This window comes from Flavobacterium selenitireducens (assembly GCF_014748335.1).
GTDB classification, from domain to species: domain Bacteria; phylum Bacteroidota; class Bacteroidia; order Flavobacteriales; family Flavobacteriaceae; genus Flavobacterium; species Flavobacterium selenitireducens.
Genome location: NZ_JAAVIY010000012.1, coordinates 1 through 57,671, shown reverse-complemented (window position 1 = coordinate 57,671; position 57,671 = coordinate 1). Strand labels below are relative to the sequence as shown.

The 57,671-nt window shown below is 46.9% G+C and carries 47 protein-coding genes, 1 tRNA gene and 1 pseudogene (1 of these 49 running past the window's edge); 35 read left to right on the top strand and 14 right to left on the bottom strand.

The window, feature by feature from the left end; translation table 11 throughout:
• The 3 genes from HC229_RS14705 to HC229_RS14695 form a co-directional block, all read left to right on the top strand.
• Positions 1-798, top strand: the 3' portion of a protein-coding gene (locus tag HC229_RS14705) for a hypothetical protein (protein WP_191021261.1). The gene continues 156 nt to the left of window position 1, outside the view; only the last 798 of its 954 coding nucleotides appear in the window; its start codon lies off the left edge, out of view; it ends in the stop codon at positions 796-798.
• Between the two features lie 68 nt (positions 799-866).
• A tRNA-Cys gene (locus tag HC229_RS14700) sits at positions 867-937 on the top strand.
• A gap of 202 nt (positions 938-1,139) precedes the next feature.
• Positions 1,140-1,877, top strand: a complete 738-nt coding sequence (locus tag HC229_RS14695; RefSeq protein ID WP_191021260.1) for a phytanoyl-CoA dioxygenase family protein — start codon at positions 1,140-1,142, stop codon at positions 1,875-1,877.
• 10 nt (positions 1,878-1,887) lie between these two features.
• Here HC229_RS14695 and folB read toward each other — a convergent pair whose 3' ends face one another.
• Complete coding sequence (gene folB, locus HC229_RS14690) at positions 1,888-2,247, bottom strand: dihydroneopterin aldolase (RefSeq protein WP_191021259.1); 360 nt, start codon at positions 2,245-2,247, stop codon at positions 1,888-1,890.
• A 294-nt stretch (positions 2,248-2,541) separates the two neighbouring features.
• Between folB and HC229_RS14685 the strand changes: the two genes are divergently transcribed.
• The 4 genes from HC229_RS14685 to HC229_RS14670 all read left to right on the top strand — a co-directional run bounded on the left by HC229_RS14685 (position 2,542) and on the right by HC229_RS14670 (position 5,854).
• Positions 2,542-4,638 (top strand): glutamine--tRNA ligase/YqeY domain fusion protein, encoded by a 2,097-nt coding sequence (locus tag HC229_RS14685; protein ID WP_191021280.1) that lies wholly within the window; start codon positions 2,542-2,544, stop codon positions 4,636-4,638.
• 298 nt (positions 4,639-4,936) lie between these two features.
• The gene (locus HC229_RS14680; RefSeq protein ID WP_191021258.1) at positions 4,937-5,263 is read left to right on the top strand and encodes a YtxH domain-containing protein; all 327 of its coding nucleotides are present in this window, start codon (positions 4,937-4,939) and stop codon (positions 5,261-5,263) included.
• Positions 5,263-5,613 carry a competence protein gene (locus HC229_RS14675; protein WP_191021257.1) on the top strand — a complete coding sequence of 117 codons (351 nt, stop codon included), beginning with the start codon at positions 5,263-5,265 and terminating at the stop codon, positions 5,611-5,613. Before HC229_RS14680 ends, HC229_RS14675 begins: the two co-directional genes overlap by 1 nt.
• Position 5,614: 1 nt before the next feature.
• Positions 5,615-5,854 carry a DUF6327 family protein gene (locus HC229_RS14670; RefSeq protein ID WP_191021256.1) on the top strand — a complete coding sequence of 80 codons (240 nt, stop codon included), beginning with the start codon at positions 5,615-5,617 and terminating at the stop codon, positions 5,852-5,854.
• A gap of 58 nt (positions 5,855-5,912) precedes the next feature.
• Here the strand turns inward: HC229_RS14670 and HC229_RS14665 are convergent, their stop codons facing one another.
• A complete protein-coding gene (locus tag HC229_RS14665; protein WP_223845629.1) occupies positions 5,913-6,935 on the bottom strand; it encodes an SPFH domain-containing protein in 1,023 nt (340 codons plus the stop codon).
• Between the two features lie 69 nt (positions 6,936-7,004).
• Between HC229_RS14665 and HC229_RS14660 the strand changes: the two genes are divergently transcribed.
• Positions 7,005-7,646, top strand: a complete 642-nt coding sequence (locus HC229_RS14660) for an outer membrane beta-barrel protein (protein ID WP_191021255.1) — start codon at positions 7,005-7,007, stop codon at positions 7,644-7,646.
• Between the two features lies 1 nt (position 7,647).
• Positions 7,648-8,217: a hypothetical protein gene (locus tag HC229_RS14655; RefSeq protein ID WP_191021254.1), complete on the top strand. Its 570-nt coding sequence runs from the start codon at positions 7,648-7,650 to the stop codon at positions 8,215-8,217.
• Positions 8,218-8,248: 31 nt separating this feature from the next.
• Here HC229_RS14655 and gltX read toward each other — a convergent pair whose 3' ends face one another.
• A complete protein-coding gene (gene gltX / locus HC229_RS14650; protein ID WP_191021253.1) occupies positions 8,249-9,754 on the bottom strand; it encodes a glutamate--tRNA ligase in 1,506 nt (501 codons plus the stop codon).
• 133 nt (positions 9,755-9,887) lie between these two features.
• On the opposite strand from gltX, the gene HC229_RS14645 reads away from it, so the two are divergent.
• The 6 genes from HC229_RS14645 (at position 9,888) to HC229_RS14620 (ending at position 19,638) form a co-directional block, all read left to right on the top strand.
• Positions 9,888-13,277, top strand: coding sequence for a DUF4175 family protein (locus HC229_RS14645; protein ID WP_191021252.1), 3,390 nt, complete (start codon positions 9,888-9,890; stop codon positions 13,275-13,277).
• On the top strand, positions 13,264-13,683 hold the full coding sequence (gene ybeY, locus HC229_RS14640; protein ID WP_191021251.1) for an rRNA maturation RNase YbeY: 420 nt from the start codon (positions 13,264-13,266) through the stop codon (positions 13,681-13,683). The genes HC229_RS14645 and ybeY overlap by 14 nt, the downstream gene beginning before the upstream one ends.
• A gap of 45 nt (positions 13,684-13,728) precedes the next feature.
• Positions 13,729-15,600 carry a tRNA uridine-5-carboxymethylaminomethyl(34) synthesis enzyme MnmG gene (gene mnmG / locus HC229_RS14635; RefSeq protein ID WP_191021250.1) on the top strand — a complete coding sequence of 624 codons (1,872 nt, stop codon included), beginning with the start codon at positions 13,729-13,731 and terminating at the stop codon, positions 15,598-15,600.
• A gap of 83 nt (positions 15,601-15,683) precedes the next feature.
• The gene (locus tag HC229_RS14630) at positions 15,684-16,532 is read left to right on the top strand and encodes a class I SAM-dependent methyltransferase (RefSeq protein WP_191021249.1); all 849 of its coding nucleotides are present in this window, start codon (positions 15,684-15,686) and stop codon (positions 16,530-16,532) included.
• A 94-nt stretch (positions 16,533-16,626) separates the two neighbouring features.
• Positions 16,627-17,220 (top strand): OmpH family outer membrane protein, encoded by a 594-nt coding sequence (locus tag HC229_RS14625; RefSeq protein WP_191021248.1) that lies wholly within the window; start codon positions 16,627-16,629, stop codon positions 17,218-17,220.
• A 123-nt stretch (positions 17,221-17,343) separates the two neighbouring features.
• The gene (locus tag HC229_RS14620) at positions 17,344-19,638 is read left to right on the top strand and encodes a helix-turn-helix domain-containing protein (RefSeq protein ID WP_223845628.1); all 2,295 of its coding nucleotides are present in this window, start codon (positions 17,344-17,346) and stop codon (positions 19,636-19,638) included.
• On the opposite strand, the gene HC229_RS14615 is transcribed toward HC229_RS14620, so the two are convergent.
• Both HC229_RS14615 and HC229_RS14610 read right to left on the bottom strand, forming a co-directional pair.
• Complete coding sequence (locus tag HC229_RS14615) at positions 19,601-19,981, bottom strand: DoxX family membrane protein (RefSeq protein ID WP_191021246.1); 381 nt, start codon at positions 19,979-19,981, stop codon at positions 19,601-19,603. The genes HC229_RS14620 and HC229_RS14615 overlap by 38 nt on opposite strands.
• 4 nt (positions 19,982-19,985) lie before the next feature.
• Positions 19,986-21,134, bottom strand: a complete 1,149-nt coding sequence (locus tag HC229_RS14610; RefSeq protein ID WP_191021279.1) for a DNA polymerase III subunit — start codon at positions 21,132-21,134, stop codon at positions 19,986-19,988.
• A gap of 198 nt (positions 21,135-21,332) precedes the next feature.
• On the opposite strand from HC229_RS14610, the gene HC229_RS14605 reads away from it, so the two are divergent.
• From HC229_RS14605 to HC229_RS14590, 4 genes are all read left to right on the top strand, one after another.
• Positions 21,333-22,520: a phosphoglycerate kinase gene (locus HC229_RS14605; protein WP_191021245.1), complete on the top strand. Its 1,188-nt coding sequence runs from the start codon at positions 21,333-21,335 to the stop codon at positions 22,518-22,520.
• A gap of 294 nt (positions 22,521-22,814) precedes the next feature.
• A complete protein-coding gene (locus HC229_RS14600; RefSeq protein WP_191021244.1) occupies positions 22,815-24,869 on the top strand; it encodes a LysM peptidoglycan-binding domain-containing protein in 2,055 nt (684 codons plus the stop codon).
• Between the two features lie 39 nt (positions 24,870-24,908).
• Positions 24,909-25,877 (top strand): DUF4837 family protein, encoded by a 969-nt coding sequence (locus HC229_RS14595; protein WP_191021243.1) that lies wholly within the window; start codon positions 24,909-24,911, stop codon positions 25,875-25,877.
• A gap of 3 nt (positions 25,878-25,880) precedes the next feature.
• Positions 25,881-26,327: a GNAT family N-acetyltransferase gene (locus HC229_RS14590; protein ID WP_191021242.1), complete on the top strand. Its 447-nt coding sequence runs from the start codon at positions 25,881-25,883 to the stop codon at positions 26,325-26,327.
• Between the two features lie 2 nt (positions 26,328-26,329).
• Here HC229_RS14590 and HC229_RS14585 read toward each other — a convergent pair whose 3' ends face one another.
• The 3 genes from HC229_RS14585 to rnpA all read right to left on the bottom strand — a co-directional run bounded on the left by HC229_RS14585 (position 26,330) and on the right by rnpA (position 29,279).
• Positions 26,330-27,148 (bottom strand): OmpA family protein, encoded by an 819-nt coding sequence (locus HC229_RS14585; protein ID WP_191021241.1) that lies wholly within the window; start codon positions 27,146-27,148, stop codon positions 26,330-26,332.
• Positions 27,149-28,786 carry a S41 family peptidase gene (locus HC229_RS14580; RefSeq protein ID WP_191021240.1) on the bottom strand — a complete coding sequence of 546 codons (1,638 nt, stop codon included), beginning with the start codon at positions 28,784-28,786 and terminating at the stop codon, positions 27,149-27,151.
• A 112-nt stretch (positions 28,787-28,898) separates the two neighbouring features.
• A complete protein-coding gene (gene rnpA / locus HC229_RS14575) occupies positions 28,899-29,279 on the bottom strand; it encodes a ribonuclease P protein component (protein ID WP_191021239.1) in 381 nt (126 codons plus the stop codon).
• Between the two features lie 247 nt (positions 29,280-29,526).
• Here rnpA and HC229_RS14570 point away from each other — a divergent pair, with 247 nt between their 5' ends.
• The gene (locus tag HC229_RS14570; protein ID WP_191021238.1) at positions 29,527-29,793 is read left to right on the top strand and encodes a hypothetical protein; all 267 of its coding nucleotides are present in this window, start codon (positions 29,527-29,529) and stop codon (positions 29,791-29,793) included.
• 604 nt (positions 29,794-30,397) lie between these two features.
• Here the strand turns inward: HC229_RS14570 and HC229_RS14565 are convergent.
• The 4 genes from HC229_RS14565 to HC229_RS14550 form a co-directional block, all read right to left on the bottom strand.
• Complete coding sequence (locus HC229_RS14565; protein ID WP_191021237.1) at positions 30,398-32,263, bottom strand: M1 family metallopeptidase; 1,866 nt, start codon at positions 32,261-32,263, stop codon at positions 30,398-30,400.
• A gap of 62 nt (positions 32,264-32,325) precedes the next feature.
• Positions 32,326-33,924, bottom strand: coding sequence for a S8 family peptidase (locus HC229_RS14560; RefSeq protein ID WP_191021236.1), 1,599 nt, complete (start codon positions 33,922-33,924; stop codon positions 32,326-32,328).
• Between the two features lie 95 nt (positions 33,925-34,019).
• The gene (locus HC229_RS14555; RefSeq protein WP_191021235.1) at positions 34,020-35,609 is read right to left on the bottom strand and encodes a S8 family peptidase; all 1,590 of its coding nucleotides are present in this window, start codon (positions 35,607-35,609) and stop codon (positions 34,020-34,022) included.
• A gap of 17 nt (positions 35,610-35,626) precedes the next feature.
• Complete coding sequence (locus HC229_RS14550; protein ID WP_191021234.1) at positions 35,627-36,484, bottom strand: MBL fold metallo-hydrolase; 858 nt, start codon at positions 36,482-36,484, stop codon at positions 35,627-35,629.
• A gap of 257 nt (positions 36,485-36,741) precedes the next feature.
• Here HC229_RS14550 and HC229_RS14545 point away from each other — a divergent pair, with 257 nt between their 5' ends.
• The 5 genes and pseudogenes from HC229_RS14545 (at position 36,742) to sufD (ending at position 41,128) form a co-directional block, all read left to right on the top strand.
• Entirely contained in the window at positions 36,742-37,071 is a 330-nt protein-coding gene (locus HC229_RS14545; protein ID WP_191021233.1) for a HesB/IscA family protein, read from the top strand.
• Between the two features lie 37 nt (positions 37,072-37,108).
• Positions 37,109-38,557, top strand: a complete 1,449-nt coding sequence (gene sufB, locus HC229_RS14540; RefSeq protein WP_191021232.1) for a Fe-S cluster assembly protein SufB — start codon at positions 37,109-37,111, stop codon at positions 38,555-38,557.
• Between the two features lie 35 nt (positions 38,558-38,592).
• Positions 38,593-38,936, top strand: a pseudogene (locus HC229_RS14535) (four helix bundle protein).
• Between the two features lie 57 nt (positions 38,937-38,993).
• Entirely contained in the window at positions 38,994-39,740 is a 747-nt protein-coding gene (sufC, locus tag HC229_RS14530) for a Fe-S cluster assembly ATPase SufC (protein WP_191021231.1), read from the top strand.
• A 71-nt stretch (positions 39,741-39,811) separates the two neighbouring features.
• A complete protein-coding gene (gene sufD / locus HC229_RS14525) occupies positions 39,812-41,128 on the top strand; it encodes a Fe-S cluster assembly protein SufD (RefSeq protein WP_191021230.1) in 1,317 nt (438 codons plus the stop codon).
• A 176-nt stretch (positions 41,129-41,304) separates the two neighbouring features.
• Here sufD and HC229_RS14520 read toward each other — a convergent pair whose 3' ends face one another.
• Positions 41,305-42,642 carry a serine hydrolase domain-containing protein gene (locus HC229_RS14520; protein ID WP_191021229.1) on the bottom strand — a complete coding sequence of 446 codons (1,338 nt, stop codon included), beginning with the start codon at positions 42,640-42,642 and terminating at the stop codon, positions 41,305-41,307.
• Between the two features lie 407 nt (positions 42,643-43,049).
• On the opposite strand from HC229_RS14520, the gene HC229_RS14515 reads away from it, so the two are divergent.
• The 8 genes from HC229_RS14515 to HC229_RS14480 all read left to right on the top strand — a co-directional run bounded on the left by HC229_RS14515 (position 43,050) and on the right by HC229_RS14480 (position 49,293).
• Positions 43,050-44,033, top strand: a complete 984-nt coding sequence (locus tag HC229_RS14515; protein ID WP_191021228.1) for a DUF2157 domain-containing protein — start codon at positions 43,050-43,052, stop codon at positions 44,031-44,033.
• Positions 44,030-45,181: a hypothetical protein gene (locus tag HC229_RS14510; RefSeq protein ID WP_191021227.1), complete on the top strand. Its 1,152-nt coding sequence runs from the start codon at positions 44,030-44,032 to the stop codon at positions 45,179-45,181. Before HC229_RS14515 ends, HC229_RS14510 begins: the two co-directional genes overlap by 4 nt.
• Positions 45,182-45,401: 220 nt before the next feature.
• A complete protein-coding gene (locus HC229_RS14505; protein ID WP_191021226.1) occupies positions 45,402-46,616 on the top strand; it encodes an aminotransferase class V-fold PLP-dependent enzyme in 1,215 nt (404 codons plus the stop codon).
• An 11-nt stretch (positions 46,617-46,627) separates the two neighbouring features.
• Positions 46,628-47,068 (top strand): hypothetical protein, encoded by a 441-nt coding sequence (locus tag HC229_RS14500; protein ID WP_191021225.1) that lies wholly within the window; start codon positions 46,628-46,630, stop codon positions 47,066-47,068.
• On the top strand, positions 47,065-47,490 hold the full coding sequence (locus HC229_RS14495) for a SufE family protein (protein WP_191021224.1): 426 nt from the start codon (positions 47,065-47,067) through the stop codon (positions 47,488-47,490). The genes HC229_RS14500 and HC229_RS14495 overlap by 4 nt, the downstream gene beginning before the upstream one ends.
• 2 nt (positions 47,491-47,492) lie before the next feature.
• A complete protein-coding gene (locus HC229_RS14490; RefSeq protein ID WP_191021223.1) occupies positions 47,493-47,816 on the top strand; it encodes an SUF system Fe-S cluster assembly protein in 324 nt (107 codons plus the stop codon).
• 27 nt (positions 47,817-47,843) lie between these two features.
• Positions 47,844-48,353, top strand: coding sequence for a DUF2480 family protein (locus tag HC229_RS14485; protein ID WP_191021222.1), 510 nt, complete (start codon positions 47,844-47,846; stop codon positions 48,351-48,353).
• 58 nt (positions 48,354-48,411) lie between these two features.
• The gene (locus tag HC229_RS14480) at positions 48,412-49,293 is read left to right on the top strand and encodes a DUF3078 domain-containing protein (RefSeq protein ID WP_191021221.1); all 882 of its coding nucleotides are present in this window, start codon (positions 48,412-48,414) and stop codon (positions 49,291-49,293) included.
• A gap of 35 nt (positions 49,294-49,328) precedes the next feature.
• Here HC229_RS14480 and hflX read toward each other — a convergent pair whose 3' ends face one another.
• Positions 49,329-50,552: a GTPase HflX gene (gene hflX, locus HC229_RS14475; protein WP_191021220.1), complete on the bottom strand. Its 1,224-nt coding sequence runs from the start codon at positions 50,550-50,552 to the stop codon at positions 49,329-49,331.
• Between the two features lie 182 nt (positions 50,553-50,734).
• Between hflX and HC229_RS14470 the strand changes: the two genes are divergently transcribed.
• Complete coding sequence (locus tag HC229_RS14470) at positions 50,735-56,773, top strand: choice-of-anchor L domain-containing protein (protein WP_191021219.1); 6,039 nt, start codon at positions 50,735-50,737, stop codon at positions 56,771-56,773.
• Positions 56,774-56,836: 63 nt separating this feature from the next.
• Positions 56,837-57,671: PorP/SprF family type IX secretion system membrane protein (locus HC229_RS14465; RefSeq protein WP_191021218.1), on the top strand; the 835-nt coding region annotated here is incomplete at its 3' end.

Genomic DNA, 57,671 nt, shown 5'->3' with positions numbered 1-57,671 from the left:
TTTGAAATTTCATCCACCGCGGCTTCTGAAGTAACCGGCGCAAAAGGCATCTTTATTCGGGTCGATCCGAAAGATCTCGAAACCGAAAACGGAAAGCCGCTAGCCGATAAAATTCTCGTGGAACTTCGGGAATTGACCCAACCGTCGGAATTTGTTTTTTCGGACGTTTCAAGTGGCTCGTTCAATGGAAAACACATACTTTCGGGAGGCACTTATTTCGTTTCGATGACCTCGGGCGGGAATAAGCTTAAAATAAAACCCGGACGCGCCCTAAACGTAGATTTCAGGCGATTTTCGACAAAGCGTATGGAATTCTTTACCGGAAGCCGGGACAGCATTCAAAACCTGGTATGGGTTCCGTCGAATCAACGCTTCAAACGCATTTCGGCAGACGACGATCCCCAAACCGAAGAATATTACATGACGATGCCCATTACGCGTTTGGGTTGGATAGCGAGCGCCATTTCAAACCGCGCGTCCCACAACACATCAACAACTTTCGCATTCGACATCAAGCAGCCTTCCTCCTACTCGTTCGGAAAAGCTTTTTTCATCGTCGAGAAAAATGGCTCTGTCCAGGTCATGAACACTACGTTGTTCTTCGATGGGAAAGATAACATGATGTTCGAGCAAGTCCCGCTTGAAGGTTTCGGATTATTCGTTGTGACGGCGGTTAAAAGCGGGAAATTATACGCTTGGGCAGAGCGCCTTGATCTTGAAAAGCTCGAAATGCCCATGGTGGAACTCAGCCCGACAACACCAAGCGCACTTTATGATCAGATACGAAAGCTAAAATAAAGGCATTTTTTAACCGAAACTTTCAAATTTTAAAAGATTTGGTTACATTTGCCGACCTGATTACAATTGGCGTCGTGGCCGAGTGGCTAGGCCGGGCTCTGCAAAAGCTCTTACAGCGGTTCGAATCCGCTCGATGCCTCAACTGACCTGCAAGTTTCGACAACTTGCAGGTTTTTTTGTTTTTGGGCGATACCTTCGGTCCAGGCTGTCGGCAGTCGCTTTTTGGAAACCTCAAAGGTTTTTAAAACCTTAGGTTTTACCAAAAGAGCTCCAACAATGCCTCCATCCTTATCGCGGCTCCTGTTTTTCGACCAAATCGATATCTTTGAAGAAAATATAAAATGGATTTCGCTCGCCACAAACAGCAAATCGACACCAATGGTTTTACGATTATAAATGAGGTGTTCACGCTCGATCAAATCGACGCGATATTATCCGCAATCACAACTGCCGATTCATCCCGCCCGACCTTCCGCAAATCATCGGGGATATTCGCGATACGTCAATTCTTAAAGGAAATCCCAGAAGCTGGATCTGCGATTTTCACGCCCGCATTCATTGACTTGATACAAGGTATTTTCGGTAGCGGTAATTTCGTCACCAAGTCCATTTATTTCGACAAACCCGAACAATCCAACTGGTTTGTCGCCTACCACCAAGATCTTACGATATCGGTAAAAGAAAAAATAGAAATAGATGGTTTTGGGCCCTGGACAGTTAAGCAGCGGCAGTTCGCAGTGCAGCCGCCTCTCGAAATAGTACAAAATAACTTCACGATCAGGATCCATCTCGACGAAACTACTTCTCAGAACGGTGCGCTGAAAGTCATCCGAAATTCCCATTCAAAAGGCATTTATCGACCGGAAAACATAGATTGGGAAACAGAGGAAGAAGCCGTTTGCGAAGTCAGAAAAGGAGGTATCATGATCATGCGGCCGCTGCTGTTACATGCGTCAGACCGCACGACTAACGATCGCAAAAGACGCGTCATCCATATAGAATTCGGGAAAGATGAACTACCCGAAGGACTGGAATGGAGCGAAAAAATGTTATTTGAAAAGCGAGAATTTCTGGTTTAAAAGCCGGATGTCAACTGCGATATTCCTCCATTATGACCGTTACGGCTTCGACGTCTCCACCAATCGGCGGGTTGATTTTGGAAACGGCCAACGTCATCCTTGAAACCTCCGGAAGCTCTCCAAAAACCCTGACAATGATGCGATGCGCGACGTGTTCCAAAAGCTTCGACGCCACGGCCATTTCTTCGACCACGATCCTGTTCAGCAAGACATAATCGACCGTATCGGCTAAGTGGTCGGTTTCGGCGGCTTTCCGCAAATCTGTTTTTATTTCAAGATCTACCGAATATTCTGATCCTATTTTGGTCTCTTCCGGCAAACAGCCGTGATAGGAAAAAGTGCGTATATTTTTGAGTCTGATGATTCCCATAGTAGATTTTCCATCAAAATTACGCTTATAAGACGAGCCGTGAAAATTCTGGCTCAGTCAATAAAAATAAAAATACCGCGATTCACATCTACCCAAATACAGAAAGACTATACAAATTCCTAAATTTCGTCCCTCTGAATCGCAATCCCAATCTCCAAGCCTACACATCCAAACCCAGCCAATCCGTTTCGATTACCTCAGCCAGGCAAAATCCGATAAGTCTAACGCCATATTTCTTCGCTCCGTCCAATTTTACCTTTCGACTTTGATTAACTTTGCAGCTTTCCATATCGAATTATGTCAGAAGAAAAATCCCTCAATTTCATTGAGCAGATCATAGAAGAAGATTTGAAGAACGGCATGCCGCACAGTGGTTTGCGGTTTCGTTTTCCGCCGGAGCCAAACGGCTACCTGCACATCGGCCATGCGAGTTCGATTGCACTCAACTTTGGTTTGGGAGAATCGTACAAAGCGCCTGTAAACCTGCGTTTCGACGATACGAATCCTGAAAAAGAAGAGCAGGAATACGTAGATGCAATCAAGCGCGACATTGAATGGCTCGGATACAATTGGGCCGAAGAACGATACGCATCCGACTATTTCCAGCAATTATACGATTGGACGGTCGAGCTTATCAGGAAAGACAAGGCCTATGTCGACAGCCAAACGTCCGAGCAAATCGCCGAGCAAAAAGGCACGCCGACACAGCCGGGAACCGATTCACCTTACCGAAACCGTTCGATAGAGGAAAATCTCGATTTGTTTGAGCGAATGAAAAAAGGCGAATTTCCTGACGGTACGCATATAGTGCGGGCAAAGATCGACATGGCGTCCACGAATATGTTGATGCGCGACCCTTTGATGTACAGGATCATGCACAAACATCACCACAGAACCGGAGACGATTGGTGCATTTATCCTATGTATGATTGGGCGCACGGGGAATCAGATTATCTCGAACAGATTTCCCACTCGCTTTGTACATTGGAATTTTTACCACACAGGGAGCTGTACGATTGGTTCCTCGATCAAATTTACGATGACAAAAAATTGCGTCCGAAGCAACGGGAATTCGCCCGACGGAATTTGAGCCATACGGTTGTAAGCAAGCGAAAACTCCTTCAACTGGTTAACCAAAATTTTGTTTCCGGTTGGGATGATCCTCGCATGTCGACGATTTCCGGCCTTAGAAGACGCGGCTTCACTCCCACTTCGCTTCGCAATTTCGCCAACACGATCGGGATTGCAAAACGCGACAATTTGATCGATGTTTCGCTTTTGGAATTTTGCGTACGCGAAGATTTGAACAAGATCGCGCCGCGCGTGATGGGCGTTATCGATCCGGTGAAACTGGTAATTACCAATTATCCGGAAGGAAAAGAAGAATGGCTTGAGGCCGAAAACAACCAGGAAGATGAGAACGCAGGTTTCCGAAAAGTGCCGTTTTCAAAGGAATTGTGGATCGAACGCGAGGATTTTCTCGAAGATGCGCCACCTAAATTTTTCCGACTTTCAATCGACCGGGAAGTTCGTCTCAAGAATGCGTATATCATAAAAGGGGAAAGTGTTGTCAAGGATTCCGATGGGAATATCACCGAGATCCATGCGACATACGACGTCGATTCGTTGTCCGGAAGCGGCACTGAAGCCAGCCAACGCAAAGTTTCCGGAACGCTCCACTGGGTTTCGGCAGCTCACGCCCTCAAAGCGGAAATTCGCTTGTACGACCGGTTGTTTACAGACGAGTCACCCGACACGCACAAGGGGAAAGATTTCCTTGAATTCGTCAACCCGGAATCGTTAAAAGTGGTTACCGGCTTTGTTGAACCGAGTTTGAAAAATGCGAAGAGCGAAGACAAATTTCAGTTTCAGCGACTCGGTTATTTTACTGTAGATAAGGATTCTACGTCTCAAAAATTGGTTTTCAACAAAACCGTCGGGCTTAAAGACGCCTGGGAGGAAAAAGGGAAAAAGGAAGAAAACGCCGTGAACAATTCCCTCAAGGAAATCAATAAATTCTTTAAAGTAAGTACTGACGAAGAGCGTTCCACCATTGAAAAAGCGATATCCGAAAACATCAAATCGCTAGCGAACTTCAGCCTTATCCAAAACTCTTTTCGTAAGAATGTGACAAACAATAAAAGTTCCCTCCTATTCGCGAATTGGTTATTGAAATATTCGGATTCTATCCAACTTTCGGCAATCGAAGATGAAGTGGTCGATAAATTTTACGGGATGTCGCTCAAAAGTGAATCCCCATTTGTTCGCGAAGAAGTTTTACGAAGTTTGAAAAACGATCAGCAGGCGACATCCAAGTTTGCTGATGAAATCCTGAAACTAAAATCTTCAGAAAAAAACGAGCGTGTTTTGCAATTGCTTTCTGAATTTTGATAGTTTAAATATATTATAGTTTATATTGATTAAAACCGACTTAGAGTAGTCGGTTTTTTTATTATTTGTAGATCTGATGGATTTGTTGAAATATATCAATTTTATCTTTGAAAAATGGCTTTCATAAATCTGTTTTGTTCGACTAAAAAAAATACGTAACCTATTCGGACGTTTTTAGAATTTGATTTCGTTAAATCGTCTTATTTTCGGTTTTCACTTTATAATCCGCTTTTAACGACCCGTTAACCGCCAAATGTTAAAAATTGGCTACCTTTAGTCAAACTCAAAATCAAACGAAATGTCAAATACTTCTAAAGCGGCGGTCGCACTTTTGTTGGGCGTCGCAGTTGGAGCCGCCATCGGAATTTTATTCGCTCCTGACGAAGGGACGAAAACCCGCAAAAAATTAAAGGACGGATTTGACGAGAAAAAAGATGAGCTCAAGAAAAAGTTCGATGAGCTTTCCTCAGGCCTGAAATCAAAGTTGCAAACATCTGAATCCGATTTGCAGTCGGCATTTGAAGACGTTGCCGAAAACGCCGATGGGAAGGCCAGCGAAATTATCGATAGTCTCGAACAAAAGCTCGCCGATCTCAAATCTGCGGCTGCGAAAATGCGTGGATAATGGTGCTCGATGATCTAAAAGATAATGCAGACGACTTAAAAGAGAACGTCAAAGGCTTCATTGACAGCAATGTAGCTTATTACAAATTGTGGTTTTTCAAGGTTGCCATGAAGTCGACCACGATGTTGCTCAAGTTGCTGTTGTTGGCGATTTTCTTGACCTTGGTGCTGGTTTTTCTATCGGTTGCAGCTGCACTTGCGATTGGATATGCACTTGAAAATCTTGCATACGGCTTCCTGATCGTAGGCGGATTTTATATCGTTCTGAGCCTGATCGTATATAACGTCAAAGACAAAATTGTCGAAGGACCGATCCTCGAAAAATTCTCCGAATTCTTTTTCAACGAATGACATGGAAAAAAGACGCTACTCCTCTTACGGCCAGATTGACCAGGATCTTGAAATCCTAAAGGTCGAAAAGGAATTGTATTACCAGCGTATGCTTCAGACGCTCGATCATACGAAGGAAAATCTCGATCCCAAAAAGTTGCTCGGCGGTGTTCCAGAAGTTGCCATAGATATGGTAAGCGGGCTCGCCGGGCCTCTGAAAGGGATGCTGATCAATTTCGTACTCAAGAAGATATTCAAATAAAAAACCTCAAAGGTGTTCAAAACCTTTGAGGTTTGTCGATACGACCTCAATCTAATTTTCAAACGGTAATGTCCCGGTTTTCAGGGTTTTCCGGATAATCCTTCCTGATTACCGAAGCGTCTTCATCGCGTCTGTTGCCTGATTTGTCCTCGGCTCTATCCTTTCTCGCACCGAATTGCCCTTTTTTCATCGCTTCGCCAACCTGGTTGGAAGCGGCAAAAGAAACCACCATATTGTTGAGCATATCATTGGCAGCCTGAGGCGTGTTCGGAAGCAGGATCAAGTTGGAATTCGTATCTGCGCCAATCGCCTGAAGTGTGTCGTAATGCTGCGTCACAACGATCAAGGCCGAGGCTTCCTGGGAGTTGATTCCGACCTTGTTCAACACTTCGACTGATTCGACCAAACCTCTCGCAATTTCCCGTCTTTGATCTGCAATTCCCTGACCTTGGAGACGTTTGCTTTCTGCTTCCGCCTTTGCTTTTGCGACAATCCGGATGCGCACGGATTCTGCTTCGAAAGCCGTTGCGGTCTTCTCGCGGTCGGCCGCGTTGATGCGGTTCATGGCGTTTTTCACCTGGATATCGGGATCGATGTCGGTGACCAAAGTGTTGATAATGTCGTATCCATATGTGGTCATGGCCTCGTTTAATTCGCGTTTGACGGCGATCGCGATGTCGTCTTTGCGCTCGAAAACGTCGTCGAGGATCAATTTGGGAACTTCGGCACGCACTACATCGAATACGTAAGCCGTGATTTGATCGTGCGGATATTCCAATTTGTAAAACGCTTCGTACACTTTCTCCTGGATTACCTTGAATTGCACCGAAACTTTGAGTTTCACGAAAACATTGTCCTTAGTCTTGGTTTCGATGATCACGTCGAGCTGCTGAATGCGTAGATTGATGCGTCCGGCGATGCGGTCGATGACGGGAATTTTTAATTGAAGTCCGGAATTTCGTACACTTTGAAATTTTCCGAAACGCTCAATGATTACGGCACTTTGCTGCTTTACCGTGAAAAAACACGACAGCAGTATAAAGAAGCCTAAAACCAATAAAACGATTGTTGGGATACTCATGATGTTATTTGTTTAGTTATCCCGTCAAATTACGAAAATTACTTAGGTTTGCCTAACCAATAAAAAGATATGAAAAAGTACATTTTAGGCGCTTTGATGCTGGCGTCTGCGGCGGGATCGGCTCAAATGAATTACCAGGATTCCAATATGATCGGGATTTTTGGCGGAATCAACCAGACCGATCTCAGCACCAACAATTTCGAAACGAAAGCAGAAACTGGCTGGAATGTCGGTCTTTCCGTGCGCGGCAACTTTTACAACAACTTCGATATGGTGTATGCCATCCAATTCAGCGAGAACAAATTTTCGGTCCCGACGGCCAATCCGTTAACGCTCCAAAACGAGGATGTCGACTACAAAATACAAGGCGTCAAAATATCGCTTATGCCGAGTTACAACATCATTTACAACCACTTGAGTATCGAGGCCGGGCCTGTTTTGCAGGTAAACGGTAAGCTCAAGTACAAGGAAGAATCTGCAGACAACGCCATTATGGAAACTTTGGCGACAGTAAAAGATCTGGAAGACGTCAGCACGTTCAATATCCTCGGCGCTGTCGGAATCACTGCCGGTGTGAGAAATGTCCGTTTAAACGTACAATATCAGTACGGATTCAACAATTTCCTCTCCCAGGTCGAAGAGGAGGGCTTCGGAAAGAAAGTCAAGGGAAATCTTGGTATCTTGTCAGGAAATCTGATTATTTATTTCTGATATGAAACTTCTCCTCTCCATAGCGCTATTGTCGTGCTCGATCGCCGTCGGCCAACAAACGATCTTCAAAAAAGATGGTTCAAAAATGGCAGTTGCCGACCTTAATGTGGTCACGCCCAAAAAGCAAATCACGTTCAAGGCCAATGGAAAGGAAGGCTTGGTCAAGTTTGCCGATGTAGACTCCGTGGTCATTGACCGCAAAGTGCTGAAGCGTTTCGATATCGGTAAAAAGTCGAAATTGTATTATATTTTGGCTAAAGCCGGAAATCGCACATTAGGCGTGATCAGCAGCAAACGCAACCGCGACAGAGGTGGTTTTAGTTCGGTCGTTACGCTTTATGACGTCGTTGTAATAGAGAATGGAAAAGTGCTGAAGCAAATTGGTTTTACCGAAAGCAAAACAGAAGCGGAAGCCAACCGACGCGAAGAATTCTTCAAACTCATCTCGGATTTCTTTCCGGAATGTACGCCTTTGCGTAATAAGGTCGATTTGTTCCGGTCTGAAAACGATCCGACGAACATTATGTTTCTCAAGATTCTCGATGAACCGGAAAAAATCGATTGTAAATAAAAAAAGCTCCAATCAAGGAGCTTTTTCGTTTTTATAGATTGGCGATCGCCCGTTTTATTCTCGAAATTGTTTCTTCCTTTCCGATCAATTCCATGATGTCGAACAAATGCGGGCCTTTTAAAGCGCCTACAAGGCTTAAACGCAGCGGTTGCATGACTTTACCCATTCCGATCTCGTTTTGGGCCATCCAATCCTTTACGATCGTTTCTACGTTTGACGAAGAAAAATCATCTATGTTTTCCAGCAATTGAAACAAATCGCTCATAAGCGCCGGCGTTTCCTCTTTCCAGTTTTTTGCTGCTTTTTCGTCGTAAAGTGTCGGGGCTTCGAAGAAATAATCCGACAATTCCCAGAATTCCGATACGAAATGAGCGCGTTCTTTAATCAATGAAACGATCTTGGCAAGTTTCGATGCATCGATTGAAATTCCTTTTTCAGAAAGGGCAGGAGCGAACAACTGCGACAGTTCCTCGTCTGATTTCGTAATCAGATATTGATGGTTGAACCATTTGTTTTTTTCCGGATCGAATTTCGCCCCGGCTTTATGGACGCGGTTTAAATCGAAACTTTGCGCCAATTCCTCGAGCGAGAATAGTTCTTTTTCCGATCCGTCGTTCCAGCCCAAAAGTGCCAGGAAATTCACGACGGCTTCCGGGAAAAATCCTTTTTCGCGATATCCGGACGAAACGCCTTCTTCGGTCTGCCATTCAAGCGGAAATACCGGAAAGCCCATTTTGTCGCCGTCCCGTTTTGACAATTTTCCGTTTCCGATTGGCTTTAAGATCAACGGCAGATGCGCGAATTCCGGGGCTTCCCATCCGAATGCGCGGTAAAGCAGAACGTGGAGCGGGAGGGAAGGCAGCCATTCTTCACCGCGAATGACGTGAGAGGTTTCCATCAAATGATCATCGACGATATTTGCTAAGTGGTACGTCGGCATCCCGTCGCTTTTGAACAATACTTTGTCGTCGAGCAGGTTCGTATCGAATTTGATTTCACCGCGGATGATGTCCTTCAGATGCAGGACTTCGTCAACCGGCGTCTTGAAACGCACGACATAATCTTCTCCGGACGCGATCCTTTCCAAAACTTTTTCGGCAGAATTTGTCAGGGAATTGTCGAGCTTTTCGCGGTTGTGATGGTTGTAGATAAAGGTTTTGCCGTTGGCTTCGTGATCTTTGCGGTGAGCGTCAAGAGCCTCCGGCGTATCGAACGCGATGTAGGCGTTGCCCGATGCAATCAAACGGTCAGCATACTCCCGGTACATCGTTTCGCGTTCACTTTGTCTGTACGGCCCGAATTTTTCGTTTTTCCCGACGGTTTCGGACGGTGAAATCCCAAGCCATTCCAATGCCTCGAAAATGTATTCCTCGGCTCCGGGAACGAAGCGGTTCTGGTCGGTATCTTCAATCCTGAGATAGAAAACGCCACCGTGTTTCTTGGCGAACAGATAGTTGAAAAGCGCTGTCCTGACGCCGCCTATGTGAAGCGGGCCGGTCGGGCTTGGTGCAAAACGCACGCGAACTGGTCTTGACATTGTTGATTTTTTTGCAAAGATAGGACAAGTCGAAAGTCTAATGTCGAAACTCAAACGAAAATGAGTGGTAACAATTAACGTTTCGTACACAACCAAAATTGTTACTTTTATCGGTTATACAAACTTGTCAACCTTGAAGACGTCCAATCTCATATACGAAAAGCTCGAAGCATTCATCAGGAAATACTACACGAACGAACTCATTCGCGGCAGTTTGTTGTTCGTCGGCCTCGGCTTGCTATATTTCCTGTTCACGCTGTCAGTCGAATACTTTCTGTGGCTCAAACCCAGCGCGCGCTCGTTTTTGTTCTGGCTGTTCATACTTGTGGAACTTTTCCTTATCGGACGTTTTATCCTCTGGCCGATCTCGAAGCTTTTGAAATTGCAGAAAGGAATCGGATACGACGAAGCGTCGAAGATCATCGGAAGCCATTTTTCCGAAGTAAACGACAAGCTGACGAATTTTCTGCAACTTTCCTCAGACCGCAACCAATCGGAATTATTGTTGGCCTCGATAGAGCAAAAGGCAGGCAATCTGCAACCCGTTCCTTTTGGAAATGCGATCAATTTTAAAAAGAACCGAAAGTTTTTACCGCTTGCGATCCTGCCGCTGTTGTTCGTCGCGTTCTTCTATATTTCGGGTAACGATGAGTTCCTTTCCCAAAGCTTGAACCGCGTGGTCAATTACAAGCAGCAATTCCTGCCGCCCGCGCCGTTTCGGTTCGTGCTGCTCAACGATAAACTGCAAACCGAGCAGAATCAGGATTTCGTTCTTCGCATAAAAACTGAAGGCCGGGTCGTTCCTGAGAATGCGATGGTGTTCATAGGCGACGAGAGTTATTTTATGGAGTCCGAAAGGGCAGGGGAGTTTCAATTCAGGATTCCCAAGCCAGGCGCCGATATGACGTTTCATGTGGAGGCGAATACCGTGAGGTCCAACGACTACGAGCTTTCGGTCGTGACGGTTCCCTCTATCGCGAACTTTGAAATGGTTTTGGACTTCCCCGATTATCTCGGAAAAAGGACGGAAGTCATCAAAGGAACCGGTAATGCGATTCTTCCCGAAGGCACGCGCGTTACCTGGAAAATGAGTACGCGGGCGACGCAGAACGTAGATTGGAAAAATGACCAGAATAATTTCCCTTTTGCCAAATCCCAGAATCATTTTACCCTTTCAAAGCAAATTTCACAAAACACAGATTATCAGATACTTACATCTAATAGTAAAGTTGCTAACTATGAAACGTTGAATTATCGGATTTCTGTGATAAAAGATCAGTTTCCGACGATTACCGTTGGCAATGCGCCCGATACTTTGAAGGTCGGCAAGAACTATATCCTGGGACAGGTAGCGGACGATTACGGATTGACGAAATTGCAGGTGGTCTATTATCCAAAAGGAAACCCGGCCGCTGCCAAACGTGGAACAATCGCGGTAAAGCGGGATGTGTTCGACCAGTTTGTATTTGCGTTCCCTTCGACGTTGCCGGTGGACGAAGGTGTTTCGTACGACTATTATTTCGAGGTGTTCGACAACGATGCGCCTCACGGATTCAAGAGTTCGAGGTCGTCAGTTTTTTCCGATAGGATCGCCACCGAACAAGAGAAACAGGACGAGGTTTTGCAACAGCAAAATTCCAACATCAACAGCCTTGAGAAATCGCTCAAGAACCAGGAAAAACAGATGTCCGAGCTTGACAAGCTTCGCAATTCCGGAAAGGAAAAGGACAATCTAGAATTTAAAGACCAACAAAAGGTCAACGATTTTATCAAGCGGCAGAAGCAGCAAGATGAGATGATGAAGGAGTTTTCGAAGAAGCTTGAGGAAAACCTCGACAAATTTCAACCGGACAAAAAAGACGAGTTTAAAGAAGAGCTGCAACGGCGTTTGGACAAGCAGGAGAAGGACCTGGAAAAGAACCAAAAATTGCTCGACGAACTCAAGGAACTCAACGATAAAATCAGCAAAGAGGAATTGTTCGAGAAGATGGATCAGTTCAAGCAAAATGCGAAAAACCAATCGAAGTCTTTGGAGCAATTGGTCGAATTGACAAAGCGCTATTATGTCGAGAAAAAGGCTGAGCAAATTGCCGACAAGCTCGAGAAGCTGGCGGAGAAGCAAGACAAGCTTTCCGAGAACGAACAACAGAACAAGTCCGATAAACAGGAAGAGATCAATAAGGAATTCGATAAGATCCAGGAAGAGAAAGAGCAATTGGAACAAGACAATAAAGAGCTCAAGTCGCCTTTGGATATCCCAAATACGGATAACGATGAGAAAAGTATCGAAGACGACATGAAAAAAGCGTCTGACGAACTGAAAAAAGATAGCCCAAAGGGTGCGAAACCTAAGCAAAAGAGTGCGGCCAAGAAGATGAAGGAAATGGGCAACAACATCATGCAGATGATGGGCGGAGGCGAGATGGAACAGATGGAAGAAGATGTCAAAATGCTGCGTCAGATACTGGATAACTTACTTGCCTTTTCGTTTTCGGAAGAAGACCTGATGAAGGATTTCAAGAACCTGAAGCGAAACGCTCCTTCATACAACAAGAATTTGAAGCTGCAACAAGATTTGAGGCTGCAATTCAAGCACGTTGACGACAGTCTTTTCGCGATGTCGCTGCGCAATCCTAAGATCACTGAGAATGTCACTGCCGAAATCGGTAATGTACATTACAATATCGACAAGTCCCTTGACGCGTTTGTCGAAGCGCAGGTGGCAAAAGGAACGTCCCATCAGCAATACGCGATCGCGGCGGCGAACCGCCTGGCCGATATGCTCAGCGAGGTGATGAACAATATGCAAATGCAAATGCAGATGCCCGGTGCCGGTGGCGGCAAACCTTCGCCTGGCCAGGGACAGGGTATGCAATTGCCGGATATCATTAAAAAGCAGCAGGGTCTTGGCGAAAAAATGAAGGATGGAATGAAAGATGGGAAGAATCCCGGCGACAAGGAAGGGCAAGGGCAGAAACCAGGCGAAAAAGGAAAGGAAGGCCAGCAAGGGCAGGGGAAAGGTGAGAAAGGCAAAGGCAAAGGTAAAGAAGGAAGTGGTGGAAGCGGCAGCGGCCAAGGCGAGGGATCTCAGGGTGACGACGGCGAGGGAGATGCTCGCGAGATCATGGAAATATACAAAGAACAGCGTCAGTTACGGGAGGCACTTCAACGCGAGCTGAACAAACAAGGCTTAGGCGGTCAAGGGCAAAACGCCATGGATCAAATGAAACAGATCGAAAAGCGGTTGCTGAATAAGGGATTCGACAACGAAACCTTGCAGAAGATACTCAACGTAAAATATGAACTTTTGAAACTCGAGAAAGCTGTTCAGCAGCAAGGGGAAGAGAAAAAGCGACAATCTGAAACCAATCGCAAGGAGTTTAATAACCAAAGTAATGCGCTTCCGAAGTCACTTCAGGATTATTTGAACAGCATTGAAATATTAAACAGACAAAGCTTACCTTTGCGCTCCAATTACAACCAGAAGGTTCAAGAATATTTTAAGGGCAATGATAAGCTTTAATTACGAGACGGATTTTGAAATCGAGAATGAAGGCCGCTTTGAAAAGTGGGTGTCGGCCATCATCGAATCGGAAGGTAAGAAAGAGGGTGATATCAACTATATCTTTTGCGACGATGCCTATCTGCTCGACATCAACCAAAAATATCTCAATCACGATAGTTTCACTGACATTATCAGTTTTGATTATACTGTAGGAAACGAATTACACGGCGATATTTTCATTTCCGTGGAACGTGTGCGCGAGAATGCGCTCGATTTTGAAGTAACTTTTGATGCAGAACTTAGGCGCGTAATGGCGCATGGTGTATTACACTATTGTGGTTACAAAGATAAGACTGATTCGGACGAAAGTTTGATGAGGGCGAAGGAAGAAGAAAAGATGGCGATGTTCCACGTGGAACGTTAAACATCCCAATGTTGAGTTTAAAAAGCGCGTTTCACGTGGAACATTATGTTTGAAAACGAGTATGACGTAATTGTGGTCGGAGCTGGCCACGCGGGTTCGGAAGCAGCAGCGGCTGCAGCCAATTTGGGCTGCAAGACGCTTTTGGTTACTATGAGCTTGCAAAATATTGCCCAGATGTCATGTAATCCGGCGATGGGTGGAATTGCAAAAGGCCAGATTGTTCGTGAAATCGATGCGCTCGGCGGTTATTCGGGGATTGTTTCGGATAAAACAGCCATCCAGTTCAAAATGCTGAACAAGTCAAAAGGTCCGGCCATGTGGTCGCCGAGAGTTCAAAGTGACCGGATGCGATTTGCGGAAGAATGGCGACTGATGTTAGAGCGCACTCCAAACTTGGATTTTTATCAAGAAATGGTTCGCGGCCTAATTATCGATCGGGGACGTGTCAGAGGAATACGTACTTCTTTGGGCGTCGAAATCAGGGCAAAAAGCGTTGTTCTCACAAACGGTACGTTTTTGAACGGATTGATTCACATCGGAGAAAAGCAATTCGGTGGAGGCAGGGCTGGAGAAAGTGCTGCATTCGGAATCACCGAAGATCTCGTGAGCGTTGGCTTTGAAGCCGGAAGAATGAAAACCGGAACGCCACCTCGCGTTGACGGACGATCGCTTGACTTTTCGAAAATGAACGAGGAAAAAGGAGATGAAAACCCACAAAAGTTTTCGTATTCCGATCAGACGAAACCGTTAACAAAACAGCGGTCATGTTATATGACGTATACTTCACCGGAAGTGCATGCTATCTTGCGCGATGGATTCGACCGTTCGCCAATGTTCAACGGGCGCATCAAAAGTCTGGGACCACGCTACTGTCCGTCAATAGAAGATAAGATAAACAGGTTTGCCGATAAGGAAAGACATCAGCTCTTCGTCGAGCCAGAAGGCTGGGATACTGTAGAGTTTTACGTAAATGGATTTTCAACCTCTTTGCCAGAAGATATCCAGTACAAAGCGCTTAAATCTGTCGCTGGTTTTGAAAACGTGAAGTTTTTCAGGCCTGGATATGCAATAGAGTATGATTATTTTCCGCCTACACAGCTCAAACATACGCTAGAGACGAAATTGGTTGACGGTTTGTATTTCGCAGGACAAATCAATGGAACAACAGGTTATGAAGAAGCTGCATCCCAAGGTTTAATGGCGGGAATAAACGCGGCTTTGAAAGTTAAGGAACAAGATCCGTTTATTTTGAAACGCGACGAGGCGTATATAGGTGTGCTCATCGACGACTTGATTACGAAGGGAACTGAAGAACCTTATCGGATGTTCACCTCGCGAGCGGAGTATCGAACGCTGTTGCGCCAGGATAATGCAGATTTTAGATTGACGCCAAAATCTCACGCAATTGGTTTAGCTTCGGATGATCGAATGAAGCGAATGCAACATAAATTGGACGAGAGCGAAAAAATGGTCAGTTTTTTTAAGCAGACTAGCTTGTCGGTTGAAGAAGCAAATCCAGTACTGCAAGAAAAAGGAAGCGCACCAATGACGCAGTCTGATAAAATGTTCAAAGTCTTTTCTCGTCCGCAGATCGAGCTTGAGGACGTATTACAGTTTGAAAAGGTGATTGCCTATATCGAGGAACACAATCTCGATATGGAGATTATCGAACAAGCGGAAATTCAGGTAAAATACTCGGGATACATCGAGAAGGAGCGAAATAACGCTGATAAATTGACGCGATTGGAGGATGTCCGGATCCCTGACGACTTTGATTACCAAAAAATCAAGTCGATGTCGATCGAGGCCAAACAGAAATTAAGCGCGATTCGTCCGGTAACTATTTCACAGGCGTCGCGGATCAGTGGAGTTTCTCCTAGCGATATTTCCGTCTTACTTGTGTATATGGGGCGCTAGGTTTCACGTGGAACTAAAGTGGTATCGCCCGTCAATAAAGGGATGCCGTGTTTTTATCGGCAATTTCTGTTTTAAATTATACAATGGATAATTTTAAAAATACGCGTTTTCTAACCGTTAAAGATTATACGGTCTCTAACGAAAATTTTGATTTGATTCGTGACGAAGGTCTCGATATGTTGTTTACGCATCCGAAACCAGAAGGAGAACAACTGGCAGCGTATTACGAAAGTGATGATTATATTTCCCATACGGACGGAAAACGTTCACTTTTTGAACGAGTCTACCAATTTGTCAAGTCAATTGCGTTAAAAAACAAGCTGAGATTGGTTAACCAATTGAAGACGCGCAAAGGCGCAATTCTCGATATAGGTGCCGGGACAGGCGATTTTTTAACGGTGGCGAAATCTGATGGATGGATGGTATCGGCAGTCGAGCCCAGTAAAAAGGCACGCAGCATCGCCGAGTCAAAGGGTATTTTGTTTACTGATACGACCGAAACGTTACCGGAAAGTTCATTCGATGTAATTACGATGTGGCATGTACTTGAACATGTCCCGGATCCTAAGTGGCAATTATCGGAATTGAAACGATTGCTTAAACCCGGCGGAGTAATCGTCATCGCGGTACCGAATCACAAATCTTATGATGCTAAAGTATATGGTGAATTTTGGGCAGCTTACGATGTGCCGCGCCATCTTTGGCACTTCTCCAAGACGGCGATCGACAAACTAGCTGCGTTGGCTAACCTGAAATTGGTGGAAACGCTGCCGATGCCCTTTGACGCTTATTACGTGAGCTTACTATCTGAAAAGTACCGTTCCGGGAGCATGAATCCGATCAAAGCTTTTGCTAACGGCCTGAAATCCAATATAAAAGCTAGGAAATCAGGTGAATTTTCGTCTTTGATTTATATCTTGAGACACGACTAGAAGCTTGTGTTAGTATTATTGGCCTAAAATGGGCTGCAACTTATCTAATTTTTATATTTTTACGCGATTTTAAAAAAAACGAAATACATCTTAAATGAAAAAGACGCTCGCAATATTGTCAATCGCACTTGTCTTCGCTTCTTGCAACAAGCCCGCTGACCAAGCGCAGTTCAAAACGGCATATGTCGATACTGAAAAACTGATGGAAGAATCCACAGAAATGAAGGACCTCACGGCAAAATACAAGGCCAAGGAGCAGGAAATGAGCAAAGGACTTGAAGCCGAGGCAAAGCGTTTCGAGCAGGAGAGAGCTGCGTTCATGGCCAAAGCCGAGCAATTAGGACAGGTTTGGGCCCAGCAGAATAGTGCGCCACTTCAAAGAAAAGCCCAGCAATTGCAGTATGCGCAAGACGAACTATTGAGACGTCTGCAATCTGAAGTTGGAGTTGAACAAGATTCAGCGGTGACCAGGGTTAAGAAATTTCTTAAAGAATATGGCAAGAAAGAAGGCTACGACTACATTTATGGAACAGGCGTGACAGCTTCTGTCCTGTATGCAAAAGAGCAATATGATATTACCACAACCGTTATCAAGGCGTTAAACGAGAATTACGAGAAAAACGGCAAAAAGGAAGCTCCTGCTACCGATCAGGCGAAAGCCGAAGCCAAGCCGGAAGATAAAAAGTAATCTACCGAAGCGAAATCTCTTGAAATGCTTTCCAGATCGGAAGGCATTTTTTTTATTGTTGATAATCAGCTGTGTGCGAAATAAATTGTACTTTTCCGACATCCAATATACGCCGAAATGATAATGTCCGAAGCCGCAAACTACGTCTTGCGATTCATCAACCAGACGAATCGCTCCCTGTTTCTTACCGGAAAGGCCGGAACCGGGAAAACTACCCTTCTTAGAGAAATCATCCGAACGACGCACAAGAATACGGTCGTCGTGGCGCCCACGGGAATTGCTGCGCTCAACGCCGGTGGAGTCACTATCCATTCGATGTTCCAATTGCCGTTCGGTGCTTTTTTGCCAGACCATAGCGCGCCCGTTTTTTCAGATTCGGTCAAATTCGAAACGCGTGAGAGCTTGAGGCGGCATTTCAAGATGAGCGCCATCAAAAGAAGCGTGATCCGCAACATGGAACTGCTGATCATCGACGAGGTAAGTATGCTACGTGCCGACCTTCTTGACGCCGTCGATTTTATGATGCAGTCGGTCCGAAAACGGAGCCAGCCGTTCGGAGGTGTGCAAGTGCTGTTCATTGGCGATCTGTTGCAACTTCCGCCGGTAGTGAAAAACGAGGAATGGGAGACGCTGAGACGCTACTATCGAGGCAAATTCTTTTTTCATTCGCATGTGATCGGCAAACATCCGCCGCTTTATATCGAGCTTACCAGGATTTTCCGTCAAACGGACGACGCGTTTATCGGTATACTGAACAATCTCAGGAACAATATTGTTTCACGTGAAGATGTTTCGGTTTTAAATTCTTATGTCCGGCCAGATTTCAATCTAAGGGAAAACCCTGGGCATATCACACTTACCACGCACAACGCAAAAGCCGATGCGATCAATACCGCGGCGCTCGGATTGTTGAAGGAAAAAACCTACGAATTTAGAGCCGAGATCATCGACGATTTTCCCGAGAAATTGTATCCGATAGACGAGACGCTTCGGCTCAAGGTCGGTGCGCAGATCATGTTCGTCAAAAACGACCTCTCGGTTGACAAACAATATTACAACGGAAAGACGGCGATAGTCGAGGATCTGTCTGAACAGGAAATACGCGTGCGATTCCCGGATGAAGACAAAATAATCGGCGTTGAGCGGTACGAGTGGCAAAATATCCGTTACGTCGTCGATCCTGCCACAAAAGAGATCAAAGAAGAGATTCTCGGGACTTTCGTGCACTATCCGATCAAACTGGCCTGGGCGATCACCGTTCATAAAAGCCAGGGTTTGACGTTCGACAAAGCTGCGCTCGACGTAAGCCAGATTTTTCAGCCAGGTCAAGCCTATGTTGCTTTTTCGCGTCTGCGGTCTTTAAACGGGCTTATTTTGCTTTCTCCGTTGCAAATGAACGGGCTCGAGAACGATCCTGACGTCATGCAATACGCGGAAAATCGTGCGGAATTCGACGTACTGGAGCAATCGCTGGTGCACGAACGCCGCAATTTCGTGCGTAATATCCTCAAAAACAGCTTCGACTGGCAAGATTTGGCGCAACAGTGGCGCAACCACAAGTTCAGTTACGCTACAGAAAGCAGCAAAGGAGAGAAGGGCAAACAAAAAGCCTGGGCGGACGAACAATATCGGAAGTTTGAGAAGCTGCTCGATCCGGCCGCAAAATTCGTGCTTCAACTCGATCGCCTTTTTGATGCGGAAAATCCCGATATGTCGTTTATCGCCGGACGCATCGATGCCGCCATGCAGTATTTTTTCGATCCGATGGATGAACTCGTGGGCGAGCTGTTCCTCAAGATGGAAGAGGTAAGACGCGTCAAAAAAACCAAGGAATTTTACACGGAATTGCTTGAACTCGAAGAAGAACAGACGAAGGCCGTCCTGCAATTGATCCGAACCAAAAAGTTCATGGAGATCGTGGCTTCGGGCGAAGAAGTTTCAAAAGAAAAAATGGCGAATTCGGTTGCCGACAATTACCGCGTGAATAAGATCCTGAAGGTTCGCGAAATCTATTCGGAAAAAAGCGGACAAATTATCGAAGACGATCTCCCCATCGAACGCGCTTCAAGAAAAAGGCAAAAGAAAGAGCCGAAAAAATCAACGGCTGAAGTCACATACGATTTATGGTTAAAGCAGATGACGGTCGCCGACATCGCATCTGAACGGAAACTTACGCCGAATACGATCAATGGTCACTTGGCCAAACTTATCGAAATGGGCAAAGTGGATGTTTCGGACGTACTTCCAAACGATAGGCTCGAAGCGCTTGCAACAATCTTCACAGATTTCAGCCCGACGGATACGCTAGGGGCGTTAAAGGAAAAACACGGAGAGGAATTTACCTGGGACGAACTTCGGTTCTATCGCGCAAAAATGGCGTTTACCCAAGCCAATACACCGCCATCACCGCAGGAATGAAATAGATGCAGATCGTGCGCGCGCCGTCGTAGTCTTTTGCGATGCGTTGGCCGAACAGCAGGAAAATCAAGGTGATGCAGGAGAAAACGGCACCGTAGAATCCGTAATCGCGCTCGCCATTGGTCAGCAGTTGAATGCTTCCGACGACACAAAAAATCCCGGCTGCCAATTCAAGTGCGAGAATCGTAAACAGGGCCAAAGGAACGGTGCTGCGCAAAAACGTCTTGGAGAAATGTTCCTTTAACCAGCCAACGTTGCCCTTCCAGTCGGAAACCTTGTCGTATCCGGACTGTATGAAAGTCACGGCCAGGAAAATCAGGATGAGGATGGATGCGTAGTTCATTGGTTTATTTTTTATGGATGAGGCGCGTGAGTTTTATCGAGAGATCAGTCAGGATGATCTTGGCATTTCCGTTGCGTTCGATGTGGTAAATCGCGTCGGAAAGTTCGGCAAAAATTTCTGAAATATTCTTGTCGTTCACGAAAGGAGCGAAATTCTCCAGCCGAAACTTGTCTACTTTCGGCTCAAAATACACCAAAGGCGTCGCCTGGTAATTAAGCAATAATGCCTGCCGGAAAATGTCGATGCAGAAATTGAGGAATTTTTTTTGTGTTTCCCGGCCAAGTGCGGCAATGGTTTCGCTCCATCCGATCAAATCATTTATAGCGGCAGCATTCCCTTTGGCCCGAAAAGCAGCACGTACCCATTGTACGAACCATTCTTCGAAAGGCGTTTCTTCGCTGTCGTCGTGCAGCAAGTGAAGCGCTTTGTTGAAATTTCCCTGTGCTTGACGGGCTAAACGCAGCGCGTCGCGAGGTACCATGTTTTCCCGGGTTACCAAGGTATCGGCGATGATCTTCTCCGGAATTCCATTGAACTGCAATACCTGGCAACGCGAACGGATCGTTTGCAAAATATCTTCCTCGTTTTCTGAAATCAGGATAAAAACCGTCATCGGTTCGGGTTCCTCGAGCAGTTTGAGGATTTTGTTCGACGCCTCGACGTTGAGTTTGTCGGCCATCCAGATGATCATGATCTTGTAACCGCCTTCAAAAGACTTGAGTGCCAACGCCTTGAGGATTTCCTTTGCGTCCTCGACCCTGATTTCCCCTTGTTTGTTTTTTACGCCTAAAATCTGGTACCAGTCGAAGAGGCTTCCATACGGATTGGTTTTGAGGAATTCACGCCATTCCGTTAGAAAATCAAGGCTTTTGGGCTTTGTCTTGACGTCTTCGGTCGTTACCGTCGGATAGACGAAATGAAGATCGGGATGTGAGAACTGAGCGAATTTCAGGTTGCACGATTCATTGCCTCCGGAATTTTCAGCACCCAAATTGGCGCACAAAATGAATTGCGCATAGGCGATGGCCGCCGCAAGTGTCCCGCAACCTTCCGGTCCGACAAACAGTTGCGCGTGCGGGATACGGCCTGAAGCCGCGCTTTGGATCAAATGATTTTTGAGGTGTTCCTGACCTAAAATTTCCGAAAACTGCATGGGCAAATATAGGGATTTGGCCGTTGTGTAGCTTATCGGACCGGATGGCGCAACCATAAAACACTATTGAGGTATCGCGTTTTAGTTTTAACGAGTATTTTAGTTCAGTTCGAATTTGATTTGCATTTGAAGCTAATTGACTGCCAGAACAGCTTCCGCCAAAAAAACTATATTTGTGCAACTCATACAAATCAATCCATGAAAACACTTGACAATTTCGATTTTAAAGATAAAAAAGCGCTGATCCGTGTAGATTTCAACGTGCCGTTGGACGACGATTTCAACATTACCGACGCTACGCGAATAGAAGCCGCGAAGCCGACGATTGAAAAAGTGCTGTTTGACGGCGGAAGCGTCATTCTGATGTCGCACCTCGGACGTCCTAAAGGAAAAGAGGACAAATATTCGCTTAAGCACATTTTAACCAAAACGTCCGAAACTCTTGGTGTCGATGTGAAATTCGCCGATGATTCCCGCGGTGACGTGGCCAAAAAGGCCGCCGAAGACCTGAAACCGGGTGAAATCCTACTTTTGGAAAACCTAAGGTTCTACAAAGAAGAGGAAGCCGGGGACGAGGATTTCGCAAAAGAATTGGCCTCATTGGGCGACATTTATGTGAACGACGCATTCGGGACGGCTCACCGCGCTCATGCTTCGACTACGATCGTCGCTAAATTTTTCGCTGAAAAGAAATGTTTCGGATACTTATTGGCTAAAGAAATCGAGAGCCTAAACAAAGTTCTCAACGACAGTAAAAAGCCGGTTACGGCCATTTTGGGCGGTTCGAAAGTGTCGACCAAAATCACGGTAATCGAAAATATTCTCGACAAAGTCGACCACATGATTCTCGGCGGAGGCATGACCTATACGTTCATCAAAGCCCAAGGAGGGGAAGTAGGAGATTCGATTTGCGAAACCGATAAGCTCGACCTGGCACTTGAAATCCTCGAGAAGGCGAAGCAAAAAGGTGTGCAGGTCCATATTCCGGTCGATGTTTTGGCTGCGGACGATTTCAACAATGATGCAAAGACGAAGATAGTGGACGTCGATAAAATTCCGCAGGGTTGGCAAGGCTTGGATGCAGGCCGGAAAACACTAGAAAACTTCAAAAAAGTGATCCTGGAGTCAAAAACGATCTTGTGGAATGGGCCGATTGGCGTCTTTGAAATGGAAAATTTTGCCAACGGTACGATCGAACTAGGAAATTATATTGCAGAAGCCACCGAAAATGGAGCATTTTCGCTTGTCGGTGGAGGCGATTCTGTTTCGGCGGTGAAACAATTCGGGCTTGAACCGAAGATGAGCTACGTCTCTACCGGCGGTGGCGCGATGCTGGAAATGCTCGAAGGTCGTACGCTTCCCGGGATTGCGGCAATACTGGAATAACGTTTTAATATTCAAGAAATTCGGCCCTCTCTCGTGAGGGCTTTTTTTGTGCTGAGTTGTTAATAATATTGATGCAGATGTTAAAAAATATACTTTAAGATTCAATTTAAAGTTATAGGATTAGCGAATTTTGTTATAGTATTAGTATGTTTGCAAATCTCAAAAAGTTGAAAAATAGCTTTTTGGCACGTTCTGTGTAAACAGGCGAGACAAAATTTTCAGAAAAATTAATCACGAATTGAAAGCCGAAGGAGCTGTAGGATTTCCCGTTCCAAAGGCATAAAAACGTAGAGAATGAATTTAAGAAATGCCACACTTTCTTTAGTGTTTCTCGCTTCGGCACAAGCCATCGCGCAAGATGTCGCCCAAAGCGAAACAGCAGTAAAACCTGAGATTAAACTATCTTACCTCGATTCCATCAAATCCACGTTCGTTTACGACAACATGGCGGCCTGCGTAGACAGCCTTTGGATGAAGGAACTCACGAATCCGGATATTTTCAACGACCTATCGGCCGACATCCGCAACATCGACCTCGACAAAAAAGTCGATTATAACGAAGGATGGTCGACGGAGCTTTTCAAACAGCGCCTGGCCGAAATGGATTCGAAATCCCCGTTTAACATCGAATACAATCCAGGACTTGAGAACCTGACAAAGAATTTCCTCAAAAACCGAAAGCGTTCGTATGAGCGTTTGATGGCGATTTCGGAATATTATTTCCCGATGTTCGAAGAGGCTTTGGCCAAGTACAATGTTCCGTTGGAAATCAAATATCTCGCTATCGTCGAATCGGCGTTGAACCCGAAAGCGGTTTCGCGCGTTGGTGCAACCGGGCTTTGGCAATTTATGTATCAAACCGGAAAGCAGTACAATCTCAAAATCGATTCGTATGTCGATGAGCGCAGTGATGTGTTGAAAGCAAGCGAGGCTGCGGCTCAGTACATGGCGAACATGTACCGTATTTTCGGCGATTGGGATTTGGTCCTCGCGTCTTACAATTCCGGTCCAGGAAATGTTGCAAAGGCGATTCGTCGCTCTGGCGGAAAACAGAATTACTGGAACATCCGCAAACATTTGCCGCAGGAAACGGCCGGTTACGTTCCCGCTTTCCTTGCCACGATGTACATTTACGAATACCACAAAGAGCACGGAATCGTCCCGAACCGCGCTCTAGTGAAGCATTTTGAAACCGACACCGTCATGGTGCGCAAGCAATTGTCGTTCAAACAGCTTTCGGATTTGCTCGATATTCCGGTTGCCCAACTTCAGTTGTTGAATCCTTCATACAAGCTCAACACCATTCCTGCTTACCACGACAAGGCGCATTACCTGAGATTGCCAAACGATAAAATGGCGATTTTCACGTCCAACGAACAGAAAATTTATGCTTACGCCGAACACGAAGGCGCGAGAAGAGAGCGTCCGTACAGTTCGATAGCGTCGGCTTTGGCGTTGAAAGATTCCAGTCGCTCGGGCAATAGAACCAGCGAAGACGGATACGTCACCAAAACACGCGTCCGTTATCACAAAGTAAGAAAAGGGGACAGCCTTGGCGAGATTTCGGATAAATACGGCGTTTCTATCGCGAGCATCAAACGTTCGAACGGATTGCGCAAAAGTGTAGCGCCGCTTGGGAGAACGTTGAAGATCGTCACGACGGAAAGCATTGCGGTCAACTCTAAAAAGGAAAAGACAGATCCGAAACCGGAAACGATCGTGGCATCGGTGGCGAAAAAGCCTGATTCCGCGGCAGTAGCTTCGGCTTCAAAAGTCATCACGGGATCTGATAATCCACAGTTCTATGTGGTGGAAAAAGGCGACAACATTGCTGCGATTGCGCGTAAGTTCAACGTATCGGTGGAGGATATCAAGAAATGGAACAACATCCAGGACAATACCGTGAGGCTCGAATCGAAGCTTAAGGTTTCGGACATCGCAGCTGCGGATGAGCAAGTGGCTAAAGCGGACGAACCTAAGTTCAAGAACGAGGAGTACGTCGTGGTTCGTGGCGACAACCTGAGTACGATCGCCAAACGCAACAATATCGCGCTCGAAGATTTGAAAGCGTGGAACAATATTACCGATAACAATGTGATGATAGGCACGAAACTTATCGTCGGAAAAACCGAGATCACCCAAGACATCGCGGCGGTTGAGAAAGCTTCCAAGAAAGAGAAACACATTGCTGCAAAAGGCCTTGATGCGCATTACTATGTGAAAAAAGGGGATTCGCTTTTCAGCATTGCCAAGAAATATCCGGGCGTGAGCGTTTCAGACATCAAGAAATGGAACGGCATCAGCGGCAATAACCTCAAGCCGGGCATGAAGCTCAAGATTAGCGGCTGACGAAAAAATATTGATTACTTTTAGGGCTTTATTCAGGACATGGACAAAGCCCTTTTTTTATTGCTGATTTTACCGATCGCGCTTGTAAGTTGCGGCAGGAAAAGGGAAGTCGTGCCTGAAAAAATCAGCTATAACCAGATTTCACTTATCATAGACGATGTCTTGTGGAACGGGGAAATCGGGGATTCGCTAAGAAACAAATTCGCTTCGCCCGTGTTGGGATTGCCACAGGAAGAGCCGCTGTTTACGATCAACCAATATCCGGTGAAATTACTGGAAGGCTACACGACGGACAGTCGCAATATCATCGTGGTCAAAAAAACCGACCGGACAAGTTTTGAAATACGCCAGGATCAGTTCATGAAACCGCAAAATGTAGTCTACATCAACGGTAGGAGCACTGCGGACATCATCGGGTTGATACAGGAAAATGCGTCCGAAATCATCAAACGCATACGGGCGACGGAGATCCGTCAGGCGCAACTTCACCTTCGGAAATCACTGGAAAGCGACAAAGCTGTCGAGCAAAAGTTCAACGTTGCGATGGATATTCCGCCAGATTACCGCCTGGTGCTGAAACGGCGAAGATTTTTATGGTTCAAGAAGGAAATCGTAAGCGGAAGCACGAGTATCATCGTTTACCAAATTCCGGAAAAATTGATGGGCAGCCCGAATGTGGAGAAAATCGTGGGGATGCGCGATTCCATCGGGAAACGCTATATCCACGGAACCAAGCCTCGTGCCGACATGATGACTGAAAATTCCTATACGCCTTATTTCACGCCTGTCGCCATCGACGGCCATCGCGCTTTTGAAACCCGCGGCACCTGGCAACTCAACAATGATTTTATGTCCGGGCCTTTTATCAACTATTGCATCTACGACGCCAAACGCCATGTTTACATTGTGGCTGAAGGCTTTTGTTACGCGCCATCACGCGAAAAGCGGGAACTTATGTTCGAGTTGGAAGCCATCCTGAAAACTTTGCGCTTTTCATCTAATAAATAAAAAATGGGTATAGAATTCAAAATAAAGCGATTTGAGGCACTTTCGGCCTCCGAACTCTACCGAATCCTGCAGTTGCGGTCTGAAGTCTTTGTGGTGGAGCAAAATTGCGTCTACCAGGACATTGATGGCAAAGACGAGAAAGCGGTACATTTGTTTGGGGAGTCAGATGGTGAAATCGTGGCGTATGCTCGACTTTTCGACAAAGGGGACTATTTTGATGAAACGTCGATTGGGCGCGTGGTGGTGTCCCCAAATTCACGCGACAAAAAATACGGTCACGAACTCATGCGCGAGGCGATCCAGTCGATCGAGCGGCTTTTCGGTCAAACCGAGATCGTGATTTCCGCTCAATTGTACTTGCAGCGTTTTTATGAATCCCACGGTTTCGTTACCGAGGGCATAACGTACCTCGAGGATGAGATTCCGCACATCAGGATGAAAAAAGCGTAAAATCAGATTTTGGTGATGACCAGTTCGACGCGACGGTCGTATTCGAATTCCTTGCCGAGCGGGACCTTATTCCCGTAGCCTTTGAACGTCATACGCTCTTTCGGAATTTTCTTAAACGCGAGATATTTGTAGACGGCCTCCGCACGGTTGGTGGAAAGCTTGCGTTTTTTGGTCGCGAGATCGATCGCCTCGTTTTGGTAAGGCGGAACGCAACACACATGACCCTGAACTTCAAAGTTGAGGTTCTTGTATTTGTGCAGGATCTTGGCCAACTGGTCCAATTGTGTTTTCGCCTTGAACGTCAATTTACTGCTGCCGCGCTCGAACAAGAGGTTCTCGAGATAAATATGATCGCCGATCACGGGATTTTTCGGGATCGACGTGTACATTCCCGGCATCTGGATTTTCGGCAACGGACGCAGGTTAAGCACGACATCGACACGTCGGTTTTTCGAGCGTTTTTCAGGAATCTTCTCAGGTTCGATATCGTCCTCGATCATGATTTTGCCCTTGCCTTCAATCGTCACGATGACTTTGCTTTTGATTCCGGCGGCCACAATGCGTTTCTGGACTTCGCTTGCGCGTTGGTTCGAGAGCTTGGTGTTGTAGGCGTCTTTGCCGCGATCGTCGGTATATCCGAAAATTTCTATCGATTCTATCCTGCTGGAATCGGCTTTCTTGATAAAATCGACAACCTCCTGACCTTGTCCTGGGTCGAGGGCAAACTTATCGAATTGGAAATAAACCGATTGTACGACGTTTTCCTGGGCGCTCGCAATTGCGAACAGGAACATTAGCGGCAAAAGGAATTTGATGCGCATCTAGATCTTGAGTATCTTGTTGTATTCAGCCGGAGCGTTGAGGATCGAAACGGCTTTTTTGATTTCGGAATTGTTCTTCGTGTAAAATTGGTACAAACCTTCTTTGTACTGATAGCGCTTTATGGCCTCGTCCCGTATGAGATCCTTGATTTCTTTTTGGTTCTGCGTGATCTGGGCGTCCTCACTTCTTTGCAGCGCCGTCAAAAGCGACTGGTATTCGGTTGTGATGGCGGCATCGACCTTTTCTTTTTTGGCGGCCTCCAGTGTTTTTTTAAGCGCTAGTTCCGTATCGGTATCGAAAGCGAAATTCGTGCGCTTGAGGAACGATTTGAATTCGGTAAAATCGGCGTCTGAAATCGACGGAATCGTTTTGTCGTTGCCCGGATGCTTGTAATAATATTCGGTTACGTAGTTGAAAATGCCGTCGTTGCGGACCAAAGCGTCAGAAATTGGGCTGGTTTTGGTTTCGGACAGTTCTACGTCCGGCATAATCCCGCCACCGTCGAAAACCGTGCGTCCCTTGCGCGTTTTGAAGGCGTTGTATTTCGCAGCTTCCGTGCGGATGGCTTTTCCGTCCTTATCACGATGTGCATAATCCAATGCCTGGATGCATCGGCCAGAAGGCGTGTAATAACGCGAAATCGTAATCTTCAACTGAGTTCCGTAAGTCAGATCGATCGGACGTTGTACAAGACCTTTTCCGAAACTCCTGCTTCCCACGATCACCGCACGATCGAGATCCTGCAACGCGCCGGCGACGATTTCTGAGGCCGAAGCCGATTTTCCGTCGACGAGAATGACGAGCGGAATTTCCGGATCTATCGGATCCCGCATGGTTTTGTACGTATTGTTGTGTTTCTCCAGCTTGGATTTCGTCGTGACGATGACTTCACCTTTCTGGACAAAAAGGTTGCAGATATTGACCGCTTCGGCCAAAAGCCCGCCGGGATTTCCCCTCAAATCGAGCACGATGCGTTCGGCGCCGTCGCGTTTGAGTTGTTCCAAGGCTTCTTTGGTTTCGAGAGAGGCGCGTTTGTTGAATTGCGCCAACACGATATAGCCGGTTTTCTCGTCGATTTTAGAAAAGAACGGAACGGCTTTGAGTTCCACTTCGTCGAGCACGAGTTGCGTGGTCATGACCTTTCCCTGACGTTTGTACTTGAGGTCGATCTTGGTGTTTTTGGAACCCTTGAGCAGTTGGCCCGCATCTTCCTTAAAATCGATAAGGTTCACATCGCCGATTTGTATGATCTCGTCTCCGGCTTTCAACCCGGCTTTGTCTGCCGGGTAATTCTTATAAGGTTCTTTAACGATGAGCACGCCATCCTTTCGCGTGAGCAATGCGCCGATTCCTGTGTATTCGCCTGTATTGTTGATTTTGAATTTGACGACATCGGCTTCGTTGAAATAAACCGTGTACGGATCGAGATCGGACAGCATGTTTTTGATCGCATGGTCCATCAATTGGCCCGGATTCGTCTCGTCTACGTAATTTTCGTTGACGGCTTTGAACAATTCCGTGAAAATCTCGATTTGCTTGGCGACTTCGAAAAAGTCTTCCCTGAAGCTCGCGCCGACGAATAAAAGTCCGGCTCCGACTGCGGGAAGAACATATCTTTTTTTGAGGAAAGTGTACATGGTTCTATTCTTTTCAATCTTCTCCAATCAGTTGCGGAAGAATACAATGAGGGCGACTAAAATAATAATAAAAGGCCACACTTTTCAACGCCGTGTCAACAAATCGCATCGCTTATTCCGGTTTGGGAATTTCGCGCACATTGAACTTCTCGAAAAGAGCGATGGTCTTGGTTTGGATTTGGTTCGACGTAAGCCGTTCCGACGATTGATAAAGCAGCATAAAAGCGTGAGGCGTCTCAAGATTTGCGAGCAAAATATGCTTGTTCAAACGATATGCTTCGCGCAGGCAACGCTTGAAATAATTGCGATCATGGGCCTTTTTGAAATTGCGCTTTGACACCGACACGCCCATTTGGATTAGCCCGGTTTCAGAAATATTTTCTATGTAAACCAGGCGCAAAGGATATTTCGAGACGGATTTCCCTTCGGTAAACAGGCGCTCAATGGTTTTTCGGCTCTTTAGCTTTTCAGATTTTGGATACGTTAACGCCATCTGGCAAAAGTACGAAGTCTGCCGAAACTGGAATCCACAAGATTTTAGGGAATATTCCACAACCCTTTCTACATTTTCTACACATTAGTGAGAATTATAATTGAAAAGCAAGTCCTGGTATGAATCAGGTAAATGTTTGATTGTTAGATATTTGACAAGTCAAGGACAGTCCGATTGATGTCATTTGATAAATCGGCACCGTAGTTGCGAATTAGTATGCAACAACAACATAACTAAAAATTGAGTCATGAAAAAATTACTTTTTTGCGCAATGCTTCTAACGGGAGCCTTCGCATCGGCACAAACCGACAAGAAAGCCACTAAAACTGAGACAACTACAACAACCACAACCCCTGAAGCGAAAAAGGAGGAAAAGAAGGAAGTAAAGACCGCAACGTCTACTACCACCACTGCAACTCCTGCTTCACCGTCCACACAAACTCCTGCCACTAGCCCAACCAAACTTGAGGCAACGACTACCGAGAAAAAGGCACAACCGGCTTCAACGAAATAAGGAATGTGTGACAACCAATTTTTGAGAAAAATGCCCTTCTGAAATGCAACGATCTAAGGGCATTTTCTTGAAATGAAAATTGTGTAATTATCGATTAAAATGCTGAAACGCAAACCATAAGTCGAATTATTAACTTTACATCATAGAAATTGGTTAACGAATTAAGCAATATCCGCAGGTTGAAGAAACAACTGCTGGAAAAAAGCGGATAACTACTACAACTCAACACAACAACACAAGCCCTGAGATCAAATTTCAGGCACATTTCAGGGAAAAGCCAGATTTTAGGCGTACCTGAATAAAGAAACCCTTCCAGAATTTAACTTGGAAGGGTTTTTAGTTTTTGGAAACCGTCTCGGCAATAATATAACAAATTGTGGAATTTCACTTTCATCGTTGTCAGACAGAGAGCATTACCGTGAATGAATATTACTGAGAATGCACGGCTGTAAGACATAACAGATTTTCCAAAATCTGTTATGTCTACAAAGTTAGATCAAGGCTGCAACATATAATTACAGTTTTTCTGCCGTTTTTGTTAAAACGAACGAATAACCAAATAACACGATTCCATACAATCAGCCATCTGTGCAAGCCAGGCTTTCTACTTTTTCCAGGAGTTATTTTCGGGCTTGACGTCGGCCATCAACCCGCTGGGATCGATCAAAATGGCTCTGACCTTACCGGATTTAGTCGGAATTTTAAACTCAAACGTTGGAAACGCCCATGCCCAATCGGATAAAACAGTGCGTTTCATTTCAGGGTAAGGATTCGGTTTTTCAAAAAGCATCATACGCAACGGAACGTAAAAATATTCCTTTGTGCCATTTTCATATTCGACGATGAGGTCGATCGGCATCGGCATACGTCCGATTCTTTCAAGCGTTACGGTCGTTTCGTTCGCGCCTTCGCTTACCGATTTGATTCCGTAGTCAATCGTATTGGTGGTTTGCGTCCAATCGACGAGATACCAATCGAGAACGGCTCCGGATTCTTTCTCCACAGATCGTTTGATGTCGTTAGGCGTCGGGTGCTTGAATTTAAAATCGGAATAATAACGCTTCAACGCTTTGAACAAAGCCTCTTTCCCGACCACATAGACAAGCTGGGACAGGAAAACTTCCCCTTTGCTGTAAGACGATATGCTGTAGACGCGGTTTTGGTCGAAGCGGTCGGCGTGTGTAGACTGCGGCAGTTCCAATCCGCTGTTGACCATTGAAAAGTAGCCGCGATAGGCGCTTCCCCAAGGGTTCTTTGCCTTAGCTTCGGCAATCTCGTTGAGGCCGTAATCTTCAAGGAAAGAGGTGAAACCTTCATCCATCCAACCGTGTTTGCTTTCATTTGAGGCCAGAACGTGCTGGAACCACGAATGCGCCATTTCATGAGCCGTGACGCCAAGCAGGCCGTCGTATTTTCCGGTTCCGAGAATAAGCGTACACATGGCATATTCCATTCCGCCGTCTCCACCTTGAATCACTGAATATTGTTTGTACGGATAATTTCCGACGGTAGTGTTGTAAATCTCCATCAGCTTGGCCGTATCCGGCTGCAATTTTTTCCAGTTGTCGTTGATCGCGGGATTGTCTAGCCATAGGAAGTGGAGTTTCACGCCGTTCGGGCCCTCGTAAATGTCGTGGTTGTAGTCAGGATCGGCGGCCCACGTGAAATCGTGAACCATAGGCGCTTTGAAATGCCAGGTCAGCGTTTTTGCTTTTTTCGGATGTTCGACTTTTACGCCTTTATCCTCATATCCATGACCAATTTCGTTCGGATTCTGCAAATAACCGGTTCCGCCAAGTACATAATTTTTGTCGATCGTGATCTTCACGTCGAAATCGCCCCAAACGCCATGAAATTCCCGTCCGATATAAGGATCGGTGTGCCAGCCTTCAAAGTCGTATTCGGCCAGTTTCGGATACCATTGCGACATCGAAAGGTCTACACCCTCGGAATTGTTGCGGCCGGATCGCCTGATTTGCACCGGAACCTGTCCTTCGAAATCGAGTGAAAACGTAGCTTTGGAATGGGGTAAAATCGGTCGGGCGAGCTTGACCTCGAGGATCGTCCCGACAACTTTTGTGTCCGCGGAAGCGCCGTCCTGCTTGAAGTTATTGATCTTAAGATAACCGATTTCGTCCGGTTTCAGCGCTGCGATCCGACTTTTTACGACATCTTTTCCGTCGGCGCCTTTGGTTTTGGTGATCATCCGTCCGTCAGGATCCTTGATCGATTGTATTCTAGCATCCATCTCGCTTCCCGGCTGGAAAGCGTTGTTGTACAAATGGTAAAACACACGTCTCAACGTATCCGGGGAATTGTTCGTATACTCAAGCTTTTGCATGCCTTTGTATTTGTACGTTTTTACGTCCATTGACACCTCCATTTTGTAGTCGACGTGTTGTTGCCAGTAACCATTTTGCGCTTGTGCCGCCACGCAGCCGAACAACGCGAGTAGGAAAAATCTTTTCATCTGATAAAAATAGGCATAAAAAAACGGAAGGGTCGCTTCCGTTTTATGAGTTTTGATCGGTATTATTTTGACATTTGCTCGGCCATGATCAACGCGTTATAAGCATTGACGATCTTGCCGGAAGCGCTTGCAGCCGTAAACGGACGCTTTTCTTCTTTTTCTCCAAGTGCGACTTCAATCGTGACCGGAACGCCGGAATCCATGATGATTTTCTTGACTTGGGCAGCAGAAAGTTTCGGATAATAAGAACGGATCAACGCAGCAACTCCCGCTGCATTCGGCGCCGCCATCGAAGTACCTTGCTCATACTTGTATTTGTCGAGCGGAATCGTCGCATAGATCTTAGAACCTGGCGAGAACACGTCGACGTTTTTGGTTCCGTAATTCGAGAATCCGGCGACCAATGCTTGCCCGTAAGTATTGTTCAACGCACCGATTGTCAACACGTTGTCGGCCAATTCAGTAGCGCCGTTGTCTTTTGTATCTGACGGAAAATTCGCATTCTCGGCATCGTCAAGGTCTTTGCCATCGTTGCCTGCTGCGTGAACGATCAGAACGTCTTTGCTCGCGGCATATTTGATAGCGTCGTACACCCATTCTTTATGAGGAGAATAGCTTTTTCCAAAACTTCCGTTGATGACTTTCGCTCCGTTGTCAACCGCGTAACGGATCGCAAGCGCGACGTCTTTATCATATTCGTCTCCGTTCGGAACCGCGCGAATCGACATGATTTCTGCCGTTGAGGAAACGCCGTCTCCACCTTTTCCGTTACCGCGAACCTGGGCGATGATACCTGCGACGTGCGTGCCGTGCATCGAATCTTCTTTGTTGGGAGCATAAACGCGGTTGTTTCCGTAAGTTTTATCGTTGATGTCTTCCGGATTGTCTCCTACCACTTTACGACCGTCGAATTCGAGGTTGAGGTTGTAATTAAGTTGGTCGGAAACCTGCTTTTTATATTCGTCAAGATCTTGGTTGAATCCTGGCCCGACTTGTTGGATGACACTCATCATGACCATTTTACTGCGGTTCAGATTGGCATCGGACGTAGAAAGCGCCTTAAGTTCTTCGACAGTATAATTGTCTTTTTTAAGATGATCCTTGATTTGTTTGTTTGCGGCGAAGATAAAGTCGACTTGCTGTTTTCCGGCAAGTGCTTGCTGATATTCTTCGTCGTAGGCCGCTTTCATCTTTTTAAATTCGGCCGAACCGTCGTCACCTTTTTTGATGAGGCGCGTCAATTCGAGGTTTTCGTCGTTTGAATCGCCTAGGAAGTTCCATCCGTGGATGTCGTCCACATAACCGTTTTTATCATCGTCGATTCCGTTTCCGGCAATTTCCTTCGGATTCGTCCAGATTACGCTCTTAAGATCTTCATGGTCGATATCGACACCGGAATCGATAACGCCAACAACCACTTTCTGGCCTTTTTTGCCTTTCAGCAATTCCGCGTAAGCGCGATCGACGCTCATGCCCGGAATTGAATCTCTTATTGGGTCAAGATGGCTCCAGCGTTGCAAAGCTTCATCTTTCAATTGTCCTTTTTTGGCCACTATGTTTGTGGCAGAAGTAATCGGGGCGACTGCAGTTTTGGTTGCTCCGCAGCCAGTGAGCATTGCCGCGATGAGTGCTGTCGCGACGTAAGGAGTGTATAATCTCATGTTTAAAAAGTTTCGGAATTTGGTAAAATTGGTCTAAAAGTATCGGGTTTCGTTACACAGGATGTCCCGATTAACAGAAAGTTATGATGAAGGTTTTACTTTTTCGACATTTTTTCGGCCATCAAAAGAGCGTTGTATGCGTTGACGATCGTGCCGGCGCGACTGGCTTCTGAAAATGGTTTTTTCTCCCGTTTGTTGCCTAAAGTGACGGACATTTCCGGTTTTATTCCGGATGTCATCAGGATTTGTTTTACCTGAGCCGCGGACAACTTCGGATAATACGACCTGATCAACGCCGCGACTCCGGCCACGTTGGGCGCCGCCATCGACGTACCTTGAAGGTAGGCGTAATTGTTCTCCGGAGTTGTGGCATAGATGCGCGTTCCCGGTGAAAATACATCTACATTCTGTTTTCCGTAATTCGAAAATGCAGCGACAAGGTTTTCGCCATAAGTTGCGTTTGATGCGCCAACAGTGATGACGTTGTCTGCGACTTCTTTGTTGGACTTATCGAAATCCATCGGGAAATTCTGGTTTTCGGCCAGGTCGATGTCGTTGCCGTTGTTTCCTGCGGCCATGACAATCAGGACATCTTTTTTCGCAGCATATTTTATAGCGTCCCAAACCCAGTCAGGATGAGGGGAATAGCTTTTACCGAAACTTCCGTTGATGATTTTGGCGCCATTGTCGACGGCGTATCGAATCGAAAGCGCGACATCTTTGTCGTACTCGTCTCCGTTCGGGACCGTCCTGATTGGCATGATCAACACATTTTCCGCAATGCCGTCTCCTCCTTTTTCATTGCCGCGGATTTGGGCGATTATTCCCGCAACGTGCGTTCCGTGAGTCGTTGACTTTCTGTCTTTCCCGAAAACTTCGTTGTTGCCGTAGTTGCGTTTCTCGAAATTGTCCGGATCGTCCATCAACATGCGTTGGTTGTAGTCGGGATTCAATCTTACATTGACCTGAACTTCGGCTCGCTCTTTCGATTGTTTCAGGAAATCGTCGAGTTCGCTTGGCTTCATTCGGTCGAGCATCGTGATTACGCGTGGCTTGACCCGTGTCACCAATGTGTCTTTGCTGTTGAGGTTTTTAAGATCGTCCGCGGTAAAGTCGCTTTTACCAAGTTCCTGTCGGATGCTGGCGATCGCCTTGGTCATGTCCTCGGTAGACTTCAGGTTTTTTTGGGCCGCCTTGTACTGTTTGTCGTAATCAGCTTTCATGGCGGCGTATCCAGGCGAATTTGGATCGGCTTTTTTGACCAAACGCGTTATTTCGAGTGTTTCCGCTACAGCGTCACCCAGGAAATTCCAGCCATTTACATCGTCTACATAACCGTTTTTATCGTCGTCAATTCCATTTCCCGCTATTTCTTTCGGATTCGTCCAGATCTTCCCCTTCAAATCCTCATGGTCGATATCAACGCCAGAATCGATGACGCCCACGATCACGGTTGAACTTTTTTTCTTTTTGAGTAGTTCCGCATAAGCCCGGTCAACGCTCATTCCGGCGACAGAATCTTTTTCGATGTCGAGATCGCTCCAACGCTTCAGGTCGTTTTCGGCCAGCGGTTTTTTCTTGGCCGAGACGTTCTTCGTCCCAATCTGGGCATTGCCGTTGAACCCGATGAAAAGAGCTGCAAGGGCAACTGCAAAAAATGACTTTGATGAAAAGGTGTTGTTCATTTCGTAATGTTTTAAGATCAGAAGATTTCTTCGCAAGTGTAGGTTTCCTTGAGTCGGATGCCGCGTTCGGTTTGTTCTACTGTGATTATTTGGTTGTGGGCGTCGTGCTCGAGCATGATGTAGAAATCGTCGGCGAGCGCATCGTTCAGGAATTTGTTTTTTTCAGGCATCGTCAGCAGCGGTCGCGTGTCGTAGCCCATCACATAGTTGACAGGAACGTGACCCGCCGTCGGAATAAGATCGGCGGCGTACGCAATGGTTTTTCCGTTGTAGTTGATGTACGGGATCATCATTTTTTCGGTATGGCCGTCGACGTAATAAATGCCGAAACCAAGTTCAGAACTCTCTTGGAAACCGGCTTCCGGACGTTTGATAAAGTTGAGTTGTCCGCTTTCCTGCATCGGAATCAGATTCTCGGAAAGGAAGGATGCTTTCTCGCGCGCATTCGGCTTCGTCGCCCATTCCCAATGGTCTTCATTGGTCCAAAATTTCGCATTTTTAAAAGCAGGTTCGTATCCGGTTTTGTCCTTGTTCCATTGAACCGATCCGCCGCAGTGGTCGAAGTGGAGGTGCGTCATGAAGACATCGGTCACATCGTCCTTTGAAAAGCCGATTTTTGCAAGCGACTTTTCGATCGAATGATTGCCCCAAAGCGAGTAATAGCCAAAAAATTTCTCCGATTGTTTGTCGCCCATTCCAGTATCGATCAGAGTTAACCGGTTGCCATCTTCAATCAAAAGGCAACGCGCGGCGATATCGATGAGGTTGTTGGCGTCGGCGGGATTGGTCTTGTTCCATATGGTTTTCGGGACGACGCCGAACATGGCACCACCGTCGAGTTTGAAATTTCCGGCTTCGATCGGGTGTAATTTCATATTTCGGAAAAATTTTGCAGAAGTGAATCACAAATGTAACGATTCATTTGTGCAATGCCGAAACCATTGCCGATTTCTATTGGGCCATTCGTTATAAAAATGTTGGCGGATGCGGCAAAAAGTTCGTTTTACACTATCTTTGCGCATTATTTGGACTGAATCAACGCAGGTTGTTGGAGAATCGGAATGACTGTTTTGATTTTCAGATGTTTGTGATGCGAGATTCCGTCCGATTTTAACCACTAATTGTAGATATCATGATAAAAGTTTCTGATTCAGCGAAGACGAAGGTTGTCCAACTGATGGCCGAAGACGGATACGATGCGACGGTAGATTATGTTCGCGTCGGTGTTAAAAGCGGCGGTTGCTCTGGCTTGGAATACGTATTGAAGTTCGACAAAGAACTCGGTGATTCCGATAAAGTTTTCGAAGACAACGGCGTGAAAGTGGCCGTAGAGAAGAAATCGTTCCTGTATCTTGCGGGAACCACGTTGGAATTTTCTGGCGGATTGAACGGAAAAGGCTTCGTTTTCAACAATCCGAATGCGAGCAGGACTTGCGGTTGCGGAGAAAGCTTCTCGCTTTAATGTTTTAAGCCAAAAGGCTTTATAACCAAGACTTTATATGTCAAAATATACAGAAGACGACCTCAAGGTCGAACTCGAAAATAAAGAATACGAGTACGGATTTTATACCGATATAGAGTCCGAGACATTCCCGATTGGCCTCAGCGAAGACATCGTTCGTGCGATTTCCCTTAAAAAGGAAGAGCCCGAATGGATGACCGAGTGGCGGTTGGAAGCCTTCCGCGCTTGGGTTCAAATGACCGAGCCGGATTGGGCGAATGTGCACTACACCAAACCTGATTTCCAGGCAATTTCGTATTATTCGGCTCCCAAGAAAGTCGATCCGAGCAAGACGCTTGACGACGTAGATCCGGAACTTTTGGCGATGTACAAAAAACTCGGGATTTCGCTTGACGAGCAAAAGAAGATGAACAACATCGCGATGGATATCGTCGTCGATTCGGTTTCCGTGGCAACGACGTTCAAGAAGACGTTGGCTGAAAAAGGCATTATCTTTTGCCCGATTTCCGAAGCGATAAAGGAACATCCGGACTTGGTGAGAAAATACCTGGGAACCGTCGTTCCACAAAAAGACAATTTTTATGCGGCGTTGAACTCGGCGGTTTTTTCGGACGGTTCGTTTTGCTATATCCCAAAAGGTGTTCGGTGCCCGATGGAATTGTCGACGTATTTCCGGATCAACCAAGCCGGAACGGGACAGTTTGAACGAACACTTGTCATTGCCGACGAAGAAAGTTACGTCTCGTATCTCGAAGGTTGTACCGCGCCGAGCCGTGACGAAAACCAATTGCATGCGGCTGTCGTCGAATTGATCGCGATGGACGGTGCCGAGATCAAATATTCGACCGTACAAAACTGGTTTCCTGGCGATAAGAACGGGAAAGGCGGCGTTTTCAACTTCGTGACCAAGCGTGGATTGTGCGAAAAAAACGCCAAAATTTCTTGGACGCAGGTCGAAACCGGTTCGGCCGTGACGTGGAAATATCCGTCTTGTGTGTTGAAAGGTGATAATTCGGTTGGTGAGTTCTACTCGATTGCCGTAACCAACAATTTTCAGCAAGCCGACACGGGAACCAAAATGATCCATTTGGGAAAAAACACCAAGTCGACAATCATTTCGAAAGGCATTTCCGCCGGAAAATCCCAAAATAGCTATCGCGGACTCGTCCAGATATCAGGACGCGCAGACAACGCCCGTAATTTCTCCCAGTGCGATTCGCTCCTGATGGGAAACAACTGCGGCGCTCACACGTTTCCGTATATCGAATCGAAAAATCCGTCTGCTAAAATCGAGCACGAGGCCACCACTTCGAAAATCGGTGAAGACCAGGTTTTTTATTGCAACCAGAGAGGAATTCCTACAGAGAAAGCCATCGCGCTTATCGTAAACGGGTTCTCGAAAGAGGTTCTGAACAAGCTTCCGATGGAATTCGCCGTCGAAGCGCAGAAATTGCTGGAAATTAGTTTGGAGGGAAGCGTCGGGTAATGAATTTGAAAATGAGGTAATTTGAAAATTTGAAAATGGAAAGCAAGGACAACATCATAGTAACGATGACATTTCAGTTCGCGCTTGAAATTATAAAATACACCGAATCACTTCAGGAAAACAAGCGATTTGTGATATCGAATCAACTTTTAAAATCCGGAACCTCGATTGGCGCAAATATCAGAGAAGCGCAAAATGCAGAAAGCAAGGCCGATTTATACACAAGTTCAAAATTTCGGCTAAGGAGATTGAGGAGACATTTTATTGGTTGGAGTTATGCAAATTCTCAGATAATTTTCGCTCTGTCGATAAGCTGTTGGACCAATTGACAAGCATTTCAAGAATAGTAAATAAGATCATAATAACATCGAAAAAATAAATGATTTGGGCAGGAGATATCATTTCCAAATTTCCAAATTTTCAAATTTCCAAATTCATGCTAGAAGTAAAAAATCTACACGCGAAAGTAGAAGACAAAGATATTTTGAAAGGCATCAACCTTTCAGTGAAAGCCGGTGAAGTGCACGCGATCATGGGGCCGAACGGTTCCGGTAAATCGACACTTTCGGCCGTAATCGCCGGAAACGAGCACTATGAAATGACCGAAGGCGAGATCATCCTCGATGGGGAAGACATCTCGGAAATGGCGCCAGAAGAGCGTGCCCACAAGGGCATTTTCCTGTCGTTTCAGTATCCGGTGGAAATTCCTGGCGTTTCGGTGACGAACTTCATGAAGACGGCCATTAACGAATCGCGTAAAGCGCAAGGTTTGGAAGAAATGCCGGCCAACGAAATGCTGAAGCTGATTCGCGAAAAATCTGAATTGCTTGAAATCGACCGTAAATTTCTTTCGCGATCGCTGAATGAAGGGTTTTCCGGAGGCGAGAAAAAGAGAAACGAGATCTTCCAGATGGCGATGCTCGAACCCAAACTCGCCATCCTCGACGAAACCGACTCCGGTCTTGACATCGACGCTTTGAGGATCGTGGCAAACGGTGTCAACAAACTGAAATCCGAAAACAACGCGGTTATCGTCATTACGCACTACCAGCGACTTTTGGATTATATCGTGCCGGATTTCGTACATGTTTTGTACCAAGGAAAAATCGTGAAATCGGGCGGGAAAGAGTTGGCTTACGAGTTGGAGGAAAAAGGATACGATTGGATTAAATCGGAAAATTAAAATTTGTTTGAAGTTTGAAGTTTCAAGTTCCCGTGACCTGAAACCTTAAACCTTAGACTTTAAACAAAACAATGGAACTAAAAGAAAAACTTATTTCGTCGTTCATGGCATTTGAAGAGCAAATCGATACCGATACCGATCTTCACGATGTCCGGACCGCGGCTTTGAAAAACTTCGAAGAAAAAGGGTTTCCGACCAAAAAGCTTGAGGCCTGGAAATACACTTCGCTGAATTCGGTGTTGAAAAACGATTTTACGGTCTTTCCCAAGATGGAATCCGCATTGGAGTTTGCCGATGTCAAAAAGTATTTCCTACACGAGATCGACACGTACAAGGTGGTCTTCATCGATGGCGTCTTCAGTTCGTTCCTGAGCTCTACGACCCACGATGGCATCGACGTTTGCCTGATGTCGTCCGCACTGACGAAACCGAAATACAAAATGATCATCGATGAATATTTCAACAAAGTCGCGTCCCAGGAGGAAAGCCTGACGACATTGAATACCGCATTTTCGAAAGAAGGCGCGTTTATCAATATCCCACGTTCGAAAGTCGCCGACAAGCCTATCGAAATCATGTATTTCTCGACTGGAAACGAGACTGCTTTGATGGTTCAGCCGAGGAATTTGGTGATCGCGGGAGAAAATTCGCACGTCCAGATCGTGGAACGCCACCAAAGTTTGTCGGGTAACGCCGTCTTGACGAATGCCGTTACCGAGATCTTCGCGAAAAAGCGTGCGATTGTAGATTATTACAAGTTGCAGAACGACCAAAATTCCGCATCCCTGATCGACAATACTTACATCTCACAAAAGGAGATGAGCGCGGTAAAGGTGCATACGTTCTCGTTTGGCGGAAATATCACACGCAACAACCTGAACTTCTTTCACGAAGGCGAGCATATCGATTCTACTCTAAAAGGAATTACGATCCTGGACGGAACGCAACATGTCGATCATCACACGCTAGTCCGCCATGCAACGCCTAATTGCGAATCGCACCAAAATTACAAAGGCATTTACGGTGACAAATCGACCGGTGTTTTCAACGGGAAGATTTATGTCGAGAAAGAGGCCCAGAAAACAGATGCGTTTCAGCAGAACAACAACATCCTGTTGTCCGACAAAGCCACTATAAATGCCAAGCCGCAACTCGAAATTTTTGCCGACGACGTGAAGTGCTCCCACGGTTGCACGATCGGACAACTTGACGAAAGGGCGATGTTTTACATGCAATCGCGCGGCATCCCGAAAAAGGAAGCCAAAGCGCTGTTGATGTACGCCTTCTCGAATGAAGTCATCGAAAGCATCAAAATTCCCGAGCTCAAAAACAGAATCAACAAACTGATTGCGATGAAGTTAGGCGTCAATATGGGTTTTGATTTGTAAACAACATATTTTCGATAAACATAAAAAAGCCCGGTTCTTGTCCGGGCTTTTTCTATAGTAGAAATCGGTTAGGTGCAACGGCGAAAACGCTTTACGATTTTAGTATTCCGACGAGAAAGAAAAGCAACGTCAGATTTTTTATTCGTCAGAATCATCGCACAATGACGAAGAAGGAATCATAAATCGCTGACACTTCCTACAATTTCTTCAATCGTTTCGGAACCGAAACTTTCGGCCAAACCCAGCCTAACGATAACAAGGCCTTTCGACGGAATGATAAATATTTTTTGCCCTTGGAACCCGTTCGCCGAATACATGTCGCGGGGCGCATCGGCAAAAAAACCAGAACTATTCAGCCAAAAATGGGCACCGTATTTTCCGTGTGAACCTTTTGTCGGCGTCGTGACGAAATCTACCCAGGACTTGTCAAAAATGCGTTGCCCGTTCCAATTCCCTTCGTGGAGATAAAGCAATCCGAATTTTGCCCAATCGCGCGCTGTTGCCCAACCGTATGACGATCCGACGTAATTTCCGCTCATGTCGGTTTCTATGAACATCGAATGCATCCCGATCTTGTCGATGAGTTCCGAATACCAAAAATCGAGGTATTGCTGATGCGACCTGAATTGCTTCCTCAAAATCCCGGACAGCAGGTTCGTCGTCCCGGAAGAATAGCACCAATCCTTCCCAGGAGCCGCATACGTCCCTTTTTCAAGCTGGACACGCGTCATGTCTTTTGCAACAAACAGCATTTTCGTAGCATCCGATATCGTTTCATAATTTTCATCCCATTTCAACCCGCTGTTCATTTTCAACAAATTCGAAACGGTGATGTTTTTGCGTTCGTCCTGTTGCCATTCCGCTACCGGAGCGGGTTTATTGCAATCGAATCGCTTCTGGTATTCCAAAATTCCAAACATCGTGGCCGTAATGCTTTTTGTCATCGACCAACCCAATAGTTTAGAGTCTTTCGTAAATCCCGGCGCATATTTTTCGCCGATGATGTGATCGTCGTAAATCACAAGCAACGCACGCGTCCGTTTTGTCTGTTCACCTTTTTTGTCGAATGCATTGTCGATGGCGCGCTGGAGCCGATCGTAATCGATGTTTTGGAAAACCGTGTCTTTTTGTGGTAAATCGCCATAAGGGAACGGTAAACCCGTTGGCGTGAGATGGCGTTTTGGAACGTTGTAAGGAGCTGTCACGTCAAAATCGCCGTCAATCAAAACCGATCCCAGGCCTTCGCGCCAAATCGCGGTTCGTTCCATAAGCCCAAAAACGCTCGATTTTGCAGATTTCATACGTTCGTCAATCGAATTCGTCGCCAAATCAACCAATGGAATGTCGTTGTCGCCCGCTTCGATCGTTTGAAGCGAACGCCCGTCCCCGAAATGGTGGGAAGCAACGCTTTTTGCCGCGAAACCCGCAATCAAATCCATTTTAGAAAAGTTCCATCCGAGCGCAAACACGACCAATATCGCGACCGTCAGTAAAAGCCAATAGCGTTTCTTCATTTCATAAAAGTAAGGATTTGAAGCTTTTTCCGGCTCTTCGCTGCTAGCTTTCGCAAAAATCCGGGTTTTGCAAGTTAGGGCGGCGAGCTCCCTTCGGTCGCTGCCGCCCTAACGCCAACCCACGGGTTTTTCAACGAAAGGCTATCCGCTTCGATCCGGGCTAGGATTTGTTGGGGAAGACGCCGCGATGGGTTTCATCCGAAAAAACCCAGCCGGATATTTAACAAAAAGTACAGGAAATCTGTACCGACGTGATGGCTATTTTTCAGTTTTTTGCAGACATAACATATCTTTAAAGATATGTTATGTCTTACAGCCGCCTGAAGCGTTTTATGATCGTAATTTCCCACAAAACGACCATCAGGCGAAAAAAGGGTCTATATTTGAAACAGACCAATTCCAAGTAGATGAATCCACAAACCGAAAAAACGGCTGAAATCCTTTACCAGCACGGGATTACATCGGAGCAAGAGCTGATATCGATAAAAGCCTACCGATCCTTAAACGTATTTTCGGTTCGCTATGAGTTGCTGTCACTTGTATATATTTCGATACTGCTGCTCTCCGGCGGAATTGGCATCCTGGTTTATGAAAACATCGATACCATCGGCCACTCGATCCTGATCGCGTTGGTATTTATCGGGGCCGCCGCCTGTTATTATTTCAGTTTCAAAAAAGCACCTCCATTTTCGTTTAATGAAGCATTTTTCGACAATCCGCTCTTGGATTATGTCGTGCTTTTCGGGGCGTTGCTGTCGGGAACATTTTTCGGATATCTGCAGTATCAATACAGCCCGTTCGGGAATAGTTTCGCGATCGCCTCCTTTCTGACAAGCGTCGTCGCGATCGCCTCCGCATACCGCTTCGACAACCGAAGTTCGCTCTCGATTGGCATTACGACGTTGGCCGCGACCGTCGGCATCACCATGACGCCACAAGCCGTTTTGGAACTTGACGTTTTCGAAAACGTTCCGATGCTTTACACAAGTATTGCGTTAGGTATTGCGCTCATCGTTTGGGGCGAATTTTCCGAACGGCGCAACCTCAAAAAACACTTCGCTCCGTTTTTTTACGGTTTTGCCCAGCATCTTATCGGGATTTCGTGTATCGTGGGAATGGTTCAGGAGTTTTGGGGCATTTTCGCATTTGTCATGGCACTTTCGATGATTTACCTGTTTCGCAAAAGCCATCAGGCCGAGTCGACGGCACTGTTTGTTTTCACGATACTTTACGCGTTTATAGGTTTTAACATCGCCATAGTGCGAATGCTAATTTTGACGGGTGCAGACGATTTGATTCTGTTGTGCGCTTACCTGGCTCCATTTTTTTACTTGGGCTCGATTGTACTTTTTATTCGTTCCATCCGCAAATTCAACAAAGAACACAGATGATAGCATTCGACAGGATATTGCTCGAAAATACCGTCCTCGCCGAATCGGCAGAAGACTTGAAAGATGGCGGGTTTATTTCCAAAGCGCAGTTTCAAACAGTAAAGGAAACCTTTCCGACTTTGAAAACGCATCGAAACGTCTTTCTCAGGATCGCCTTTTTTTTATTGGGAACTTTCTGCTATTCCTCCTGCACAGGCGTCTTCGCTCTGATTTTCCTGAGTGCCGGTGACCACTATGAATTGATGATCGTTTTGTTGGCGCTGCTAGGAGGTATTGCCGCGGAACTGCTTGCGCGTCAACATTTCTATGCCCACGGCCTTGACGACGCCGCCATTTGCGGATTGTTGCTGGCAACGGGCTCGGCGGGTGCTGTGCTCTTTGAAAATACGTTAGCGGTACTGTCTGTTGTGGCGATGGCATCGGCCGTTTGCGCGTTGCGTTATCTTCACACGATTTCTGTCGTTGTTTGTGTCGTGTGCGTCGTCGGATTCATAGGTGTTGCGACGTTTGAATATCATCTGATCCCGGAGTTTTATCTCACAATTGTACTTTTTTTCCTGGCAACCGGCTTGTTTTTCCTGCATCGGAAACTAAAAAAGCATGAACTCTCAAAGTATTATGTGTCGCCTCTCCAGGCATTGCAGTTAGGAGCGCTGCTATTGGGTTATTTTTCGATGAATTACTTTGTGGTGCGCGAACTCGCCGTTGATATGATGGGATTTTCCGTCGAGAAGGGAAGCGATATTCCGCTAGCGTATCTGTTTTATTTTTTTACGTTCGCGATCCCGGTTTTGTATTTGGTTTTTGGAATCCGTAAGCGAAACAAACTCGTGCTTTGGGTCGGACTTTTTACGTTCGGATTCTCAATTTTCACAATTCGATATTACTATCATCTAATCCCGACAGAATGGGCGCTCCTGCTCGGTGGATTAGCTTTGATGGCGACCTCGCTGTTCTGCATCCGGAAACTCAAAGGAAAAGAAACCGGTCTTACATTTGAAAAAGACCGAATGCACGAATCCAATGCGCTTTCGTTGGCGCAAGCGGTGGTTGTGAATTCGCACGCAATACAGAATATCCCTTCGAAAGGCCCGATGGAATTCGGAGGCGGCGGATTTAGCGGAGGCGGGGCAGGGGAGCAATTTTAGCTTCAAAACTTTAACAAAAACGGCATAAAAACTATTGTTGGATTGAGGTAACCTTCTTTATTTTATAAACATAACAGTTCTGTAAGAACTGTTATGTTTGTCCAAACAGCCGCCAATTGAAATCCGCTATCGAATGCACCTATGGGCCGATTCCATTTTAAGATGTATTTATCGGTTTAGTAAGCAAACAAGCCGTAAATTTGCGGCAAACTAGAATCAGATGTTTGACATCCAGAAAGTAAGAGCCGATTTTCCGATCCTGACCCAAAAAGTTTACGGGAAACCACTTGTTTACTTTGATAATGCCGCTACTTCGCAAAAGCCGCAAATCGTGCTTGATGCGATTTCAAAATACTATACCGAGATCAACGCGAACATTCACCGCGGCGTGCACAAGCTGAGTCAATTGGCTACGGACGCCTACGAACAATCGCGTGAGAAAATTCGCGATCACATCAATGCCAAGGAAGCTTATGAAGTGTTATTCACCGCCGGAACGACGCATGGCGTAAACTTGGTGGCGAATGGGTTTGCGTCGATTTTGAAGCCAGGCGATGAGATTTTGGTATCGGTTCTTGAGCACCACAGCAATATTGTGCCTTGGCAGATGCTTTGCGAGAAAACCGGGGCAATTTTGAAGGTAATTCCGATGAACTTGCATGGCGAGCTTATCATGGACGAATACGTCAAACTGCTTTCGGAAAAGACAAAAATCGTTACCGTAAATCATATCTCCAATGCGCTTGGAGTCGTGAATCCGATAAAATTCATGATCGAAAAAGCCCACGAGGTAGGTGCCGCGGTTTTCATCGACGGAGCCCAGGCGGTGCCACATTTAAAGCCTGACGTTCGGGAACTGGACTGTGACTTCTACGCTTTTTCCGGTCACAAAATGCTCGGTCCGACGGGAACGGGAGTCCTTTACGGAAAAGAAGAGTGGCTCGAACAATTGCCGCCGTATCAAGGCGGAGGTGAAATGATCAAGGAAGTGACATTCGAAAAGACCACTTACGCAGGATTGCCGCATAAATTCGAGGCCGGGACGCCGAACATTGCCGGCGGGATCGTATTGGGAACGGCGGTCGATTACCTGAATTCGGTAGGGTTTGACAATATTCAGCGTTACGAGCACGAGCTCCTGGTTTACGGTACCGAGAAACTTCTCGAGATCGACGGGCTTAAAATCTTCGGGACTTCGAAAGACAAAACTTCCGTAATTTCGTTCAACCTCGACGGCGTCCATCCGTATGATGTCGGCGCAATCACCGATAAAATGGGAATCGCCGTCAGGACGGGACATCACTGCGCACAACCGATCATGAATTTCTTCGGTATTCCGGGCACGGTTCGCGCTTCGTTCGCGTTTTATAACACAAAAGAGGAAATTGACGCTTTGGTGGCTTCGGTCAAAAAAGCCCAATTGATGCTTGCTTAAATCACAACAATATGAAAATTTTATCGGTAATACTGCTTGCGCTTTTATTCGGGAAAGGTTGCGACGGCCAGCAACAGCAAGATCTAGCAGAGGCAGTCGTCGAATACAAAGCGAATACCCGCGGCTATTTTTTCAAGATGACGATCCAGAACAAGCAGGTTTTGATCTCTAGGGATCGAGAAGGGAAACAACGTCCGGAAGCCAAGACCATTTCCGACGCTGATTGGAAAGCACTTGTTGCCGAATTTTCAAAAATCGACCTGGAAAAGCTAGAAACGCTTAAACCGCCAACCGAAAAGCGTTTTTACGACGGAGCGGCAATGGCCGATTTCAGCGTGACGTACAAAGGGAAACGTTATGCCGCCTCAACTTTCGATCACGGGTTTCCGCCACAGGAAATCGAAGCGCTGATCACAAAAATAACCGCCCTTGCACCAAAAAGAGGAGAATGACGATTAAAGAAATCCAAAATGAGATCGTTGACGAATTTTCTATGTTCGATGAGGAAAATTGGGACGAACGTTACCAATACCTGATCGATCTCGGGAAATCGCTTCCGCTGATCGACGAAAAATATAAAACCGATAACAACATCATCAAAGGTTGCCAATCGCGCGTTTGGCTTCACGCCGAAGTAAACGATGGAACCGTCGATTTCACGGCCGATTCCGATGCTATCCTTACCAAAGGGCTCATCGCGATTTTAATCCGGGCGTTTTCCGGTCAGAAGGCGGCTGATATCCTGTCGGCAAATACAGAATTCATCGATGAGATCGGGCTCAAGGAACATTTATCGCCCACGCGCGCCAACGGATTGGTGTCGATGATCAAACAAATTAAAATGTACGCACTGGCATTCCAGTCGCAGCAATAATTATGGAAACAGAAATGGATACCGCAGAACTAGGGGAGAAAATCGTCAAAGTGCTCAAAGGCATTTACGATCCTGAAATTCCCGTCGATATATACGAACTCGGCCTTATTTACGACGTCATGGTCAATACCGACAATGAAGTCAAGATCCTGATGACGCTTACTTCTCCTAATTGCCCGGTTGCGGAAAGCCTTCCGAAAGAGGTAGAAGAGAAGATCACGAATATAGACGGCGTGAGGTCGGCGGAAGTCGAAATTACGTTCGATCCACCGTGGAGCAAGGATTTGATGAGCGAAGAGGCGAAGTTGGAACTCGGAATGTTGTGATTGGTTAAGGTTTAAAGTTGAAAGTTGATGGAAAGCGAAGAAATCATTAACCGCGTCGCCAATAGCGTGCTCGAAGTGTTTGATCTTGAGGATTATTATCCGAAAGGTCCTCGCGTCGAAGTCGATTTGGCGCAATGGCTTTTCGAAGGTTTTTTGCTGAGAGAGAAAGACTTCCGCGAAAGCTTGAAAAATCATAATTGGGGACAGTATAAAGACGCTTACGTGGCAGTTTTTTGCAGTACGGACGCGATATTGCCGGCCTGGGCGTCCGTTTTGGTAACGATGCATTTGGCGCCTTTTGCCAAACGAATCATCTCCGGTAGGATAGACGACGTCAACCCGGTTTTGTATGAGGAAATCCTCGGCAATCTGGATTATTCCGCTTACGCAGACAAACCCGTAATCATCAAAGGCTGCATGAAAAAACCGATTCCGATGAGCGCATACGTGCTCGCTGCTCAAAAACTTCAACCTGTGGCCAAAAGCGTGATGTATGGCGAAGCATGCTCGGCCGTTCCGCTTTACAAACGCAAATAAATCTGCATTACCGCGGCGGGAGTGTTATATTTGTCTTATAACCTAAAACAAGACGAATATGAGAACGAGAATTTTGTCTGCTCTTTTTCTTTTGGGCACGATCGGACTCCACGCCCAGGATTCGACAGCGGTCGCAACCGATACGATAAGTCCGTGGACCGCAAAGGGGAACGCCTCTTTTTTATTCAACCAATCGACGTTCGACAACTGGGTCGCCGGTGGTGAGAACAACATCTCGGGCAACATCGGTGTCAACTACGACGTCAATTACAAAAAGGGCGATTGGGAATGGGACAACAAATTCATCGCGTCTTACGGCCTCGTGAAAACCAAAACGAGCGCGTTTGCCAAAAAAACCGACGACAGGCTGGAACTCAACTCGCTTTTGGGCAAAAAATTCAAAGAAAACTGGTACTATTCGTTCTTCCTGAATTTCAGGACGCAGTTTACCAAAGGATACCAATACGATAAAGATGCCAACGGTGTCGAAACCCGGACCGAATACACCGACTTCATGTCGCCGGGTTATCTTTCGTTCGGGCCCAGAATCGCCTGGAAAAAAAGCGACACTTTTAAGTTCAACTTCTCGCCGGCTGCCTCGAAGCTCACTTTCGTAGACGCGGGGCGCACGCTTCCCAACGAGGAATATTTCGGCGTTGAGGAGGGCAAAAGCCTCCGGTATGAATTAGGTGCGAACTTTTCGGGAACTTACAAATTCGTGCTACTGGCGAACGTCTCGGTAGAAAACATACTGAATTTATACTCCAATTATCTCGAAGATCCCCAAAACGTCGATTTGGATTATCAGGTCAACGTAATCCTCAAAGTCAACAAATGGCTTACCACCAATATTATGTTCCAGACGATTTACGACGATAACGCTTTCCGCGGATTCCAGATCCGGCAAGTGTTCGGAGTCGCGATCAATTACGGGTTCTGATAAAAAAAAGCCTCTCTGTACGGGAGGCTTTCTTATTATTCGTTGTCTTCGGCGTCTTTATAATCAGGATAAAGGAAATTGTTGTAAGGAAAACGTGCTGTATGGATCTTGCGAACGGCTTCGTAGACCGTTTCCCGGAACTGTTCGAAATTTTGCTTATTCGTCGCCGATATGAAAATGGCGTTTTTGTCACCGAGATCGTTCATCCAGGTCGCCTGCCACTCTTCGAGCGTGTAGTGGCGCTTTGTTTTCTCGGTCACCAAATCGTCCTCGTCTATCGTAAGGTGGCGAAAGGCGTCGATCTTGTTGAAGACCATCACGGTCGGTTTGTCGTCGCTTTTGATGTCACGTAAAATATTGTTTACCGATTCGATATGGTCTTCGAATTCCGGATGGGAAATATCCACAATGTGAAGCAACAAGTCGGCCTCGCGCACCTCGTCAAGCGTACTTTTGAACGATTCCACAAGCTGCGTCGGCAATTTGCGGATGAATCCGACGGTGTCTGACAACAGGAACGGCAAGTTCTTGATAACAACTTTCCGAACCGTCGTATCGAGTGTTGCAAATAATTTGTTCTCCACAAACACGTCGCTCTTTCCGATGGCGTTCATCAGGGTTGACTTTCCGACATTCGTATATCCGACCAATGCCACGCGTACCATGGCTCCTCGATTGCTCCTTTGCACGGACATTTGCTTGTCGATTACCTTGATCTTTTCTTTTAACAAGGAAATCCTGTCGCGAACGATGCGGCGGTCGGTTTCGATCTCGGTTTCTCCCGGACCACGCATACCAATCCCACCTTTCTGGCGCTCCAGGTGCGTCCACATGCCCGAGAGCCGCGGAAGCAAATACTGGCATTGGGCGAGCTCGACCTGGGTTCGCGCGTATGACGTTTCGGCGCGTTGGGCGAAGATGTCAAGGATGAGGTTCGTCCTGTCGAGAACTTTACAGTTAAGGATTTTGGAAATATTCTTTTGTTGGGAAGGCGAAAGTTCGTCATCGAAAATGACGGTTCCTACTTTGTGTTCGATGATATATCCGCGGATTTCTTCCATCTTGCCCGTCCCTACGAAAGTTTTCGGGTTTGGTTTTTCCATCTTTTGCGAAAACCGCTTTACAACGTTGCCGCCCGCAGTCACGGTAAGGAACTCAAGCTCGTCGAGGTATTCGTTGAGTTTGTCCTCGGGTTGGTTTTGGGTAATGATTCCAACGACGACCGTCTTTTCTATGTCAAGAGATTGTTTTTCTAGCATCTGGATAATTAAAATGCAAAAATAATCATTTAATACCTAAGAAAATGTCATGAAACACCATTAAATAAAGGCTCTTTTGAGAATTTTTAGTAAAAATTGGGAAATCGCTGCTTTTTTCAAAAAATTAGTTAAATTTACAGCTTAAGCTACTAACAATTATTAACAACCAAATTTTCAACTTCATGAGAAAAATTACCCTTTTTCTTGTACTGCTTCTATTTGGTTTCGGCGGCTTCGCGCAGCACGAGACCTTTGACGACAGCAGTGTCACGCCTCCTACTGGGTTAGGGCCGTGGATTCTTCCAAGTGGTACTTGGCAGGTGTTGGACAATGGGATTGGCAACTTAAACTGGACGTTGAGCTCAACGTCTACTTATCCTGCTAATTCCGCTCCGAATGCGGCGTACGTCAACCGCCAGAACATCGGGGCAGGCAACACTTCCCGGGATTACTTAATTTCTCCGGCATGGACCGTGCCAAACAATCCGCAATTGCGATTCCAGTCAAGAACTACATTGGCCGGATTCGACAATACTGTTTTGGAGGTAAGGGCGGCCCTGGGCACGTCCGACCCGACGGATCCCGCGAGTTTTACTTATGTTTTGGGTCAGTGGAATGATGACCTGATCAACATGGTCCAACCTTATAACGTATATGAGGAAAAAGTGATCGACCTCCCGGATTTTGGAGGTGCCACTACTATTTACATCGCGTTTGTGAAAGTAACTACGCAGGCGACGAATTCCCAAACGGGAGATCGCTGGCTTGTGGACGACATCCACCTCGTGGAAAAATGTCAGGATGCAGATCCGGAATCTCTGGTCTCGAATGCATCGACTGCAACCAACATTACCCTTCAATGGGATGGAACCGAAAACAACCAATGGGAAGTCCATGTGGTTCCCGCCGGTACGGTATTCAATCCAAACGTTGGTACGCCAATAACAGTCAACGGTACGCCAACTACAACCGTTACCGCTACGACGCAACCGACACCGACACCATTTACGCCATTGACTTGTTATGATTTTTATGTGCGTTCGGTTTGTGAATTCGCTTCAGGGGAATGGGTAGGGCCTTCCCCTTCTGCAGTTTGTACTCAAGCACTGCCTCCTGAGTGCGGCGGAAATTACGTCGACAGCGGCGGAATCGATGCCGACTACGGAATGAACGAAGCGTCTACTATTACGATCTGTCCGGAACAAGCGGGCGATATCGTTACGGTAACGTTTACAGCATTTTCTGTTGAACAGCAATGGGACGGTCTATACGTTTACGATGGTAACGGAACCAATGATCCGCTTATCCCGAGTTCAAACGGGCCGGGAAATAACAATAACCTGGATACTCCGGGCGCCTATTGGGGCAACTCAATTCCGGGGCCATTCGAGTCTTCGAGTCCTGACGGATGTTTGACGTTCCAGTTTTTCAGCGATGGCTTCGGAACACAAGATGGTTGGACAGCCAACGTCACTTGTTCTCCGGCTCCTACGTGTCCTAAACCAACCGCCGTAACGGGATTGTCGGCAACAGATCAATCGGTGAACCTTAGCTGGACGCCGGTCGGACCCGCGACGCTATTTGAAGTTATCGCCCTTGCTGCCGGTTCGCCTGCACCAGGACCTGGTGATAGCGGCATACAAACTACAGGCACGACCTTTACATACACTGGATTGGCTTCGTCGACCTGCTTCGATTTTTACGTTCGCGCACGTTGCAGCGACAGCGATATCAGTAGCTGGAGTTTGAAGGCGTCTTATTGTACGCAGGTTACACCTCCTGAATGCGGTGGCGTGTTTGTGGACGAAGGCGGACCAAACGCAAACTATCCGCTCAACTCCGCTACCGTAGTCACAATTTGTCCTGAACAAACCGGCGACATCGTGACGGTAAGCTTTACCTCATTTGCGGTAGAGTCGGCATATGACGGATTGTATATCTATGACGGAGATTCGGTAAACGATCCGCTCATCCCGAGTAACAATGGCTCCGGAAACAACGATAACCTCGACACTCCGGGAGCATATTGGGGAACTAACAACCCAGGAACGTTCGAATCTTCAAGTGCTGACGGATGTTTGACATTCCAGTTTTTCAGCGACGGCTTCTTTAACCTCGAAGGTTGGACGGCAAATGTAACGTGCGGGCCGGCGCCAACCTGTCCGAAGCCAACCGCTTTGACATTGGGCGCCCCAACAGCCACTACGCTTCCTGTTTCCTGGACGCCTGTCGGGCCTGCCACTACTTGGCATGTATATGCAATTGAATGCGGCGGAACCCCACCAGTTTACGGTCAAGCCGGATTCCAGGTAGCTACCGGAACGCCTTCGATCGAACTTATCGACCTGAACTCTTCGACATGTTACGAGGTGTACGTGATTTCGGTTTGTTCCGAAAGCCCGGTCGATGTCAGCAATCCTGCTGGGCCAAGAACGGCGATCACATTGGTCGCACCTCCGGTTTGTGACGGTGTTTTTGTAGACGACGGAGGTCCTTTGAACTATCCGAACCAATCGAACTCAGTGGTCACGATATGTCCTGAAATTCCGGGAGAGCAGGTTACGGTTACCTTTACCATGTTCGATACTGAAAACAATTGGGATGGTCTATATGTGTTCGACGGAGACAGTACTTCTGATCCTATGATCGCCAGCGACAACCCTGCAGGCAACGTCCCGTTTGGCGAGCCTGGAGCATATTGGGGCAACACTATTCCGGGGCCGTTTACCGCTTCGAGCGCTGACGGATGTTTGACCTTCCTTTTCAGCAGCGATTTTTCGGTTAACTACCAAGGTTGGATGGCGAACGTAACGTGTTTGCCTCCGCCAACGTGTCCTAAACCTACAGCGGTCACGATAGATGACACGACCGACACGACAGTTACGGTAAGCTGGACCGAAGTCGGTTCTGCTACTCAATGGCATGTTTTGGTATTGCCTGCGACAGATCCTGTTCCGGACGCCAACACGCCAGGATGGGAACTTTCCAACACTACGACTTATACGTACGGAACTATTACGCCGCTTACGCCTTCGACACCATATAAAGTTTATGTTCGCGCATTTTGTAGCGCAGACGACATCAGCTTGTGGACGAATCCCAAATCATTCGCAACCGCTCCTGTAAACGACGACTGCGCAGATGCTATCGTAGCTCCGGTCAATGACGGTGTGAGTTGTGCGGAATCTGTCCCGGGAACTTTAATCGGTGGTACGCCATCCACACAGGAAAACACTTGTTCCGGTACAGCCGACGACGATATTTGGTTCCAGTTCACTGCGGAAACAACGGCTCATGCCATCAACCTGAACAACATCCAGGGCAACGCATTTTCGCTTAACATGGCACTTTACGCCGGAACATGCGAAGGCCTTGATTTGGTAACTTGCGAGAGCTTCGTCGACCAAATGGTTGTAAGCCCGCTTGTTCCTGGCCAGGTTTATCTCGTCCGCGTTTGGACAGATACAGATCAGCCGAACCAAAATTCGACGTTCGACTTCTGCGTCTCCACCGTTCCACCTCCGATTGCGACGTCTATTGACCAGTACACAATCGAGGAATTGGTCGAAGACGTATTGTTGAATTCGACTTGTGCCAATGTATCCAACATTACTTATTCTACCGGGACGAACTACAATTCGACGCCGGGTATCGGATACTTTAACAAAAACGGATCGACATTCCAGTTTGACGAAGGTGTAGTCATGACCTCTGGTAACGTATTGAACGCTCCAGGCCCGAACGACTCCGTCCTCAGCGACGGTGAGTACGAAACCTGGCCAGGCGACGCTGACCTCGAAGCCATCATTCTCGCGGCGACGGGCCAGCCGATGAACTCCATGAACGCCTCTATCCTCGAATTTGATTTTATTCCGATCACGCCGTCTATAAGCTTTAATTTCTTGTTCGCTTCAGACGAGTACGGAACATTCCAGTGTACGTTCTCTGATGCGTTCGCGTTCTTGCTTACCGATATCAACAATAATACGACGACAAACCTTGCTGTAATTCCGGGCACAGGTACGCCGGTTTCCGTAGTAACGATAAGGGACGAATTATACAACGGCGGTTGTGCCTCTGTCAACCCTCAGTATTTTGACGAATATTATTTGTTGCCGGAAGGAAGTGATCCGCTTGGAGCACCAATCAACTTTAACGGTGTAACGGTTCCGTTGACGGCTCAGGCCACGGTCAATCCGGGAACGCCTTACCATATCAAACTCGTCATCGCCGACAGACAAGATAACTCTTACGATTCGGCAGTATTCCTTGAAGGAGGAAGTTTTGATATCGGAAACATAGAACTTGGTGACGATTTCGTACAAGCAGACGGTACTGCGCTTTGCGCCGGTTCATCGTTTGTTCTCAACAGCGGACTTGATCCAGAGCAGTACACGTTTTCTTGGACTCAGGATGGCGAAGTGATCCCGAACGCCAACGGTTCGACCTACACGGTTACCGAGCCAGGTGTTTACGGTGTTACCGCTGTTTACAACACGTCCAGCTGTACGGCTTCCGATGCGGTAACGATAGAGTTTTATCCTCCGTTACAGCCGGGAACTCCGGAAGATCTTTACAAGTGTGATGAGTCGGGCTTCGCAGCGTTTACGTTGAGTGAGGCAGATGCGTCTATCCTTAACGGAGCCAGTCCGGCCGCGTTCCAGGTAACGTACTATTTGACTCAGGCCGATGCTGAAGCGTCAATTAACCCGCTTCCGAATATTTACACGAACGTCTTACAATTCCAACAGACCATTTATGCTAATATGCATACGGCTTCCGGCTGTTTTGCTATAGTTGCTTTGGATTTGGTTGTCAGTGACGACGCTCCTGAGTTTACGATTACCGAAGATTTCACGATTTGTGAAGGTAGTTCCGAAGTCATCACAGTGACGCCTCTTAACGCCAATCAGGCGGTTTGGACGTACTCCTGGACTTGGGAAGGCAACCCATTGCCAGATACGACTCCGACAATAACGGTTACGCAAGCGGGAACGTATGTCGTAACGGTGAACAACGCGGGTTGTACGGGCACGGGAACAGTAGTGGTTACCACGATTCCGGCTACAGTTGCTCCTGAATTGGCCGATGTTGAGGCGTGTGATTCGTATACCTTGCCTGCTTTGACAGATGCCAACCTGACGTACACGACAGGACCTAATTGCACAGGAGCTGTTTTGGCTGCAGGAACCGTAATCACAACTACTCAGACGGTTTACGTATGTGCGACTACCGGTACTTGTATCAATTCCACCGAATTCGAGGTTGTGATCAACGCCACGCCAAACGTTGGTGATTTCCAGGCTGTTGTTGCCTGCGACAGTTATGCGCTTCCGGCCCTGGCGGTTGGCGGCTATTTTGGCCAGCCTGGCGGAGTGGATCCGATCACGGGTGATTTGGGAGTTGGCGTGCATACGGTTTACGTGTATGCGGCCACGGGCACTGCGCCGAACGTTTGTTTTGACCAGGCGAGCTTTGTGGTGACGGTCACGGCTTCTCCGGTTGCGGACGACCTTCAGGACGTCTCGATCTGCCAGGGTGCTGTCTTCACGCTTCCTGTTTTGTCTGCGGGGAATGCCTATTTCGGTGCTGCGGGCGGCACGGGCACCAGCTACCAGGCGGGTGACCAGATCAGCCAGACTACCACGGTGTATGTCTATGCGGTATCGCCGGACAACGGGGACTGCTTTGATGAGACGAGCTTTACGGTGACGGTCACGGCCGAGCCGGAGTTCACCCTTGAGGCGGGCTGCCAGGACAATGCCTATACGATCACGGCCACGGCGGTGAACTACGATCCTGCCACGGCGAGCTACAACTGGAGTTCCACCACGGCAGGGGAGATCCTCACGGGCCAGGGCACGCCATCCATTACGGTCTCTGGAGCGGCTACCTATACGCTGGTGGTGACGGTTGCCACGTGCGATGGCACGGACAATGTTGTGGCGACCTCCACGAGCTGTACGATCCAGAAGGGTATCTCGGCCAACGGTGACGGGGCCAACGACTTCTTCGACCTGGAAGGCTTCAATGTCCGCCAGCTCCAGATCTTCAACCGTTACGGCAGCAAGGTCTACGAGCGCACGAACTACGTCAATGAGTGGAAGGGCCAGTCGGACAAGGGCGAGGAGCTCCCTGACGGGACGTACTACTACGTGATTGAGCGTCGCGACGGCGAGCCTACCAAGACGGGCTGGATCTACATCAACAGGAAAAACTAAAATACCGCGGGCGGGGGCCTAAAGCAGGCCCCCTTTTCCCGCGCCAAAAAAAACATACCGACAATGAAGAAAATCATTTTTGCGGCCTCCGCGCTGCTGCTGGGACTGGCCTCCCATGCCCAGCAGGACCCGCACTACACGCAATACATGTACAACATGAACGTGATGAACCCTGCCTATGCGGGCAGCAAGGAGAGCCTCTCGGGCGGTATCCTTTACCGCAAGCAGTGGGTGGACATCGAGGATGCCCCCACCACGGGCACGTTCTTTATCCATTCCCCGGTTGGCAAGAACGTGGGTCTTGGGCTCTCGGCGGTCAACGACAAGATCGGGCCTGTTGAGGAGACCAACGTCTATGCGGACTTCTCCTATACCCTTGACCTTGGCGGGGAACACCGTCTGGCCTTCGGGCTCAAGGGAGGGGCGACCTTCCACAAGGTGGACTTCAACACGATCTACCCGACGCTTCCCGATGTGGACGACGGCGTCTTCCAGGGTTCCAACCCTAACGAGACGATGTTCAACGTAGGGGCGGGCCTTTTCTACTACACCGAGAAGTGGTACCTGGCGGCCTCGGTCCCGAACATGCTCAAAGGGCGCTATTTGGATTATAACGGGACGAGCTACGGCTCGGAAGCCCTGCACTACTTCTTCACGGGAGGGTACGTCTTTGAACTCACGGAGAGCTTCAAGCTCAAGCCATCGGCGATGGTCAAGAGCAGCTTTGAGGCCCCGACGAGCTACGACATCTCCCTCAACGGTCTTTACCTGGATCGCTTCGAGCTGGGAGCCAGCTACCGCGTGGAGGATTCCTGGGGCATCATGGCCAACGTGGGGATCATCCCCAACGTGCTGCGTATCGGCTATGCCTACGACCACATCGTATCGGATTTGAAGG

Bases quoted from the DNA above. Each gene is read 5' to 3' on its own strand.
- HC229_RS14695 (WP_191021260.1), top strand. From the start codon at position 1,140: ATGGATTTCGCTCGCCACAAACAGCAAATCGACACCAATGGTTTTACG.
- folB (WP_191021259.1), bottom strand. From the start codon at position 2,247: ATGGGAATCATCAGACTCAAAAATATACGCACTTTTTCCTATCACGGC.
- HC229_RS14680 (WP_191021258.1), top strand. From the start codon at position 4,937: ATGTCAAATACTTCTAAAGCGGCGGTCGCACTTTTGTTGGGCGTCGCA.
- HC229_RS14675 (WP_191021257.1), top strand. From the start codon at position 5,263: ATGGTGCTCGATGATCTAAAAGATAATGCAGACGACTTAAAAGAGAAC.
- HC229_RS14670 (WP_191021256.1), top strand. From the start codon at position 5,615: ATGGAAAAAAGACGCTACTCCTCTTACGGCCAGATTGACCAGGATCTT.
- HC229_RS14665 (WP_223845629.1), bottom strand. From the start codon at position 6,935: ATGAGTATCCCAACAATCGTTTTATTGGTTTTAGGCTTCTTTATACTG.
- HC229_RS14660 (WP_191021255.1), top strand. From the start codon at position 7,005: ATGAAAAAGTACATTTTAGGCGCTTTGATGCTGGCGTCTGCGGCGGGA.
- HC229_RS14655 (WP_191021254.1), top strand. From the start codon at position 7,648: ATGAAACTTCTCCTCTCCATAGCGCTATTGTCGTGCTCGATCGCCGTC.
- gltX (WP_191021253.1), bottom strand. From the start codon at position 9,754: ATGTCAAGACCAGTTCGCGTGCGTTTTGCACCAAGCCCGACCGGCCCG.
- ybeY (WP_191021251.1), top strand. From the start codon at position 13,264: ATGATAAGCTTTAATTACGAGACGGATTTTGAAATCGAGAATGAAGGC.
- mnmG (WP_191021250.1), top strand. From the start codon at position 13,729: ATGTTTGAAAACGAGTATGACGTAATTGTGGTCGGAGCTGGCCACGCG.
- HC229_RS14630 (WP_191021249.1), top strand. From the start codon at position 15,684: ATGGATAATTTTAAAAATACGCGTTTTCTAACCGTTAAAGATTATACG.
- HC229_RS14625 (WP_191021248.1), top strand. From the start codon at position 16,627: ATGAAAAAGACGCTCGCAATATTGTCAATCGCACTTGTCTTCGCTTCT.
- HC229_RS14620 (WP_223845628.1), top strand. From the start codon at position 17,344: ATGTCCGAAGCCGCAAACTACGTCTTGCGATTCATCAACCAGACGAAT.
- HC229_RS14615 (WP_191021246.1), bottom strand. From the start codon at position 19,981: ATGAACTACGCATCCATCCTCATCCTGATTTTCCTGGCCGTGACTTTC.
- HC229_RS14610 (WP_191021279.1), bottom strand. From the start codon at position 21,134: ATGCAGTTTTCGGAAATTTTAGGTCAGGAACACCTCAAAAATCATTTG.
- HC229_RS14605 (WP_191021245.1), top strand. From the start codon at position 21,333: ATGAAAACACTTGACAATTTCGATTTTAAAGATAAAAAAGCGCTGATC.
- HC229_RS14600 (WP_191021244.1), top strand. From the start codon at position 22,815: ATGAATTTAAGAAATGCCACACTTTCTTTAGTGTTTCTCGCTTCGGCA.
- HC229_RS14595 (WP_191021243.1), top strand. From the start codon at position 24,909: ATGGACAAAGCCCTTTTTTTATTGCTGATTTTACCGATCGCGCTTGTA.
- HC229_RS14590 (WP_191021242.1), top strand. From the start codon at position 25,881: ATGGGTATAGAATTCAAAATAAAGCGATTTGAGGCACTTTCGGCCTCC.
- HC229_RS14585 (WP_191021241.1), bottom strand. From the start codon at position 27,148: ATGCGCATCAAATTCCTTTTGCCGCTAATGTTCCTGTTCGCAATTGCG.
- HC229_RS14580 (WP_191021240.1), bottom strand. From the start codon at position 28,786: ATGTACACTTTCCTCAAAAAAAGATATGTTCTTCCCGCAGTCGGAGCC.
- rnpA (WP_191021239.1), bottom strand. From the start codon at position 29,279: ATGGCGTTAACGTATCCAAAATCTGAAAAGCTAAAGAGCCGAAAAACC.
- HC229_RS14570 (WP_191021238.1), top strand. From the start codon at position 29,527: ATGAAAAAATTACTTTTTTGCGCAATGCTTCTAACGGGAGCCTTCGCA.
- HC229_RS14565 (WP_191021237.1), bottom strand. From the start codon at position 32,263: ATGAAAAGATTTTTCCTACTCGCGTTGTTCGGCTGCGTGGCGGCACAA.
- HC229_RS14560 (WP_191021236.1), bottom strand. From the start codon at position 33,924: ATGAGATTATACACTCCTTACGTCGCGACAGCACTCATCGCGGCAATG.
- HC229_RS14555 (WP_191021235.1), bottom strand. From the start codon at position 35,609: ATGAACAACACCTTTTCATCAAAGTCATTTTTTGCAGTTGCCCTTGCA.
- HC229_RS14550 (WP_191021234.1), bottom strand. From the start codon at position 36,484: ATGAAATTACACCCGATCGAAGCCGGAAATTTCAAACTCGACGGTGGT.
- HC229_RS14545 (WP_191021233.1), top strand. From the start codon at position 36,742: ATGATAAAAGTTTCTGATTCAGCGAAGACGAAGGTTGTCCAACTGATG.
- sufB (WP_191021232.1), top strand. From the start codon at position 37,109: ATGTCAAAATATACAGAAGACGACCTCAAGGTCGAACTCGAAAATAAA.
- sufC (WP_191021231.1), top strand. From the start codon at position 38,994: ATGCTAGAAGTAAAAAATCTACACGCGAAAGTAGAAGACAAAGATATT.
- sufD (WP_191021230.1), top strand. From the start codon at position 39,812: ATGGAACTAAAAGAAAAACTTATTTCGTCGTTCATGGCATTTGAAGAG.
- HC229_RS14520 (WP_191021229.1), bottom strand. From the start codon at position 42,642: ATGAAGAAACGCTATTGGCTTTTACTGACGGTCGCGATATTGGTCGTG.
- HC229_RS14515 (WP_191021228.1), top strand. From the start codon at position 43,050: ATGAATCCACAAACCGAAAAAACGGCTGAAATCCTTTACCAGCACGGG.
- HC229_RS14510 (WP_191021227.1), top strand. From the start codon at position 44,030: ATGATAGCATTCGACAGGATATTGCTCGAAAATACCGTCCTCGCCGAA.
- HC229_RS14505 (WP_191021226.1), top strand. From the start codon at position 45,402: ATGTTTGACATCCAGAAAGTAAGAGCCGATTTTCCGATCCTGACCCAA.
- HC229_RS14500 (WP_191021225.1), top strand. From the start codon at position 46,628: ATGAAAATTTTATCGGTAATACTGCTTGCGCTTTTATTCGGGAAAGGT.
- HC229_RS14495 (WP_191021224.1), top strand. From the start codon at position 47,065: ATGACGATTAAAGAAATCCAAAATGAGATCGTTGACGAATTTTCTATG.
- HC229_RS14490 (WP_191021223.1), top strand. From the start codon at position 47,493: ATGGAAACAGAAATGGATACCGCAGAACTAGGGGAGAAAATCGTCAAA.
- HC229_RS14485 (WP_191021222.1), top strand. From the start codon at position 47,844: ATGGAAAGCGAAGAAATCATTAACCGCGTCGCCAATAGCGTGCTCGAA.
- HC229_RS14480 (WP_191021221.1), top strand. From the start codon at position 48,412: ATGAGAACGAGAATTTTGTCTGCTCTTTTTCTTTTGGGCACGATCGGA.
- hflX (WP_191021220.1), bottom strand. From the start codon at position 50,552: ATGCTAGAAAAACAATCTCTTGACATAGAAAAGACGGTCGTCGTTGGA.
- HC229_RS14470 (WP_191021219.1), top strand. From the start codon at position 50,735: ATGAGAAAAATTACCCTTTTTCTTGTACTGCTTCTATTTGGTTTCGGC.